The sequence below is a fragment of the Dietzia sp. Cai40 genome, assembly GCF_014145165.1.
GTDB classification, from domain to species: Bacteria; Actinomycetota; Actinomycetes; order Mycobacteriales; family Mycobacteriaceae; genus Dietzia; species Dietzia natronolimnaea.
Genome location: NZ_JAALEB010000017.1, coordinates 1 through 44,111, shown reverse-complemented (window position 1 = coordinate 44,111; position 44,111 = coordinate 1). Strand labels below are relative to the sequence as shown.

Genomic DNA, 44,111 nt, shown 5'->3' with positions numbered 1-44,111 from the left:
CGCGGCGGGGGCTGTGCTGCGGCGGGGGCTGTGCTGCGGGTCAGGCCCCGGTGAGCACGACGGCCCGGCCCAGGACCTCACCGCGGTCGAGGGCCTGGTAGGTCTCCGGTGCCTGCTCCAGGCCCACACGCCGGGAGATCACACTGCTCAGGTCGAGCCTCCCCGCGGCGAGCAGCCGGATCAGCGCGGGTACGTCCTGACGTGCGCGGGCGCCGTAGGAGCCCTTGATCTGGATCTTGCGGCGCACGACCCGCGCGAGGTCGACGTCCAGCACCGTCCCGGCCGGCGGGATGCCCACCACGACGACCCTGCCGCCCTCCCGCGTGATGTCCGTGGCCTGGCGGGTGGTGGCGGCCGAGCCCAGCGCCTCGAAGGCGGCGTCGACGCCCCGGCCCCCGGTGATCTCCATGACCGCCTCGGTCGCATCGACCTCGCGCGAGTTGATCGTGTGGGTCGCACCCATGCGCCGCGCCAGGGCGAGCTTCTCCTCGTCCACGTCGACGGCGATGACGGATTCGGCGCCACTCACCGCGGCCAGCTGGACGATGTTCTGCCCGACGCCGCCCACGGCCACGACCGCGACCGACTCACCGGTCCGGACATCCCCGACGTTCCGCACGGCACCGTAGGCGGTGAACAGCGAGCACCCCAGGATCGCCGAATCCGCCAGATCCAGCTCCTCGGGGAGGGTGAACACCGCGGTGGCGGGCGTGACGCTGTACTCCGCCAGGCCGCCCATCGAGTACATGGACAGCGGCTCTCCGTTGGCGCGGTGAAGCCTGGTCTCGCCGTCGTACAGGGTCCCGCGCAGGCGGTTGTACTCGAAGAAGGTGGCGCAGAGGTCCTCCATCCCGCGGGCGCAGTTCTCGCACCACCCGCACGGCATGATGAACGAGCCCACCACGCGGTCACCCGGGCGGACCGCCGTCACGCCACGGCCGACCTCGGCGACGACTCCGGAGACCTCGTGCCCCAGGACCCCGGGGAGCGGGAACCCCACCTCGCCCTTCATCACGTGGAGGTCGGTGTGGCACACCCCGCAGGCCGTGTTGTGGATCAGGACCTCGCCCTCCCGGGGTTCGGGGATCGGGATGTCCTCGAGCACCAGGGGGGATTCCGTGTCCACGCACACCGCAGCCTTCATGGTGGCGACTGTACTCAGTGGTCGCGGCCGAGGAGTTCATCCGAGATGATCCGCATCTGGATCTCGCTGGTGCCCTCGAAGATGCGCGTCAGCCGGGCGTCGCGCCAGTGCCGCTCCACCTGGAAGTCGGTCGTGTACCCGGCCCCGCCGTGGATCTGGACGCCCTGGGAGGTCACCCGCTCGGCCATCTCGGTGGCCACGAGCTTGCACATGGCGGCCTCGAGCGAGCAGCGACGCCCGGAGTCGATGTCCGTGGCCACCGAGAACATGAGCTGGCGCGCGGCCTCGATGTCGGCGGCCATCCGGGCGATCTCGAAGCGCAGGTACTGGAACTCGCCGATCGGTCGGCCGAACTGTTCGCGGGTGGCGACGTAGGCGATCGAGTCCTCCAGCGCGGCGCGGGCCAGGCCGATCGCGCGGGCGGCGGTGTGGGCGCGACCGACCTCCAGGCCGGAGACCGCCAGGTAGAAGCCCCTGCCCTCCCCGCCGAGCAGCGCAGAGGCGGGCAACCGGAAGTCGTCGAAGGACAGCTCCCAGGTCTGCCAGCCGAAGTATCCGATCTTGCGGACGGGGTTGCCGGTGATGCCCGCGGGGAACACGCCGCGATCCTTCTCCACCAGGAAGGCGGAGATCCCGCGGTGGGGCTTGGCCGGGTCCCGGACCGGGTCGGTACGGGCGAACAGCACGAGGTAGTCCGCCTGGTCGGCATAGGTGCACCACATCTTGGTGCCGTTCACCACCCACTCGTCGCCGTCGCGGACGGCTCGGCAGGAGATGTTGGCGACGTCGGAGCCCGCCTCGGCCTCCGACAACGCGTAGGCGCCCAGCCACTCGCCGCGGGCGACGCGGGGGAGCAGGCGCGCCTCCTGATCGGGGGTGAACCCGCCGCCCATCCCGTTGCCACGGGCGAGGAGACCGGAGACCGACAGCCACCCGCGGGCGAGCTCCTCGGCGACCAGGCAGTACTCGAACACGCCCAGGCCGAGCCCGCCGTGCTCCTCGCCGATCATGATGCCGAAGAAGCCGATATCGGCCATCTTCTGCCGGAGCTCGTCGGGGATGTCTCCCTTCTCCGGGTCGAGGCGGTTCGCGACCGGCAGGACCTCCCGGGCGGTGAAGTCGCGGGCCAGATCGCGGATCGCGAGCCGCTCCTCCGTGAGGTACACGGGGACACCGTCGCGGGCGGCGGGTTTGTGGGTCATGACTCAGGTCCCTGCGGTGGTGGGGCGATCGGCGGTGAGTCGATCGGAGCGCGGGGGCGATCGGCGGTGAGGCGATCGGTGTCGGCGCCGAGGTCCGGCGCGGGACCGGTGGCCAGGTGCCGGCCGTCGAAGGTCGCGGGGTGCGCGGCCGCGAGGTACGAGCCGATCCCCGGCTGATCCAGTGCAGCGAACAGCGGGTTGGCCTCGAGATCGCCCTCCGTCACCACCTGGTCGAACGTGCGGTACCGCTCGTGCAGTACCACCGAGTCCTCCAGTGCTCGGGTGACCTCCGCCGTGGTGTGGGCGGAGAACCATCGGGCGAACAGTGCGGCCAGGACCTCCCGGTAGGAGTACCTGTCGGCCTCGGTACCGAAGTCGGCGCCGGTGGCCGACTCGAGGGCGTCAACGGCGTCCCGGGTCCCGGTCACCCGCGCCAGGTCGTGGAAATGCCTGGTGGTCAGGGCGACCACCATTACACGGCCCCCGTCGGCGGTGGTGAAGTCCCTCCCGAACGTGCCGTAGACGTAGTTGCCGACGGCGGGCCGGGTGGACCCGTCGAGCTGCGGTTCGGTGAGGTAGCCCAGCGCGCCGGCGGTGGCCAGTGCGACGTCGTCCAGCGGGAGCACGATGCGTCGGCCCCGGCCGGTCCTCTCCCGCTCGCGGACGGCGGAGACCACCGCCAGCGCCGCGTGGAGTCCCGCGGCGACGTCCCAGGCCGGCAGGGTGTGGTTGACCACCTGTCCACCGCCCTGTCCACCGCCCTGTCCACCGCCCTGCCCGCCGTCCTGTCCGGTGATCGCGGGGAACCCGAGGGCGGCGTTGACGGTGTAGTCGACCCCGGGGCGGCCGTCGCGACGTCCGAGCAGTTCGAGGGTGATGACATCGGGTCGAACCGCGGCCAGACGCTCATGGCTCATCCACTCCCGGCCGGCGGAGTTGGTCACGAGGATTCCCGAGCCCTCCCCGGGAGCGGTGACGAGGTCCCGGAACGACTGCCGGCCCTCGTCGGACCGGAGGTCGAGGGTCACCGAGGACTTGCCCCTGTTGAGGCCGGTCCAGTAGATCGAGGTTCCGCCCGGGGCGAGCGGCCAGCGGTGCACGTCCGCCGCGCCGCCCACCGGGTCGACGCGGATGACCTCGGCGCCGAGCTGGGCGAGCGTGAGCCCGCACAGGGGAGAGGCCACGAAGCTGGAGAGTTCGACCACGCGGATGCCGCTGAGCGGTCGCGACTCGCTGGATTCGGCCATCGGTGGCTCCCGGGGGTCCGGCGGTGACTATTGCCCCGCTCCGTAATTGATGATAATAGTTTGAAGCATACTTCACCGGATCGTGGTTCCGCGAGGGCCATCACGGACGACAGAGGACACAGTCATGAGCGATCAGGCGGACTCGGTGGGGCCCGAGGTCGACGCGGAGGACTTCGCGGCCATCCTCGCCACGACCCGCGACTACATCCGGACCGTGGTGATGCCCCGGGAGCGGGAGATCGCCGACGCCGACGCCGTCCCGGAGGACATCCGGGCCGGGCTGGCCGAGATGGGGATGTTCGGGTACGCGATCCCGCAGCAGTGGGGTGGCCTGGGGTTGGACCTGACCCAGGACGTCGAGCTGGCGATGGAATTCGGGTACACCAGCCTGGCCATGCGGTCGCTGTTCGGCACCAACAACGGGATCGCCGGGCAGGTCCTGGTGAACTTCGGCACCGACGAGCAGAAGGCGGAGTGGCTGGAGCGGATCGCGTCCGGCGAGGTGATCGCGTCCTTCGCGCTGACCGAGGACGGTGCGGGGTCCAATCCCGCCGGGCTGGCGACCAGGGCCGTCCGGGACGGCGACGACTGGGTCATCGACGGCACCAAGCGCTTCATCACCAACGCGCCGGTGGCGGATCTGTTCGTCGTGTTCGCCCGGACTCGCCCCGCGGACGCCGGTGGCCCGGGGATCGCGGTGTTCCTCGTCCCCGCCGACGCGGCCGGGGTCACGGTGGGACCGAAGGACCGCAAGATGGGCCAGGAGGGTGCCCCGACCTCAGAGGTGGACTTCAGTGGTGTCCGGGTCCCCGCCTCGTCGCTGGTGGGGGGAGACGAGGACGCCGGGTACCGCGCGGCGATGACGTCCCTGGCCCGCGGTCGCGTGCACATCGCCGCCGTCGCCGTGGGGTCGGCGAGAAGGGCGCTCGACGAGTCGCTGGCCCATGCGGCCACCACCACGCAGGGGGGCACGGCCGTCGGCGACTTCCAGCTGGTCCAGGCCATGATCGCCGACCAGCAGGTCGGGGTGATGGCCGGACAGGCGCTGGTCCGGGAGGTCGCGGCCAAGTACGTCTCGGGAGAGGACCGACGCATCGCCCCGTCCGTCGCCAAGCTCTTCTGCACGGAGATGGCGGGGAAGGTCGCCGACCTGGCCGTCCAGATCCACGGCGGCACCGGGTACATGCGGGGCGTGGTGGTCGAGCGGATCTACCGGGACATCCGCCTGCTGCGCCTCTACGAGGGGACCAGCGAGATCCAGAGGCTGGTCATCGGCGGCGGCCTCATGCGCGGTGCGACACGCGAGGCCACCGCACGATGACGGGAGACGGGCCGCTCCCTCTCGAGGGGATCACGGTCGTGGCGGTCGAGCAGGCCGTCGCCGGCCCGTTGGCCACCCGTCACCTCGCGGACCTCGGCGCCCGCGTCATCAAGATCGAGCGGCCGGGGGAGGGTGACTTCGCCCGGTCCTACGACGACACCGTCCACGGCCTGGCCTCGCACTTCGTCTGGCTCAACAGGGGCAAGGAGTCGATCGCGCTCGACCTGGCCTCCGACGACGGGCGGCGGGTCGCGCTCGAGCTGGCCGACCGTGCGGACGTGGTCCTGAGCAACCTGGCACCCGGGGCGATGGACCGGTTGGGTCTGGGGGCCGCTGCGCTCCGGTCGCGGAAGGACGAGCTCGTCGTCGTCACCCTCTCCGGATACGGCGAGGCGGGGCCGTACTCGGGCCGCAAGGCCTACGACATGCTCGTCCAGGCCGAGTCGGGGCTGTGCTCGATCACCGGTACCCCCGAGACCGCCACCAAGACCGGCGTCCCGGTCTCCGACATCGCGACCGGGATGTATGCGCTCTCGGCGGTCCAGTCGGCGCTGTTCCGTCGGGAGCGGACCGGGCTCGGTGCCACGATCGAGGTGTCGATGTTCGAGGCGACAGCCGAGTGGATGGGCCACCCCATGTACATCCGGATGTACGCGGACCGGCAGGTCGGGCGCATGGGCCTGTCGCACGCCTCGATCTGCCCGTACGACGCCTTCCCCACCAGGGACGGACAGGTGCTCATCGGGGTGCAGAACGACCGGGGATGGGCGGCGCTGGTCCGCGACGTGTTGGACCGGCCGGATCTCGTCGACGACGAGCGGTACGCGACCAACATCGCCCGCGTGGCGCGCAGGGCCGAGGTGGACGCACTGATCGGGTCCCTGACCAGGGAGTACGACTCGGAGGAGCTGGCCGCGCGACTCGACGACGCCGGTGTCCCGGCGGCCCGGCTCAACGACGTCGCCGGACTGGTCCACCACCCGCAGCTCGAGGCGCGGGACCGGTGGCGCGAGGTCGACACCCCGGCCGGACCCGTCCGCGGCCTGCTCCCGCCGATCACCTACGCGGACGTAGAGCTACCGATGGGGCCCGTGCCGTCACTGGGCCGACACACCGATGCGATCCTGGCCGAACTGGCCGGGCGGGCACGAGGAGAGGACACACGTCATGGGACTTCTTGAGGGTAGGACCGCGGTCGTCACCGGAGCCGCGCGCGGGATCGGGTTGGAGATCGCGCGGACGTTCATCGACAGCGGGGCGCGCGTCGTGATCGGGGACATCGACGACGAGGCGGGCGCGGCCGCGGTCACCGAGCTGGGCGGCGAGGACGCCGCACGGTACGTGAACTGCGACGTGCGTGACGGGGCGGCGATCGAGCACCTGATCGACGTGGCCGAGGAGGCGTTCGGGCCGCTCGGGGTGTTCGTGAACAACGCCGGTGTCACCCGCGACGCCACGATGCGCACGATGACCGAGGAGCAGTTCGACGACATCATCGCGATCCACCTCAAGGGAACGTGGAACGGCACCCGCGCGGCCGCCGGGCGGATGCGGGAGCACGGGGGAGGGGCGATCGTCAACGTCTCCTCCATCTCCGGCAAGGTCGGGCTGAAGGGTCAGACCAACTACTCCGCCGCCAAGGCGGGGATCGTCGGACTGACCAAGGCCGCCGCCAAGGAGGTCGCGTTCAAGAACGTGCGCGTCAACGCGATCCAGCCGGGGCTCATCCGCACCGCCATGACCCTGGCGATGCCGCAGCACGTCTGGGACGAGAAGATGGCCGAGATCCCCCTGGGCCGGGCCGGCGAGCCCTCCGAGGTCGCGCAGGTCGTGCTGTTCCTGGCCAGCGACATGTCGAGCTACATGACCGGTACGGTCCTCGAGATCACCGGCGGCCGCCACATCTGATCCGCCTCGGACGGGCACGGCCCGGTGACCCGGGTCAACCGTCGAGGTCCCACCGGATCGGCCTCGCGAGCGCGCTGTGGAACCGCTTCTCCAGGTACGTGGTGTGCTCGTGGATGTGGACCGACATCAACCGGGACGCGGTGTCGCCGTCCCGGTCGGCGATCGCGGCGTAGATCTCCTCGTGGATGTCGCACGTCAACTCGCGCTGCCGCCTGGGGTAGGTGATGCCCATCGAGGCTCCGGCGATCAGGCCGCTCAGCGCATCGAAGAGGTAGCCGAAGAGCGCGTTCCCGGAGCTCCAGGCGATCAGCTCGTGGAATCGCTCGGAGTGGGCCGAGAACGCGGCCTGGTCGCCCATCTGCTCCCGCGTCTGGCGGAGGTTCTCGGCGAGTCCGGCCAGTCCGGCGTCGTCGATCCGCGAGGTGGCCAGACGGGAGATGGTGGGCTCCAACGCCGTGCGGGCCTCCATGATCGTGGAGAACGGGGCGTTCTCGAACTGCAGGAGCAGGCTCAACGTGGCGGCCAGCGTCCCCCCGTCCGGTTGCTGCACGATCGGCCCGCCACCGGGCCCGGGCTTGAGCATGAGCACGCCCTGCAGTTCCAGGTAGCGCAGCGACTCGCGGAGCGTCCCGCGACCGACCCCGTACTGCTCGAGCATGAGGTGTTCCGGGGGCAGCCGGTCGCCGACGGTGTTCCCGCGACGGGAGATGTCCTCGACGATCTGCTGGGCCACCAGGAGCGCCGTCTTCTTGGGGCGGCCCACCCCCGGCCGCGTGCCGCCTTCTGAACTCATGACAACCATTATCCCCGATCCGGGCGTCCGGGCATGAGTACCGTGTACGACCAGTCCAGGACGGGAGCGTCACCGTCCGCCCGGTGGGCGGTGACGAGCGACCGCAGATCGAGCGCCGTCCCCCCGTCCGGGAGATCGACCGCGGCCCCGATCACGAGCTCGCTGCTCAGGGTGTCGCCCTCGCGGACCGGGCCCACGTGGTCGCAGGAGTGCCAGCCGAGCACGGTGAGCATCGTCGGCAGCGCCCGGGTGGCCTGCGACAGCGCGAGTCCGATGGTGTGGCCGCCGTAGACCAACCTGCCGGCGCCCGAGACGCGGGCGTCGTGGTGGGTCTGCGCGATGTTCAGGGTGAGCCGGGCCAGTTCCGGGGCGCTCGAGACCACGTCGGCGCCCGGGCGCAGGACGGTGCCCTCGGCGGGGAGGGGGTCACTCGCCCCGGGGACCGCGGCGCGGTAGGCGGCCAGGTCCCAGGCGTCGGGTGTCGCCCACGGCCGGGTGGTGGCGGTCCCGACCGCCGCCAGGTCGTCGGTGTGGGCGCACGAGTCCGGGTCGACGCCCGGAGCCAGGGGCAGCATGGCGCATCGGTGGAAGTCCAGGACGGTCCGTCCGTCCTGGTCGGTGGTGGTGATGCGGAGCGCGGCGAGCCCGGTGGGGGTGCGGCCCGGTGAGTGGCTGTTGGTCTTGAGTCCCACGACCTCCGTCCGGGTGGTCAGGGTGTCACCGATCCGGGGTGCGGTGAGCAGACGCAGGCCGCGGTAGAAGAGGTTGGCCCGGACGCGCTGGGTGACGAGGGTGGACTGGCCGATCGCGACGTCGACGACGAGGCCCGGGTGGGCCACCGTGCCGCCGGTGACGGCGTGGGCGAGACGACGGTCCAGGGGGAGCCGCAGCCGGTCGCCGAGGATCGCCTGGTGTGCGGCGGCGAGACCGTCGGTCAGGGTGACGGACGGGGCGTCGACGACGACCTGACCCACCGCCAGCTGGTCGAAGTAGGGTCCGCCGACGGGCCGGGCGTCGCGAGTGTCCATGACCGGCATCCTAACCAAACCATGCGCATGATTATTGACTATCGGATGGAGGGTTGCGATGATGTCCGGACCCCGCCCGACGGGCGGATCGAGACGACGACGAGGTGTCACCGGTGCCGGACCTGAACCAGGACGAGGCCGACCTCGTCGCGACCGTGCGCCGGTTCATCGACCGCGAGGTCAGGCCGTCCGTGCGCGAGATGGAGCACGCGGACGAGTACCCGGAACGCTGGATCGAGCAGATGAAGCAGATCGGGATCTACGGCCTGGCCGTCCCCGAGGAGTACGGCGGGATGCCGGTCTCGATGCCCTGCTTCGTGCGCGTCACCGAGGAACTCGCCCGCGGTTGGATGTCCCTGGCGGGCGCCATGGGCGGGCACACGGTGGTGGCGAAGCTCCTCACCGAGTTCGGCACCGAGGAGCAGAAGTCCACCCACCTCCCGACGATGGCCACGGGTGAGGTGCGGGCGACCATGGCCCTCACGGAGCCCGGCGGGGGGTCGGACCTCCAGGCCATGGGCACCGTCGCGACACCCGACGGAGACGACCTGGTGATCACCGGGGCCAAGACGTGGATCTCGAACGCGCGCCGCTCCGGCCTCATCGCCCTGCTCTGCAAGACTGACCCGTCGGCGACGCCCGCGCACAGGGGGATCTCGATCGTCCTGGTCGGGCACGGTCCCGGGCTGACCGTCTCGAGGGACCTGTCCAAGCTCGGGTACAAGGGCGTCGAGACGTGTGAGCTGGCCTTCGACGGCTATCGCACGCCCGCCACGCGGGTGCTCGGCGGCGAGCCCGGACGTGGCTTCGCCCAGATGATGAAGGGCCTGGAGACCGGACGGATCCAGGTGGCCGGCCGTGCCCTCGGGGTGGCGGCCGCCGCCCTCGAGGATTCTCTCGCCTACGCGCAGCAGCGGGAGTCGTTCGGGCAGCCCATCTGGAAGCACCAGGCGGTCGGTCACCGTCTGGCCGACATGGCCACCAAGCTGTCCGCCGCGCGCCAGCTCACGCTCCACGCCGCCGAGCGTTCCGAGGCCGGCGAGCGCTGCGACATGGAGGCCGGAATGGCCAAGCTGTTCGCCTCCGAGGTCGGCATGGAGATCGCGCTCGACGCGGTCCGGATCCACGGCGGGTACGGCTACTCCACGGAGTACGACGTGGAGCGGTACTTCCGCGACGCCCCGCTCATGATCGTGGGCGAGGGGACCAACGAGATCCAACGCAACGTCATCGCATCGCAACTGGTGCAGCGAGGAGGACTGTCATGAGGGTGTTCGAGGGACTGGAGCAGCTCGAGGCCGAACTCGGGCGACACGTGGGGTACAGCGACTGGATGGAGATCACCCAGGACCGCATCGACGCGTTCGCCGACGCGACCGGGGACCACCAGTGGATCCACGTCGACCCGGTCCGTGCGGCGCAGGGGCCCTACGGTGCCACCATCGCCCACGGCTACCTGACCCTCTCCCTGCTGCCCGTGCTGGGCGCGGAGGTCATGGAGATCCGGGGGTTCCGGATGATGATCAACTACGGCGTCGACAAGGTCCGGTTCCCGGCACCGGTCCCGGTGGGATCGCGCATCCGGGCGGGGATCGAGCTCACCTCGCTCCAGCGCAGGGCCTCCGGGGTCCAGTTGGGCAGTCTGGTGACCGTGGAGGTCGAGGGCTCCGACCGTCCGGCGGTCGTCGCCGAGACCGTCCGGATGATGGTGGAGTGAGTCGGTGAGTTCCCGCATGTCGCGGGCCCTCGCCGACGTCGTGGTCTGCGAACCCGTGCGCACCGCGGTGGGTCGCCGCCACGGCGCCCTCGCCCCGCTCGCGGCCGCCGATCTGGCCGCGGCCGCGATCTCCGGTCTGGTCGACCGCACCGGTCTGTCCGCCACGGACGTCGACGACGTGATCCTCGGGCAGTGTTACCCGAACGGGGAGGCTCCGGCGATCGGGCGCGTCGCGGCACTGGACGCCGGCCTGGACATCCGCACCCCCGGGATCCAGATCGACCGCCGGTGCGGATCCGGACTGCAGGCCGTGCTCAACGCCGCGATGCAGGTGGCGGTGGGCGCGAGCGAGGTGGTGATCGCGGGCGGGGCGGAGTCGATGTCGAACAGCGAGTTCTACTCGCTCGGCCTGCGCGGCGGTGTCCGCGGTGACCGCGTCGAGTTCGTCGACCGCATCGCGCGGGGCCGGGTGACGTCGGGCGGCCGTGACCACCCGATCCCCGGAGGCATGCTCGAGACCGCCGAGAACCTCCGCGCCGAGTACTCGATCTCCCGAGCCGAGCAGGACGAGCTGGCGGCCGAGAGCCAGCGGCGCGCCGTCGCGGCGCAGGACGGGCGGGTGTTCGACGAGGAGATCGTGCCGGTGCGGGTCCCCCGGGGCGGGGGAGACGACGTCGTCGTCGTCGTCGACACCGACGAGCACCCCCGCCGCGGTGTCACCGCGGCATCACTCGCCGCGCTGCGCCCCGTGCGCTCCCGGCTCGACCCCGACGCGACCGTGACCGCCGGCAACGCCAGCGGGGAGAACGACGGCGCCGCGGTGTGCGTCGTGACCACCCGCGATCGCGCGGAGAGCCTCGGGCTGCGCGCGTACGTCAGGCCCCTCGGGTGGTCGGTGACCGGGGTCCATCCCGCTCGGATGGGGATCGGTCCCGTCTCCGCCACCGCCGGGCTCCTGAACGATCTCGGGCTGCGTCTCGCCGCCTTCGACCTGATCGAACTCAACGAGGCCTTCGCCGCCCAGGTCCTGGCGTGCCTGCGGGAGTGGGAGGGCGGGTTCGGCTTCACGGCGGCCGACCGCGAGCGGCTCAACGTGCACGGCTCGGGGATCTCGCTCGGCCACCCCGTCGGGGCCACGGGGACCCGCATCCTCACCACGATGGCCCGCGAGCTCGCCCGCCGGCAGGGCCGGCTCGCTCTGGAGACGATGTGCCTGGGCGGCGGACAGGGCCTGGCCGCCGCGTTCGAGAGGGTGCCGTGACCCGGTGTGCGTCACGGACCCCGGCGAGACCGACAAATTCACGATGAGTTAACTCACACTCGTGTGATTCGGGCGTAGCGTGGGTCACAACGGTCGGTGGGGAAGCCGACCGTCGGGAGGTCCCAGCCGATGATCGATCCACTCGATCGGGAGGGGGCCGGCACCCGGCCCCGTCACCACCAGGTGACCTGGGCCGACCGGTCCACCCCCAGCTCGCCCGCGGGTGCCGCGGGCCAGGAGTCCGCCGTGACCGACACCGTACGCACCTACGTCCTCGACACCTCGGTTCTGCTCTCTGACCCGTGGGCCGTCACCCGCTTCGCCGAGCACCGCGTGGTGCTGCCCATCGCGGTGATCGGGGAGCTGGAGGGCAAGCGACACCACCCCGAGCTGGGCTACTTCGCCCGCGAGGCGCTCCGACTCCTCGAGGATCTGCGCCTCCGCCACGGGCGGCTCGACGGCGACCTGCCCATCACCGACCAGGGGGGAACCCTGCGGGTCGAGCTCAACCACACCGACCAGGCGATCCTGCCCGCCGGGTTCCGGAACACGGGGGAGGACTCCCGGATCCTCGCGTGCGCGCTCAACCTCCGCGCCGAGGGCCTCGACACCGTCCTGGTCTCCAAGGACGTGCCGCTGCGGGTCAAGGCGGGCTCCGTGGGACTGCCCGCCGACGAGTACCACGCCCAGGACGTGGTGCTGACCGGCTACAGCGGGGTCGCGAACCTGCCCGCCACCCAGGACCTCGTGGACACCCTGTTCTCCGATGGCGGGGCCTCGCCCCTCGCGGCCCGGGCGGCCGGCCTGGACGTGGAGACGCCGGTGCACTGCGGGATCCGGGTCCAGACCGAGTCGTCCTCGGCGCTGGCCCGCGTCACCGACGGCGGCGGCCTCAAGCTCGTCCGCGGCGACATCGAGGTGTTCGGACTGCGCGGTCGCTCCGCCGAGCAGCGCATCGCCATCGACTGCCTGCTGGACGAGTCGATCGGGATCGTCTCCCTCGGAGGCCGGGCGGGGACGGGCAAGTCCGCGCTCGCCCTGTGCGCGGGGCTCGAGTCGGTACTGGAGCGTCGCCGCCACCGCAAGATCGTGGTGTTCCGGCCCCTCTACGCCGTGGGCGGACAGGAGCTCGGGTACCTGCCTGGGAGCGAGACGGAGAAGATGTCGCCGTGGTCCCAGGCGGTGTTCGACACCCTCGAGGGCCTGGTCAGCGAGAACGTGATCGACGAGGTGATGGACCGGGAGATCCTGGAGGTGCTGCCGCTGACCCACATCCGCGGCCGGAGCCTGCACGACTCGTTCGTGATCGTCGACGAGGCGCAGTCACTCGAGCGCAACGTCCTGCTCACGGTGCTCTCCAGGCTGGGGACGGGATCGCGCGTGGTGCTCACCCACGACGTGGCCCAGCGGGACAACCTGCGGGTCGGCCGTCACGACGGGATCCAGGCCGTGGTGGAGAAGCTCAAGGGGCATCCGTTGTTCGCACACGTCACCCTCAACCGCCCGGAGCGCTCGGCGATCGCCGAACTGGTCACCACGATGCTCGAGGAGTTCCACCCGGACGCCGAGCCGGGGGAGCTGCGCCGGATCACCGCGGCATGACCAACGGGTGAGCAGACACCGCGCTGCGTGCCCGGACCGGGCACGCAGCGCGGTGTTCCTCACCGGGTCTCGGCGGCCCCGTGCGGCAGGCCGCGTCCGGGGTCAGCGCTCGCGGTCGAGGCCCGTCATCCCCAACACGTCGAGGCGGCGGTCCAGCTCGTCCTCGCTCAGCGGGTCGGGGACGAAGCCCAGGGCGATGACGGCCTCGCGGATCGTCAACCCCTCCGCCAGGGCGTGCTTGGCCACCCGGGCGGCCTCCTCGTAGCCGATCGCCGAGTTGAGCGGGGTGACGATCGAGGGCGAGGACTCGGCGTACCGGCGCATCCGCTCGACGTCGGGCTCGATCCCGTCGATGCAGCGTTCGGCGAACAGGGTCGTGGACGTGGTGAGGATCCGGGCGGACTCCAGGACGTTGCGGGCCATCACCGGGATCGCCGTGTTGAGCTCGAAGGCTCCGGTGGCGCCGGCCCAGGCCACGGCCTCGTCGTTACCCACGACCTGGGCGGCGACCTGGGAGATGGTCTCGCACAGTACGGGGTTGACCTTGCCGGGCATGATCGACGACCCGGGCTGCAGGTCCGGCAGGTGGATCTCGGACAACCCGGTCATGGGACCGGACCCCATCCACCGGACGTCGTTGGCGATCTTGGTGAGTGAGACGGCGATCGTGCGCAGCGCACCGGAGAGCTCCACGAGACCGTCGCGGGCGGACTGCGCCTCGAACGGGTCCTCCGCCAGGCGCAGCTCCTCGAGCCCCGTGAGTGAGCGCAGTTCCTCGACCACCGCGGAGCCGAAACCGTCCGGCGCGTTGAGTCCGGTGCCGGCCGCGGTGCCACCGATCGGGAGCTCGCCCACCCGGGGCAGGGTGGCGCACACGCGCTCGGCCCCGGCCCGGATCTGGCGCGCGTACCCCCCGAACTCCTGGCCGAGGGTCACGGGCACCGCGTCCATGAGATGGGTGCGGCCGGACTTGACCACCTCCCGCCACTCGACGGACTTGCGCTCGAACGACCCGGCCAGCACACCCAGCGCGGGGACGAGCTCGGTCAGCGCCAACTCCGTCGCGGCGACATGCGTGGCGGTGGGGAAGGTGTCGTTGGAGGACTGCGACATGTTGACGTCGTCGTTCGGGTGGACCGTGACGCCCTCGGCCGCGCACATCGAGGCGATGACCTCGTTGGCGTTCATGTTCGAGCTGGTTCCGGAGCCGGTCTGGAACACGTCGACGGGAAAGTGGTCGTCGACCTCACCCTCCGCGATCCGTCCGGCCGCGGACACGATGGCGTCGACCTTGGTCTTCTCGAGGAGACCGAGACGGCCGTTGACGGTCGCGCAGGCGGACTTGAGTAGGCCGAGGGCGCGGATCTGTGCGCGCTCGAGACCGCTGCCCGAGACCGGGAAGTTCTCCACCGCCCGCTGGGTCTGGGCCCGCCAGAGCGCGTCGACGGGTACCCGGACCTCGCCCATGGTGTCGTGCTCGATACGGAATCCACTCTGGTCAGCCATACGGTCAGAGTAGGCGGGCACGCCGCACCGTGCAGGCGCTCTCGGCGCGGCGGGCCCGGGTGGGGTCAGCTGTCGCGCGTCCCCTGGCCGTAGTCGACCGCCGAGAACTCGCGGAGCTTCTCCATGCGGTGGCGGGCCTCGACGTGCCGGACCGTGCCCGACTTCGATCGCATGACCAGCGACCTGGTGACGGCGCCGTTCGAGCGGTAGCTGACGCCACGGACCATGTCGCCGTTGGTGATACCGGTCGCCGCGAAGAAGCAGTTGTCACCCTTGACCAGGTCGTCGGTGCCGAGGAACGCATCCACGTCGAGGCCGGCGTCCACGGCCTTCTGGCGTTCGGCGTCGTCCTGCGGCCAGAGCTGCCCCTGGATCTCCCCGCCCATGCACTTCATGGCGCAGGCGGTGATGATCCCCTCCGGGGTGCCGCCGATGCCCATGAGGATGTCCACCGAGCTGTCGTCCGAGGCGGCGGCGACGCCGCCGGCCACGTCCCCGTCCATGATCAGCCGGACCTTGGCGCCGGCCGCGCGGATCTCCGCGATGAGTTCGGCGTGCCGGGGGCGGTCGAGGACGCAGACCGTCATGTCCCCGACGTCGATGTTCTTGGCCTTGGCCACGGACAGGATGTTCCATTCGGTGGACTTGGACAGGTCGATGTGACCGACCGCGTCCGGCCCCACGGCGATCTTGCGCATGTAGAACACCGCGGAGGGGTCGAACATCGCGCCACGCTCGGCGACCGCGATGACGGCGATCGAGTTGGGCCGGCCCTCGGCCATGAGGCGCGTCCCGTCGATCGGGTCCACGGCCACGTCGACCGCGGGACCGTGCCCGGTGCCGACCTTCTCGCCGTTGAACAGCATCGGCGCCTCGTCCTTCTCGCCCTCGCCGATCACCACGACGCCGTCCATGTCGACGGTGCCGATGAGCTCGCGCATGGCGTCCACGGCCGCGCCGTCACCCCCGAGCTTGTCGCCCCGGCCCACCCACCGGCCGGCCGCGAGCGCGGCGGCCTCGGTGACTCGGACGAGCTCCATGGCGAGGTTACGGTCGGGGCGTAGGGCGTCTGACATGTGGCGTCGGGCTCCTCGGATAGCTGCGCGCGAACAGACGTGGCCACTCGCCGCACGATGGGGTGTCGGCGCTCATTGTTGCACCTCCCGACGCCCGCCGGGGGCCAGGCGCCCGACATGCCCCGGGTGGGTGGGATACTGGACGCCGTGGCCGAGCCGAAACCGAGAATCCTGCAGGGCAACCGCGACATGTTCTGGTCGGTGGTGGTGCTCATGGCGATCGTCGGGATCTTCGCCGGAGTCGCGGGCCAGTGCACCTTCAGCCCGTCCGGACCACAGCAGGGCGCCATCCCCGAGTTCGACGCCGAGGCCTCCCTGCGCCAGGACGCGCGCAGCCTGGGCTTCCCGGTCCGGTCCCCGGACGTCCCGGAGGAGTGGACCTCGAACTCGGGGCGGGTCGAGAGCTTCGCCGACACCACCTCGAGTCACGTCGGCTGGGTGACGGGCGAGCGGAGCTTCGTCGAACTGGTCCAGTCCGACGCCCCCGAGGAGGCGTTCCGGTCACTGAACGGCGGGCCGCGACCGAGCCGGACCATCGTGCCGGTGACCGGGCAGGAGTGGACCGTGTACACCGGCGACGACGTCCGTCCGGTGTGGGTGCTGGACCTGGACGACGTCCGCGTGGCGGTGACCGGGTCGGCCACCACCTCGGACTTCGAGGCGTTGGCCGCGGCCGTCCAGGACGCCGAACCGCTCCCGAGCAGCCGGTAGCCAGCGGTTCGACCGCCACCGGTTCGACCGCCGCCAGATCGACCCTGGCCGGCCGGGCGCGCGGGGGGTGTGGCCTCCTAGGTACGGCCTCCTAGGTACGGCTTCCGGCGTCGTCGTCGTCGCCCAGCACCGCATCGATCCGGTCACGCGCACCGTCGAGGTGCTCCGTGCACCGCGCGGCGAGCTCCTCGCCCCGCTCCCAGAGCGCCAGGGACGCGTCCAGGTCCTGGCCTCCGGCCTCGAGGATGCGGACCACCTCGATCAACTCGTCGCGGGCCTCCTCGTAGCCGAGCTGGGAGACGGGGGTTTGCTCGTCGGACATCAGGACTGCTCCTCGGGTGTGGCGGGCTCGGGCGGTGTGGTGGTGGCCGCGGGCCGTCCCGCGGCGGGGGTGGTGCCGAGGACGGCGGCGGACAGTGCGCCGTCCGATACCCGGATGCGCAGCTGCGACCCGGGCGGGGCGTGGGCGATGGACGAGACCACCCGGCCGTCGTGGTCCCCGGCGACGGACTGGACCACCGCGTACCCGCGCGCCAGCGTGGCCGCCGGTCCGAGCGTGGTCAGCCGCGCCGCGAGATGGCCGAGGGACGTGGACTCGGTCTGGACGATCCGGGTGATGTCCCGCCGGGCCGCCCGGAGCGCCTCGGCCACCACCTCGGCCCGTGAGTCCACGAGTCCGTACGGGTTCGCCATCACCGGGCGGGAGCGGATCGCCGTGAGTTGCCCGCGCTCCCGTTCCACCCATCCCCGCAGGGCGCGTGCGGTCCGGGCGCGGGCCTCGACGATGCGGCGACGCTCCTCGGCGACGTCCGGGACCACGCGCTTGGCGGCGTCGGTGGGGGTGGCCGCGCGCAGGTCGGCGACCAGATCGGAGAGCGGGGAGTCCGGCTCGTGTCCGATCGCGCTGACCACGGGCGTGCGACACCGCGAGATCGCCCGCACCAGGGCCTCGTCGGAGAACGGGAGGAGATCCTCGACCGAGCCCCCACCTCGGGCCAGGATGATCACGTCGACGACCGGGTCGGCGTCGAGTTCCGCCAACGCCTCCAGGATCTGCGGTACGGCCGACGGTCCCTGGACCGCGGTGTTGCGGACGGCGAACCGCACGTCGGGCCACCGACCCCGGGACACCTCGACCACGTCGCGCTCGGCCGCACTCGCGCGGCCGGTCACCAGCCCGACACAGGTCGGCAGGAACGGCAGCGGGCGCTTGAGACGAGGGTCGAACAGCCCCTCGGCGGCCAGGGCCTGCTTGAGCCTCTCGATGCGGGCGAGGAGTTCGCCGATGCCCACCGGGCGGATCTCGGAGACCTGGAGCGAGAACGATCCACGACCGGTGTAGAAGCGGGGCGTTCCCCGGACCACGACCCGGCTGCCCTCGGTGACCGGCACGGGCGCCTCGGAGATGAGGCGGGGCGGGCAGGTGAGGGTCAGCGAATTGTCCACCGAGGGGTCGCGCAGGGTGAGGAACGCCGTCCGTGTGCCCGGGCGCAGGCTGAGCTGGGTGATCTGCCCCTCGACCCAGACGACGCCGAGACGGTGGATCCAGTTGGCGATCTGGTCCGAGACCACCCGGACCGGCCACGGCTGTTCGGGGCTGCTGGGGGACCTCGTCGATCCGGCGGTCACGTGGTGCGTGGCGCGACGCGGCCGGTCGGAACGTCGGGCTCGTCGCCGCCGGGACCGCGGTCCCCGCCCGGGCCCACGGCGGTGTCAGCCCCGCCCCCGGCCCCGTCGTCGTCGAGGTCCTCGTCGAAGGTCGCCCACTCCGGCTTGTCCGACCGGGAGGGGAACACCGTCGCGATCACCCGATCGCCCTTGACCGCGAGACCGGCGACGGTCTGGCCGGCGTGCAGGTACGACTGCACCAGGCTGCCGGCGACCTTCACGGGGACCGCGGGCAGCGAGACCGCCGCCTGGAGCGCGCGACCGGGGAGCTCCACGGCGAGCTCCACCGCGGAGGCGGCGACCCCGATGGAGACACGGGTGAGGAAGAACGGACGGAGCATGGGAACCTCTCTGCCGGGGGGCGTCCGGGAGGCGTGATGGTCGGAATCCAGTATGAACCGTACCCTGGTGACATGACCGAGCAGACCGACATGATCGCCGAACCGGCAACCAAGCGAGTGCTCCTCGCGGAACCGCGCGGCTATTGCGCCGGCGTCGACCGGGCAGTCGAGACGGTCGAGAAGGCCCTGGCCAAGCATGGTGCCCCGCTGTACGTCCGCAAGGAGATCGTCCACAACAAGCACGTCGTGGAGTCCTTCACCGACCAGGGCGTGATCTTCGTCGACGAGACCGACGAGGTCCCGCACGGGTCGAACCTGGTGTTCTCCGCCCACGGCGTCTCGCCGGCCGTCCGCGAGAGCGCCCTGCAGCTGGAGCTGAACACCTTCGACGCCACCTGCCCGCTCGTGACCAAGGTCCACACCGAGGTCAAGCGCTTCGCCCGGGAGGGGTACCTGATCCTCCTGGTCGGCCACGAGGGCCACGAGGAGGTCGAGGGGACCGCGGGCGAGGCCCCCGATGTGGTGACCCTGGTCGACGGCCCGGAGTCCGTCGACGCCCTCGACATCCCCGTCGACACCGAGAAGCTGATCTGGCTCTCGCAGACCACGCTCAGCGTGGACGAGACGATGGAGACGGTGCGGCGGCTCAAGGAGAAGTACCCGACGCTGATCGATCCGCCGTCGGACGACATCTGCTACGCCACCCAGAACCGGCAGGTCGCGGTCAAGACGATGGCGCCGCAGTGCGACCTGGTGATCGTGGTGGGCTCCCAGAACTCGTCCAACTCTGTCCGCCTGGTCGAGGTGGCCCTGCAGGCCGGTGCGCGCGACGCGCACCTGGTGGACTACGCCAAGGAGATCGACACGTCCTGGTTCGAGGGCGTCACCACGGTGGGGGTGACCTCGGGCGCCTCGGTGCCGGAGTTGCTGGTCCGAGGTGTGGTGGACCTGCTGGCCGACCACGGCTTCAACGACGTCTCCTCGGTGCGGACCGCCCAGGAGACCATCACGTTCTCGCTGCCCCGCGAGCTGCGGGTTCCCAAGAAGGTCTGATCCGCGGGAGCCCCGGGAGCCCCGGGAGCCCCGGGATCCGCGGGAGCCTCAGCGGCGGGCGTGCGCCGGGGCCGCCCGCTGGCGGCGGACGGCCACCGGTCGCGGGCTGCGGGGTTCGAGGACGAAGGCCCTGATCAGGGCGATCGCCACCACGACCAGGGTGGTCGTGAGCATCAGCGGGAACCTGGTCGCCAGTGGCAGCACCAGCGAGATCATCTGGGAACGGGAGAAGGCCGCCGCGGTCAGCCCCGCTCCGGCGATCACCGAGGCCATCGGGACGAGCACCGACATGATGAGCGGCGGTTGGATGCCGGCGACGAACAGCGCCCGGCGGGACACCGCCAGCACCGCGATCAGGCACCCGAGGAAGTAGCCCACGGTGAAGCCGGTGCCGAGGCCCCCGGAGAGCGAGTCGATCGCCACCCCGGTGAGGGTGACGGCCACCGCGAGCAGGACTGCCGACCAGGCCGGCAGGCCCCGAACGGTCGAGACGACGGACCTCTCGTCCGCCGGGACCCGTCCGCTCCTCCGTGTGCTCACAGGATGAGACTCTAACTCTCGAGTCGGCGAGCGAGGAATCTGCCGAAGCGCCGCAGCGCGTTGGGCTTGCTCTCCGAAGGCGAGGGTCGGTTACCGTACACGGCCTTCGGGTCGACTGGCCCCGTGGGAGGATTCGCCTGGTCGGCGGACGGATCGTCGGCATCCGGATCCGGCGGGACCACCTCGTCGTCGTCGAGTTCGAGGGTTCCCACGACCGAATCGCCCGGCCCGGTCGCACCGACGGACCCGCTGTCCGGGGCCCCGTGGACCGGTCCCGGTCGGGTGTCCTTGATCCCAGCCATGATGGCGCTGCTGCTCTTGCGCAGCGGCGCGAACCGCGAACTCGACATCTCGCCGAGCCAGGCCGTCAGACGACCCTCGTCGGTGGCGGACGCGAGGTCCGACGCGGTGACGTCCCCGGTCCGGAGATCGATCTGCTCGCCCAGGTAGCGGAGCATCACGGCGACCACCGCCAGGATCGGCACCGCGAGGAACGCCCCGACGATGCCGAACAGGGTTCCGCCCGCGGCCACCCCGAGCAGGATCACCACCGGATGCAGGTTCATCGCCTTCGACTGCAGGATCGGCTGGAGGATGTTGCTCTCGAGTTGCTGCACCGCGATGATCACGACCAACACGATGATCGCGGTGGTCAGGCCGTTGGCCACCAGAGCGATGAGCACCGCCAGCGCACCGGCGGTGAACGCACCGACGATGGGGATGAACCCGGCCAGGAAGGTGATGACCGCGAGCGCCCACGCCAGCGGCACACCCAGGAGGACCAGCGCGAGGCCGATGAAGAAGGCGTCGACGAACGAGACGATCGCCTGGGCCCGGATGTAGCCGCCGAGGGTGTTCCAGCTGCGGGTGAGGACCTCGGTGAGGTGGCGGCCGGCATTGCGGCCGGCGATCCGGCGCACGAACGGCAGGAACCGCGGGCCGTCCTTGATGAAGAAGAACGTGAGGACCAGGACCAGGACGAAGGTGATGAGGAGCGACCCCACCGCGGTCACGCCGGTGAACACGCCGTTGGCGATCTGGTCTCCGCGGTCCTGCAGAGTCGAGCTGAGCTGGCCCAGCACGCTGTCGAGCTGCTCGTCCCGGATGTTCAGTGGCGGACCCCGGAGCCAGTCCTGGACCTCGACGATCGCCTCCGAGGCCTGATCCGCCAGCTGGACACTCTGGTCGATGATCGACGGGGCGATCAGGGCGAGAACGCCCGCGACAGCTCCGAGGGACCCGAGGAGCGAGATGAGTGCGGCGAGGGCCTTGGGGACTCCGTGGCGGGTCATCCATCCCGTGGGGGGCCAGAGGACCGTCGCCACGATGAGCGCGAGCAGGATCGGCAGGATGCCCACCCACAGCGCGCCACCGATCTGGCTCAGCAGCCACCCCGCGATGAGCAGGATGGCCAGGCGCAGCGCCCAGTCGGTGACCCATCGTCCGCCGAGACCGATGAGGACGGACCGGTCGACGTGCTCCTCGTCTGTCCCGACTGGAGGAGGCGGTTTCGGCTCGTCACTCATGTCACACATGATGTCAGAGGTCACGCGGGCGCGCTCCCTGTGACCGGCCGGGGTGGCGGGCAGGGGGCACGGTCGGGGCGGGACGTAGACTCGGGCCTCGTGAGCCTCACCCTCGGAATCGTCGGACTGCCCAACGTCGGTAAGTCGACCCTGTTCAACGCCCTGACGAACAACGACGCGCTAGCCGCGAACTATCCGTTCGCCACGATCGAGCCCAACATCGGGGTCGTGGACCTGCCGGATCCCCGCCTGGCCCGCCTGGCCGAGATCTTCGGCTCCGAGCGGATCCTGCCGGCGGTCGTGTCGTTCGTGGACATCGCCGGCATCGTCAAGGGCGCCAGCACCGGTGAGGGCATGGGTAACAAGTTCCTCGCCAACATCCGCGAGGCCGAGGCCATCTGCCAGGTGGTGCGGGTGTTCGACGACCCGGATGTGATCCACGTGGACGGCCGGGTCGATCCGATGGCCGACATCGAGGTGATCGCCACCGAGCTGATCCTGGCGGACATGGAGACCCTCGAGAAGGCCGTTCCGCGCCTGGAGAAGGAGTCCCGCAAGGACAAGTCCCTGCTTCCGCAGCTCGAGGAGATCCGCAAGGCGCAGGCCGTGCTCGAGGACGGCCGGACCCTGTTCAAGGCGCAGGACGAGGTGGACCGCGCCCTGCTGCGTGACCTGCACCTGATGACCGCCAAGCCGTTCCTCTACGTCTTCAACGCCGACGAGGCCGTGCTGACGGACGCCGAGCGTCAGGCCGAGCTGCGCGCCGCCGTGGCCCCCGCCGACTGCGTGTTCCTCGACGCCAAGGTCGAGTCCGAGCTCCGCGAGCTCGACGAGTCCGACGCCATGGAGTTGCTCGAGTCGATCGGTCAGGACGAGCCGGGCCTGAACGCGCTGGCCCGAGCCGGTTTCCACACCCTGGGCCTGCAGACCTACCTCACCGCCGGGCCCAAGGAGTCGCGTGCCTGGACGATCCGCAAGGGGGACACCGCCCCCAAGGCCGCCGGCGTGATCCACACCGACTTCGAGAAGGGCTTCATCAAAGCCGAGATCGTCTCCTTTGACGACCTCGACGCCGCCGGTTCGATGGCCGCCGCCAAGGCCGCCGGCAAGGTGCGCATGGAGGGCAAGGACTATGTGATGGCCGACGGCGACGTGGTGGAGTTCCGCTTCAACGTGTGATCCTCGGCGCTTCAGCGAGGGACCCGTCTGCCTTGGCAGGCGGGGCCGCCGGCGTTCTCAGACCGATAGGTCAGGCCTTGGCGGCCGATAGCTCCTCACGAACGATGCGAGCACCCGCGCTGAGCGAGCTCAACTTCGCCAGTGCGATGTCCCGGGAGAAGGGCGCCATGCCGCAGTTGGAGCTCGGCAGGAGTCTGTCCTCGTCGACGAACTGCAGGGCGTTGCGGAGCGTGGCCGCGACCTCCTCCGGAGTCTCGACCTTCTCGTTGGCCACGTCGATCGCCCCGAGCATGACCTTCTTGCCGCGGACCAGTTCGACGAGGTCGATCGGGACACGGGAGTTGTGGCACTCCAGGGAGATGATGTCGATGCTGGACTGCTGCAGGAGGGGGAACGACTCCTCGTACTGGCGCCATTCCGAACCGAGGGTGGCCTTCCAGTCGGTGTTCGCCTTGATCCCGTAGCCGTAGCAGATGTGCACCGCGGTCTCCGCTCGTAATCCCTCCGCCGCCCTTTCCAGCGTCGCCACGCCCCAGTCCTTCACTTCATCGGAGTAGACGTTGAACGCGGGCTCGTCGAACTGGATGATGTCGACCCCCGCAGCCTCCAGGTCTCGTGCCTCCTGGTTGAGGATCGTCGCGAACTCCCAGGCCAACTTCTCACGACTGGAGTAGTGGCCGTCGTAGAGCGTGTCGATCATCGTCATAGGGCCGGGGAGTGCCCACTTGATCGGCCGATCGGTCTGCTGTCGTAGGAACTTCGCGTCGTCGACGAAGACCGGCGTGGAGCGGCGCACGTCACCGACCACGGTGGGCACACTCGCGTCGTAGCGATCGCGGATCCGAACCGTCTCGCGCTGCTCGAAGTCGACCCCGTCGAGATGCTCGATGAACGTCGTCACAAAGTGCTGACGGGTCTGCTCGCCGTCACTGACGATGTCGATTCCGCGATCGCTCTGTTCCTTCACGGCAATGCGCAGCGCGTCCTGCTTACCCTCGACCAACTCATCGCCCTGCAACCTCCAGGGCGCCCAGAGGGTTTCAGGCTGGGCGAGCCACGAGGGCTTGGGCAGGCTGCCGACGATGGACGTGGGCAGGATCTGGTTCATGGTCGACTCTCCTCCGGTGGTCATCCGACGAGGACGGGGTAGCGGGCGGCCCACTGCTCGAGGAGTTCGCGATGGGGCTCCACAAGGTGGTCTTCCGTGTACTTTCCCTGCTTCTTCGCGAGCTGACTGCGCTCGACACGGTCGTAGATGATCGGGGTGAGCGAGTAGTCCTTCTGTTCCAGGGTCGGTCGGTAGATCTCTGCGGCGGGGGAGGTCGCGTTGTAGATCTCCGGCCGATAGATCCGCTGGAAGGTCTCCATGACGCTCACCGTGCCTATGAGTTGCAGGTCGGTGTAGTCGCTGAGCAGATCGCCTCGGAAGTAGAACGCGAGCGGGGCGACTCCGCCGGGCGGCAGGAAATACCGGACCTGGAGCCCCATCTTGCGGAAGTACTCGTCGGTCAACGAATAGTCGTCCTGCTGGTACTCGACACCGAGGGTCGGATGGTGGTGTCCGGTCCGACGGTAGGTCCGGCTCGTGGACACACTGATGCAGATCACGGGATCCACCTCGAAGCGCTCCCGGTAGGCCTCGGAGTCGAGGAAGTGCTGGAACAACTTGCCGTGCAGGTCGCCGAAGTCGCCGGGCACGATGAACTCGGAGCGTCCCTCGTTGACCGCTGGCAGCCGAACGCTGAAGTCGAAATCGCGGACGTAGGACGAGAAGTTGTTCCCGACGATCCCGGGGATGCGAACACCGGTGTCCCGGTCGACGATCTGCATGTCCAGTACCTCGATCAGGGGGAACCGGTGGTCCGCGCCCTTCGAGTGGAACTGCAGCTCGGCGGAGACGATCTCGAGCTCGACGGAGTAGCGATCCCCGGTCGGATTGTCCCGGCGTGCGAGGTCATTGAACCGATGGTTGATCATCGACAGGGTTCGGCGGAGGTTCTGCTGACGGTGCTCGCCTCGGGCCAGGTTCGCGAAGTTCGTGGTGGTTCGGGAATTCTCCGACGGTGAGTAGTTCTCGTCGAAGCTGGTGGTGGTGATGCGATACGTGAATTCGTTCGACATGTGCGTCCCGTTCGGGTCGTGATCGGCCGGGCTCGGCGCGGCGGAAAGTCTGTGCCTCCATCCTGCAGTCCCAGTTCAGGTATCGGGTAACTACCATTTGGTATGGGTTTGTATAGCCTTGAGCTATGCGTCGAGAATCCAGGGGAATCACCCTCCAGCAGCTGCACTACTTCATCGAGGTCGCGGCGGAAGGCTCGATCACCGGCGCTGCGGAGCTGCTATATGTCGCCCAGCCGACCATGTCCGCCTCCATGAAGGACCTGGAGAACAGAGTGGGGCGCACCCTCCTCGTCCGATCCGCCCGAGGAGTGACGCTGACCGACGAGGGAGCGGAGTTCCTCGGCTACGCCAGGCAGGTGGTCGAGCAGATGTCCCTACTGGAGCAGCGCTACCTCGGTCAGCCGCCGTCCCGCCGACTGCTCGGGGTGTCGGCGCAGCACTACTCGTTCGTGGTCGAGGCGTTCATCCGGATGGTGCGATCAGGCGAGGCGGAACAGTACGAGTTCTCGCTTCGTGAGACGCGAACCTGGGACATCATCGAGGATGTCCGGACCCTCCGCAGCGAGGTGGGTGTGCTCTACCGGAACGACTTCAACCGGAAGGTCATCGACAAGCTCCTCCGCGATTCCGGCCTGGTCTTCCACCCACTCTTCGCAGCGCTGCCGCACATCTTCATCTCCAGGCAGAACCCGTTGGCATCCCGGGAACGCGTCACCCTCGACGATCTCGCGGACCTGCCCAGGCTCACTTTTGACCAGGGCGCGAACAATTCGTTCTACTTCGCTGAGGAGATCCTCTCCACCCGGTCGAGTAAGAGAGAGATCAGGGTCTCCGACCGCGCGACCATCTTCAACCTCATGATCGGTCTCGACGGGTACACGATCTCCACCGGAATCATCAGCGACGACCTCGATCCGGAGATCGTCGCCATCCCGCTCGACGTGGACGAGAGCATCGAGATCGGCTGGATCAGCCATTCCGGGATCCCGCTCACTGCGCAGGCGCAGCGCTACCTCGCCGAGGTGCGGGCCGTTGTCGCCGACTACGGGATCGAGCTGCTCGACTCCCCGTGAATCCGGCTGACGCTATGCCTCTACACCGTCGCCGAGAAACTTCGGAGGTTTTTCACAGGCGAAGATCATCCGCGATTGTTGTCCACAGATCGATGTGGAGGGCTTACCGGATCCCTGGTGGCGGTTGGATGCTGGACACATGGGAATCCGCTATTACGCATACGCCTTCGACGCCGAGATCACGCAGGCGGTGCTCTCCGACCCACGGGCTCACATCAGTCCGGACCCGTTCGCGGACGCCGTCGGTCTGCCCCACGGCTTCACCATGGGTACGACCGACTTTCAGCAGGGGCCTGCGGAGGAAGACATGCTCTACCTCGACAAGGCGTGGAGAAATCTCCAGAGGATGTCGGAGCCGTCCGACCCAGCCGAAGAGCCCAGGCCGGCATACCGGATGTTCGAAGGAGAGGTGACACCTCTAGACGGCTGGGAGGCGTGGCTGCCGTGGGTGAGAGCGATCCCGCCCGGAGACGTCGCCCTGATAGCCGACGATCTGGACGCGATCACCCGCGCGGACTTTGTCCCCTTGTTCACCCGCCACAACAGCGACTCGGTCGGAGAAGTGGAATCGGAAGCGCAGTACGTGAAGTTCCACCTGGGCCGGGCGAGACGTTTCCTCCGCGCACTAGAGAAATCGGGCCGGGGTTTCGCCTACATGATCGGCTAGCGAGAGCTCGAGCGTCATCGGCTGCAACCGTCGGCCGGCCCCGAACACTGGGAGTGGAGATCCTCCCAGATCCCTGCGGAGAGGGATCGCGTCCCGTGCGCGGGGCGTCTCGCCGTGGCGACTGCCGCCCTCGTCGTCGTCACATCATGTCGCGTGGGGGACCTGATCGCGGTGACGTGAGCCGCGAGATCAGCCGTCCGACCTGTCGCTCGAGAGTGGCGTCGTCCCGGGCGATCAGGAGTGGGTGGATCGCGCTGTAGCGCTCGGCGCGGGTGAGTCGGGCGAAGGCGGCCCCTGCGGCCGGCGTCGCCTCGAGCGCGGTCACGAGGGCCTCGGGGAGCTGTGCTGACGCGGAGCCGGCGTAGGCGCGGTCCCAGCGGCCGTCGGACCTCGCACGCTCGATCTCGGCGACGCCTCGCGGGCGCAGCCTCCGATCCTCGGCGAGGCGGGTGACGATCTCGACGTTCCGCAGTGACCAGATGGAACGCGCGCGGCGGGGGGTGAACCGTTGCACGAACGTCTTCTCGTCGTGCGACCTGCGCTGCCCGTCGATCCACCCGCTGCACAGCGCCTCCTCGAGCGCCTCCTGATAGGAGAGCGAGGTGGGGGAGGTGACCCCCTTCTTGGCGAGCATCAGCCAGGTCCCGTCGCAGCTCTCGCCGTTCGTGATCAGCCACTCGCGCCACCGGTCGACGTTCGCCACGATCAACGGTGCGTCAGGGCTGTCCGTCGGGCTCATGGTCCCAGCCTGTCAGGTGAAGAGGCCTGAGTGTGTCCTCTATGCGTCGCGCCCGCCCGGTCAGGTGCCGCGCTAACCTCGCACCATGGCTGAGATCGTCGTGACCGGCATCCCGCGGCGTCCCTCTCCGTCGGGCGGGCGCCGCCCGAAGCGCGACGAGCTCGCCCGGTTCGCCACTGAGGATCCGCACGGGGTCGACGATGTCCTGCCCACTGACGCCGAGAGCCTGCGGTTGCTCATTGTCGGGGTGAACCCGGGCTTGTGGACGGCGGCCGTCAACGCGCCGTTCGCGAGACCCGGGAACCGGTTCTGGCCGTCACTGCACCGGGCGGGGTTGACCGACCACGTCATCGATGCCGCCACCGGGTTCTCGGCCGCCGACGAACAGCAGTTGCTCTCGCGGGGCATCGGGATGACGAACCTCGTCGGCCGCGCGACCGCCCGAGCCGACGAGCTCACCCGTGAGGAGCTGCGTGCGGGTGCGGTGCGCGTGGCCACGCTCGCCGGGGAGCTGCGCCCGGCGGTCGTCGCCGTCGCGGGGATCACCGCCTTCCGAACTGCTTTCGCGCGACCGAAGGCCGGCTACGGGGAGCAGGACACCTCGGAGGTACCGGGGTGGCCCGGTGGCGTGGTGCTGTGGGTGCTGCCGCAACCCAGCGGGTTGAACGCGCACGAGACCCTCGACTCCCTGGCCGCGCACTGGCGGGAGGTCTGGGGTGCGGTGGAGAGGACCGGGGACCCCGGTGCACGCTGAACCGGCCCGTCGTCACCCGACTTCCGGCGACGTCAGCCGTCGTTACTCCGTCGATCGGCCCGGAAGGACCTCTCGACCAGCACTCTGATCTCCTCCGCCAGCGCGGGGACCGGACCGGAGACGGGGAGTCCCGGGACCACGTCGGTGATCCCGAGCGGGGCGAGCGGCCCGGGTGCCACGCCGAGATCGGCTTTCCAGCCCGCGTACTGGGCCCCGCTGGAGGCGAAGACGATGCGCCCGAGGCCCACGAACGCGTGGGCGGCGCTGCACATCGCGCAGTGCTCGCCCGAGGTGTACACGACACTGGACGCCCGCTCCTCGGGCTGCATGTTCTCCGCCGCCCAGCGGGCGATCGCGAACTCCGGATGTCTGGTGGCGTCCCCACTCGATTCGCGGTTACGGTCCGCGAACCGCACCTCGCCGGCCTCGTCCACCAGCACAGAGGCGAACGGTTTGTCCCCCGCCGCCAGCGCCTGCCCCGCGAGGTCCACACAGGTGCGGAGATGGACGAGGTCGTCGGCCCCGACGGGGCGGGGGTCGGACGTGGTGGTCACGGTGCCTTCTGGAAGAGTCTGCTCCCCGCGGGGTTACGAGCTGCCGCCGACGCGCGCGTGCGGGAAGTCGGCGGCACGCCCCTGGAACGCCAGGATATGCGGGTTCTCGATGACTCCCTCGCGGATCTCGATGGCGCGGGAGATGGTGAGGTCCTCATCCCATGCGGCCGGCCCCTCCATGACCGTCCGCAGGAAGGGCAGGAGCGCCTCGCTGATCTCCCACGTCGCCGAGTTCCACAGGTAGGACGGACTGTGGTCGACGGCGTAGTAGTGCACACCCTGCCCGACGGTGAACATCGGGTCCTCGAACCCCGTGGGCACGGCCCACTCGAAGCCCATGCCGGCGTCGCACGAGACGTCGATGATGAGGCTGCCGGCAGCGAACTCCTCGAGATCCACGGTCCGCAGGTAGGTCAACGGGGCTGTGACGTCCTGGAGAGTGCAGTTCACCACGATGTCGTGCGAGGCGAGGAACGTGGGGAGCAGGACGTCGCCGTCCTCGGTGGGAACCGTGCTGAGGTGGGTCGCGCCCTCGTCGGTGTTGAGCTGGGTGATGTGGGCGCTGTGGATCGGCGAGCCCACCGCCGTGGCCCCCCGCTGGGTGAGGACCTGGATGTCGTGGATCCCGTGGGCGTTCAGGGCGGTGACGGCCCCGCGCGCTGTGGCGCCGAACCCGATCACCACCGCGCTCAGCCGGGGCCCGTAGTTGCCGGTGGACCCCGTGAGGCTCAGGGCGTGAAGGACCGAGCAGTACCCGGCGAGCTCGTTGTTCTTGTGGAGCACGTGCAGACTGAAGTCGCCCTGCCGGGTCCAGTGGTTCATCGACTCGAAGGCGATGAGGGTGAGCCGACGGTCGATCGCGGTCTGCGTCAACCCGGTGTCCTGCACACAGTGCGGCCAGCCCCACAGGACGCGACCCTCCGGGATCTCGGCCATCTCTCCCAGCTGGGGTTTCGGGAGCAGCAGCACGTCAGCGGAGTCGATCACCTCGGCGCGCTCGGCGACCCGCCCCACGCGCGACTCGACATAGCCGGGATCGAGTTGGAAGTCGGCGGCGTAGCCGCGTTCGACGATCATGCGTGCGCGGAGGTCCGGCTCGATCCGGTCCAGGTGCCGGGGATGTATCGGGAGTCGACGCTCGTTCTCCATGGTGGAGCTCGCGAGCAGACCGAGGCTGAGGAGTTCGCCTCCCGGGGAGGCACCATCGCCAGTGGCGGCGGAGGTGGTGGCGGGCGGGTGAGCGGTTCCGGTCATCCGGACTCCCATCATCAGGGAACCGAATCCAGCTCCTGGTCCGACTATATGCGGCCGGACAGGGGAGCGGCCCGGCGCCGAGCGGGAGCGGCCCGCGGGACGGGTCCGATGACGCTCAGGACTCGTGCCGGAACCCGACCTTGATGGTCACCTGCCAGTGGGCCACCCGGTCGCCGTCCAGCTTCCCGCGGACGGACTGCACCTCGAACCACTCGAGGTTGCGGAGAGTCTTGGAGGCCTCGGCGACCGCGTTGGCGATCGCGGCATCCGTTCCTTCGGGGGAGGAGCCGACGATCTCGGTGACGCTGTAGACGTGGTTCATGGTGCCCTCCAGGTTGTGTGACCTGGCTCACCCTATCGCGGCTAGTGCCCTCGCCGGGCCGAATGACACCGGGCCGAATGACACCGGGCCGAATGACACCGGACCCGACGACACCGCACCCACCGGCGCGCGGCCGATGGGTGCGGTGAGGCGGGCGGGTCGGATCAGTTGCCGAGGCTCGCGAGCGCGGAGTTGAACGTCTCGCTCGGGCGCATGGCCTCCCGCAGCTTGTCGACGGAGGGCTGGAAGTAGCCTCCCAGCTCGACCTTGGAGCCCTGGACCGACAGCAGCTCCTCGAGGATGGTGTCCTTGTCCGCGGTCAGCTTCTCCGCCAGCGGAGCGAAGTGCGCCGCCAGGTCCCGGTCCTCGGTCTGCGCGGCCAGCTCCTGGGCCCAGTACAGCGCGAGCCAGAACTGGCTGCCCCGGTTGTCGAGCTCACCGGTGACGCGGGACGGTCCCTTCCGGTTCTCCAGCAGCTTGCCGGTCGCCGTGTCGAGCGTCTTGGCCAGGATCGTGGCCTTGGGGTTGTCGTCCTTCCGGCCGAGGTCATCCAGGCTGGCCCCCAGCGCGAGGAACTCGCCGAGCGAGTCCCAGCGCAGGTGGTTCTCCTCCACCAGCTGCTGGACGTGCTTCGGCGCCGATCCGCCCGCGCCGGTCTCGTACAGTCCACCGCCCGCCATCAGGGGCACGATCGACAGCATCTTGGCGCTGGTACCGAGTTCGAGGATCGGGAACAGGTCGGTGAGGTAGTCGCGCAGGATGTTGCCGGTCACCGAGATGGTGTCCAGGCCCCTCCACGCGCGCTCGAGCGTGTAGCGCATGGCACGCACCTGGGACATGATCTGGATGTCCAGGCCCTCGGTGTCGTGGTCGGCGAGGTACTTCTTCACCAGGGTGATCAGGTTGTTCTCGTGCGGGCGGTACGGGTCGAGCCAGAAGACGGCCGGCATCTCCGAGGCGCGCGCACGGTCCACGGCGAGCTTCACCCAGTCGCGGATCGGCGCGTCCTTGACGGTGCACATGCGCCAGATGTCGCCGGCCTCGACGTCCTGGGAGAGCAGGACCTCGCCGGTGGCGGCGTCGACGATGTTGGCGACGCCGTCGTACTGGACCTCGAAGGTCTTGTCGTGGCTGCCGTACTCCTCGGCCTTCTGCGCCATGAGACCGACGTTCGGCACGGTGCCCATCGTGGTGGGATCGAACGCCCCGTTGGTCTTGCAGAAGTTGATGATCTCCTGGTAGATCCGCGCGAACGTGGACTCCGGGATGACCGCCTTGGTGTCCTTCTTGCGGCCGTCGGCGCCGTACATCTTCCCGCCGATGCGGATCATCGCGGGCATCGACGCGTCGACGATGATGTCCGAGGGCGAGTGGAAGTTGGTGATGCCGCGGGCGGAGTCGACCATCGCCAGTTCCGGCCGGTGCTCGTGGCACCGGTGCAGATCCTCGATGATCTCCTCCTTCTTGGAGGACGGGAGCGTCTCGATCTTGTCGTACAGGTCGACCATGCCGTTGTTGACGTTGATCCCGAGCTCGTCGAACAGGTCGTGGTGCTTGTCGAAGGCCTCCTTGTAGAAGACCCTCACCGCGTGGCCGAACACGATGGGGTGGCTGACCTTCATCATGGTCGCCTTGACGTGGAGCGAGAACATGACGCCGGTCTCCTTGGCGTCGTTCAGCTGCTCCTCGTAGAACTCCAGGAGCGCCTTCTTGCTCATGAACATGGAGTCGACGACCTCGCCGGCCTCGAGGGGCACCGTCTTGAGGACGTGGGTCTCGCCGTCCGGCGTCACCACCTCCATGCGCGCATCGCAGGCGCGGTCGAGGATGATCGACTTCTCGCCGGCGTAGAAGTCGCCGTGCGTCATGTGTGCGACGTGGGTCTGCGACGCCATCGACCACTTGCCCATCGAATGCGGGTTGGCCCGGGCGTACTCCTTGACCGCCTTCGGGGCGCGGCGGTCCGAGTTGCCCTGGCGGAGCACCGGGTTCACGGCGCTGCCCAGACACGCGGAGAGTCGCTCGGCGACCTCGATCTCCTCGGGGGTCTGCGGGTCGTACGGGTACTTGGGGATGTCGTAGCCCTTGGCCTGGAGTTCCGCGATGGCGGTGTTCAGCTGGGGGACCGAGGCGCTGATGTTGGGAAGCTTGATGATGTTGGTGCCCGGTTCCTGGGTCATCTGTCCCAGTTCGGCCAGGTTGTCGGGAACCTTCTGTTCGTCGGTCAACCGATCCGGGAAGGCGGCCAGGATGCGGGCGGCCACCGAGATGTCGCTCGTCGTGACATCGATGTCGGCGGCGTCGGTAAAGGTGCGGACGACCGGGAGGAACGCCTCCGTCGCCAGTCGTGGGGCCTCATCGGTGAGGGTGTAGATGATCGTCGTTCTGCCTGGGGTCATGTCGGCTCTTTTCTTTTCAGGCTGATCGTGTTCTTGTGGAACGGCATCAGCACGCCTGCACCATCATCACCCGAGTCGGGCCGGCGTGGCCAGAACCCCCCGGTGTGGTCGATCGGTGCACGTGCGCGGTTGTGTGATCGTCTCGGCGTCACCCTGCACTGTGGCCCACGACGCACGCGTCCGCGGCGTTTTCCGGCGGCGGGGACCCCGACCGGGGCGTCCCGGGCCGGGCCGTCCCCGCGGGGCGGGCGCGTTCCGGCGGTGTCGCGTCCGTCCCATCAGGCCTAGTGTCGAGGGACGACCGCTACTGCCGAGGAGGCGTCGACGATGACCGATGTGGGTGCACGGGCACAGGAACTGGCCGCTCTACACGACTCGGGTGACCTGGTGGTCCTCCCGACCGTCTGGGACACCTGGAGTGCCCGGACCGCCGCGGACGTGGGGTTCCACGGACTCACCGTGGGAAGTCACCCGGTCGCCGACGCCATCGGGAGCGCCGACGGTGAGCGGATGGACTTCGGCGAGTACCTCGGGGTGGTGCGCAGGATCGCCGAGTCGGTCGACATCCCCGTGAGCGCGGACGTGGAGTCCGGGTACGGGCTCGGTCCGGACGAGTTGATCTCGCGGTTGCTCGAGGCAGGGGCGGTGGGGGCCAACATCGAGGATGTGGTCCACGGCGAGGGCGACCGGGTCCGGGACAAGCACGAGCACGCCGACTACATCGCCGGCGCCCGCCGCGCGGCGGATGACGCCGGTGTGCCCTTCGTGATCAACGGCCGCACCGACGCGGTCAAGCTGGGCGGAGAGGTCTTCTCCGATCCGCTCGCCGAGGCGGCCGAGCGCATCGTGCTGATGGAGCAGGCCGGCGCGCGCTCGGTCTACCCGGTGGGGCTGACGTCCGCCGACCAGGTGACCAGACTCGTCGGGGCGGTCTCGATCCCGGTCAACGTGACCGCTCATCCCGTGAAGGGCCACGGCGCAGGGGACCTGGCCGTCCTCAGGAACCTGGGGGTGCGGCGGGTGTCCTTCGGCCCGCTGTGGCAGATGTGGCTCACCAAGGTCTCCACCGAGCAGCTGTCCCACTGGATGACCCCCGACCAGTAGGTCGCAGCGGAGCGACCGCCCCGGCAGGCGGTGCGTCGGACGTTCAGTCCGAGGCGCTCGGGCGCCTGCGGCCGGCCTTGGCCTGCGAGCGCCGGCTCTTGGCGTCGAGGCGCCGCAGCCTCGATCCGTAGGTGGGCCGTGTCGGCCGCCGGACGACCTCCGGCGCCAGTGCGTCACGGAGCAGGGTCGCGAGCCGGTCCCGGGCGGCCCGACGGTTCTGCCGCTGGGACCGGTGCTCCGACGCCGCGATGGTGAGCACGGTGCCGGCGAGTGACGGGGCGAGTCGGCCGAGCGCACGGGTGCGTTGGACGTCGCTCAGCGCCGTGGTGCTGGCCAGGTCCAGGCTCAACTGCACGCGGGAGTCCGCGGTGTTGACGCCCTGCCCGCCAGGCCCCGAGGAGCGCGAGAACTGCTCGAGGAGTTCTCCCGCGGGCACGCGGAGGCCGTCGGGGATGCCCGGGCCGGGCGCCACTCTCAGGTCGTCCATGGCGCCCAGTCTGCCCTCGCGGCCCCACGCCGGTCCGCTCCACCGCACGGGTGGGGTCGTCCGAGGAGTGTCAGCCGGTTCAGGCAGGACGGGCCGGGATAACGGATATCTTCACTCGGGGGCGGCCCGCGCCGTCGGTGCGACGACCTGAGCCCACCGCGAGGGGATGACGATGAGCGAGATGGGTGACGATCGGTCCGGTCGGACCAGGCGGGTCGTCGGGATCGTCCTGGCGATGGTGTCGATCGCCGCGGGTTCGGTGTTGATCCTCGCCCACCTCGCCCTCCCGGAGATCGTCAGGCTGGCGGGTGCCGGCCTCGTCGTCGTCGGACTGGCGACGGTGCTCGGCGTCGACGGCGCCGGACACTCGCGGTGGTGGGCGCGGATCCTCACCGGCGTCGCCACGGTCGCGGCCGGGATCGTGGTGCTGGTCTGGCAGTCGGCGAGTATCCGCAGTCTGTTGTGGGTCATGGTCACCGCGTTGATCGTGCACGGTGTCCACACGATCGTGGCGGCGATCCGCAGCGAGACCGACCGCCGGGTGGCGGGGGTGTTCAGCGGTGCCGCCGCGGTTCTGTTGGGTCTGTTGTGCCTGGTCTGGCCGGTTGTGGCCATCGAGCTGATCACGTTCGGCGTGGGCGCGTGGTTGGTGTTCGTGGGACTCCGCGGGCTCCTGGACCCGGTCCTCCACCGCCGCCGGGAACGCGCCGCAGCGCGGGCCGGATCGGGACGTCTCCGCAGCTGGGGGCGGACCGTCCTCGCGGTGACGGTGTTCCTGCTGGTGGCCGCACTCGCCGTCGGCAGCGCCCTGCTGCTGCGCGGTGACGACCGCCCAGCGCCCGATGACTTCTACACCTCCACCGAACCGCTGCCCGCCGAGCCCGGTGTGCTGCTGCGGGCCGAGACGCTCGGCGTCGGGGTCCCCGCCGGAGCCGACGCCTGGCGCATCCTCTACACCAGCACAGCGCCGGACGACACCGTGGTGGCCGTCAGCGGCACGGTCATCGCGCCGGCCGACCGGGGCACGGACGCGCTCCCGCTGCTCAGTGTGGCGCACGGGACCACCGGGATCGTCCCGCGCTGCGCGCCGTCCCTCAGCCCCACCCCGTTCTGCGACGGTGCGGGCGCCGCGCTCACGGAGATGGTGACCGAGCACGGGTGGGCGGGGGTGATCTCGGACTACGTGGGTCTGGGCACCCCGGGGATGCACCCGTACCTGGTGGGACAGGTGGAGGCGCGCAACGTCCTCGACGCCTCCCGTGCGGCACAGCAGCTCGACGGGGTGACCCTGAGCAGCGACACCGTTGTCTGGGGGCACTCGCAGGGCGGGCACGGTGCGCTGTGGACCGGTCAGATCGCCCAGGACTACGCTCCCGAGCTGACCCTGCTGGGCATCGCCGGGATGGCTCCCGCCACGGACCTCTACACGCTCGCCGAGCTGAGCAAAAACGAGGTGGGGGGCAAGACGGTCTCCGCCTACATCGCGCAGTCGTGGAACGAGGTCTACCCGGAGCTGGATCTGGCCGGGCACCTCAACCCGGGCACCGCGCACGGCGTGGAGAGGATCGGCGACCTGTGCTTCAACGAGAAGGACGCGATCGCCGCCCTCGTGCGGGGCACCCAGATCCCTGAGCAGGTGTTCCCCGACGCGGTCCTCGACGGCGACCTGGGGGCGACGTTGAAGGACTCGCCGACCGGGCCGTGGCCCGCGCCGGTGCTGATCGCCCAGGGGCTGGCCGACCCGTTGGTCAAGCCGGCGATGCAGCAGGACTGGGTGGACGCCCGGTGCGCGGACGGCGAGCCGCTCGACTACCGGACCTACCCCGGCCGCGATCACAACGGGCTGGTCGCCGCGGACTCCCCGCTGACCCCGCAACTCGTGAGCTGGACCCTCGATCGCCGGAACCGGGCGGCGCCCACACCCACCTGCTGAGCCGGCGCAGGCGGGGGAACAGGCTCCCCATTGACAGTTTCCTATATAGGAATATGATTGCGCCCATGGCACGGGCAGCGACGACCTCGGACGTGTTCAACGCGATCGCCGAACCCCAACGCAGGGAGATCCTGGTCCTGCTGCGGGATGGCGAGCGGCCGGCGACCGAGGTCGCGCTCGAACTGGGGATCACCCAGCCCGGTGCCTCCAAGCACCTGCGGGTGCTCCGCGAGGTCGGCCTGGTGCGCGACCGACGTGAGGGCAAGCAGCGCATCTACCACCTCGACCCCGGCGGGCTCCGGTCCGTCCACGAGTGGGTCGGCGGGTTCGAGCGGTTCTGGAACGAGAGCTTCGACAGGTTGGACGACTACGTCCGCGAGATGGCGCGGGCCGAGGAGGAGGAGTAGACCATGGGGGACAGCAGGCGGGGTGACCCGACAGGGCCGGAGACCGCGGACCGCGAGATCGCCATCACCAGGTACATCGACGCGCCGCGAGAGCTGGTGTTCCGCGCGTTCACCGAGGTGAAGCACCTGGCGCGGTGGTGGGGACCGGAGGGGTTCACCACCACCACCCGGTCCTTCGAGTTCCGCGAGGGCGGCGTGTGGGACTTCGTCATGCACGGCCCGGACGGAACCGACTACCAGGAGTGGATCACCTGGCGCGAGATCGTCCCCCCGGAGCGGATCGCGCTACTGCACGGCGAGTCCGCGGAGGATCCGGAGGCGTTCGAGTCCGTCCTGGACTTCCAACCCGACGGCGGGGGGACCCGTGTCGAGTTCCGCACGGTGTTCCCGACGAGGGAGCTCCGCGATCGCGCGGCGCAGGAGTACCACGCCGTCGAGGGTGGCGAGCAGACCCTGGCCAACCTAGCGGCCCATGTCGCCGAGCTCGCCGACGCGCAAGGGGAAGCGGGAGTGCGGAGGCAACTGGTCCGGGTCCACAACTTCTCCGTCTCGCTGGACGGGTTCGGTACGGGGGAGGGGCAGTGCCTCGAGGCGCCCTTCGGTCACGCCGGGCACCGGTTGTTGGAGTGGGCGCTACCGACACGGACCTTCCAGGACATGGGATTCCACGGGGACCGTGAGGCCTCGGTGGGGGTCGACGAGGCGTTCGCGAGCCGGTGGAACACGGGTATCGGCGCGGAGATCATGGGCCGCAACAAGTTCTCCCCCACCCGGGGCCCCTGGGCGGACGAGACGTGGCGTGGCTGGTGGGGGGACACCCCGCCCTTCCACACCCCGGTGATCGTCCTGACCCATCACCCCAGGCCGACGCTGGAGCTGGACGGGGGCACCACGTTCCACTTCATGGACGCCGACCCCGCCGCGGCGCTCGACGCCGCGCGCGAGCTGGCAGGTGGCCTGGACGTCCGCATCGGCGGGGGAGCGAGCACGATCCGCCAGTTCCTCCGGGCGGACCTGATCGACCAGATGCACATCGTCGTGGTGCCCGTCATCCTGGGCCGGGGGGAACGGCTGTGGGACGGGGTGGAGGGGCTCGAGGAGCGATTCCACATCGAGTCCACCACCTCGCCCAGTGGGGTCACCCACCTGAGCTTCTGGCGTCGCCGTACACCGGGGCCTCGGACAACCTCAGGCGTGTGATGAAGCGCCGGGGCTCACCCGAGAGCGGGTCGGTGAACGCCAACTCCCTCGCGAGCAGTTGGAGAGGCAGGGAGTGATCATCCGGGATCTCCGGTAGCAGGTCGGGGTACCGGCGATCACCCAGGATCGCGATCCCCAGTGCCGCCAGGTGTACCCGCAGCTGGTGCAACCGGCCGGTCCGGGGGCGCAGGATCGTGTGCAGCACCGGGCGCCCGGCCGCGCTCCTGCCGGCACCGAGGACGTCGACGAGGGTCTCGGTGTTCGGCGGGAGGTCGGGGCGGACGGCGACCCGTCGGTGGCCTCGCAGCCTCTCGAGGTGGTCGCGGTGGACGAGGGGGACCGGGCGTCCGGAGATCTCCGGCGTGCTCGGATCCCAGCCCGGCGGCCGCGTCGAGACAGCCTCGTAGACCTTGGCGACCTCTCGTCGTTCGAACAGGGTCTGGTAGGCGCCCCGTGTGGACGGGCGTGCCGAGAACATCACCAGCCCGGCGGTGGCGCGGTCCAGACGGTGGACCGGGGTGAGGTCGGGATTGTCGAGACGGACGCGGAGACGGACGAGTGCCGACTCGCGCAGGAACCCGCCCGTCGGGGTGGTGGGGAGGAAGTGGGGCTTGTCGATCACGACCAGATCGTCGCTGACGTGCACGATCTCCTCGCGGACGGGGAGCGGGTCCTCCGCCGGCACCTCGCGGTGATACCAGATGAACTCGTGTGAACCGAGGGCCGCCGTGGGGCCGACCGGGCGGGCGTCGGCGCCCACGACATCGCCGTCGGCGAAGCGGCGGTGCAGATCGGCAGGGTCGAGGTGATCGAACCGCTCGACCACGTACTCGGCGATCGACGCCCACGGCCCGGCCGTCGGCACGCGGAGCCGCGTCGGTCCGACCCCGTCCCTCACGGGCAGGGGCGAGGGCATCGGCACGACCGCCATCCTCCCCAATAGACTGGGGATCCACCACCCGATCCGGATTCGAGGACCGCACGATGGCACCGCACGACCCCGGCCCCGCCCCGGCCGCGCGGCCCGAGCCCTCGTCCCTCGTCGGACCGGTCACCGAACCGGACATCCACGTGATGAGCTGGAACGTCCGCCGTCCGGTCCCGGCCGTGGTGGCGCGCCCGTCCGACCGGTGGAGTCGGCGCGCCCCCGCGGTCCGTGCGCTCCTCGCCGCCGAGCGGCCGACGGTTCTCGGCGCGCAGGAGGTGCTGCGCGAGCAGACCACGGTGATGCTCGACGCCCTGGGCCCCGGGTACGCCGTGGTCGGCCGCGGTCGGGGCTCGGACGGAGGTGGCGAGGCCTCGCCGATCTTCTACGACTCCGGACGGCTCGAGTTGCTCGACTGGGCCCAGATCGCGCTGTCCGATCAGCCCACCCGCGCGGGATCGGCGTCCTGGGGGAACCTCATCCCCCGGGTCATGGTGTCGGCGGAGTTCCGCGATCGCGGGACCTCACGGAGCTTCCTCGTGATCAACACCCACCTCGACCCGTTCTCCGCGCGCTCTCGTCTGCGGTCGGCGCGGGCGATTCTCGACCTGGTGTCCGCCGCCGGCCCGTCGTCCGCCCGGCACAGTCCGGCGCTGGTGACCGGCGACCTCAACACGGGCCCGGCCGGCGCGGCGGTCCGAGAACTGGTCCGGGAGGGAACTCTGGTCGACAGTTGGCACAGCGCGCGGACCCGCGCGAGCGAGGAGTGGGGGACGTACACCGGCTACCGCGCGCCGCGGAGGAACGGGGCGCGCATCGACTGGATACTCGCCTCGTCAGCATTTAGGGTCACCCACGCCGCGGTCAACCCGCTGCGGCCCGGCGGCGTGTGGGCGTCGGACCATCTGCCCGTCCACGCCGTCGTGCGTCTCGACCGAGGGGGTGTCGCCGCGTGATCGACAACTTCCTGCGTCCCGCGGAGAACCGCGTGCGGATGGCGGCGGACGCTCTGCGGATCCTCGGGGCCCTCAGCGTCCTGCTCGCCCTGCTGCTGCACGGTCTCACGGACGCGGCCATCGTCGCGTTCGCCCTGCCGGGACTGATGCTCCCGCGCTTCGTCGGGATGCGGCCGTGGGCGGACACCGCGGTGTCGGTCACGTTGCTCGTCGCCGCCTGGAGCAACGTTTTCGACCTGTACACGCGCATCTGGTGGTGGGACATCGTGGTCCACTTCGCGTGCGCCGGAGCGCTGGCGGTGGTGACCTACCTGTTCCTCGCGCACCGCGGGATCGTGCCGGCACCGGGTGACGGGGGTGTCCCGGCCGCGGGGGCGGTGGTGCTCACCACCGCCTTCGGACTGGCCCTGGGCGCCCTGTGGGAGATGGTGGAGTGGTTCGGCCACGCCTACCTGACGGACCGGATCTACGTGACCCTCGACGACACGATCGGGGACATGGCCGCGGGTGGTCTCGGCGCCCTGGCCGCGGGTCTGCTCCTGGCCCACTGGCCCCGGGTGCTGATGCCGACCGACCACCCCGGTCGCGTGTCCTCGGAGGCGGGGTCCCGCCGCTAGACGGTCGACCCGGAGACCGCTGCCCGGGTACCGCCGCTGACGCCGGACCTCACCGGATGCCGTCCTCGTCGTCGTCGTTCCCCCGTGACCCCGGTGAGACGGGGTCCTCCGGTGACGGTGGCGTGGCGCCCGGCCGACGAACCGGGGCTCCGGCCCGCACCACCTCCGCCAGGAGGGGGAAGAGCAGGACGGTGACCGCCCCGGCCGCCACCAGGACGGAGGAGATCTCGCCCGTCATCAGACCGTTGTTCACCGCGACCTCGGTGACCGCCACGATGATCGGGAGACCGGTCGCCGCGTACAGACCCACCCTCGCCCGTTCCCGTGGACCGTCGAGCCCGGGGCTCGCGCGGGTGACGGTCTCGCCCAGCCACACCCCTCCGCCGCGGAGGACCAGCATGCTCACCACGGCCGCCACCAGCACCCACGGCGAGGCCGCCACGGCCTTGAGGTCGATGCCCATCCCCGACACCACGAAGAAGGCGGGGATGAACAGGGTGTAGCCGACGGTCTCCAGTTGACGGAGCAGGATCGCGGCGAGACCGCGGTCCGGGGCCTGGCCACCGCCGCGCAGGTGTGCCCCGAGGGAGTCGACCAGTCGGCGCACGATCATGCCGGCGGCGAACGCGCCGAGCACCACGTCCAGACCGAACACCGTGGCCACGACCATCATGGTGGCCAGCAGCAGGATCACCGTGCGCATGGCCAGCTGTCCGGTGGAGGTGGTGCCCTGCAGGAGCGCCCGACCGAGCGCGGGGATGTGGAGCAGTCGGGCCGGCACCGCCAGGATCACCAGCGCGGCCAGTCCGAACAGCCCGACGGCCGCGATGGAGGACTCGATGCTGCGGGTACCGAGCAGCACCGCCATCACGAGGATCGGCCCCAGTTCCCCCACCGCGCCGTGGGTGAGGACCGCCCGGCCCACGGGGGTGCTGTCGTGACCGGAGCCCTTGAGGATGGGCAACAGGGTCCCGATGGCCGTGGAGGTGAGCAGGAGCCCGATCGCCACGGCGGTCTCCCAGCGGCCCGAGACCATCCACCCCACCCCGGCTGCCAGGATCAGGCTGACGACCCAGGTCCCGGCCGCTCGTCGTCCGCTGCGCCCGGTGAGGGTGGAGACCTCGAGCTCGAACCCCGCCAGCAGGAACAGCATCCCCAGCCCGAGCTCCGCGAGGAGCGCCACCCCGCCGGATTCCACCGCCAGGTCCAGACCGTTGGGGCCGATCACCATCCCGCCCACCAGGAGGAGCACCACGCCCGGGATGAACGAGCGGGTGAACCCGGACAGCACCGGTGCCGCCCAGACGGCCAGGACGATCCAGAACAGCGAGACGAGTTCAGTGGGGGACGCCTCGGCGGCCAGGAGGGTGGTGGTCACGTCCGGCCTCTCGCTCGATCGATGAAGGAGAGCTTAGACGAGCGGCGCGCACGCGAGGCCGTCGACCGGCGTCGACCGGATCGTGCGAGGGTGGGGCACATGACCACCTCACCGCTCGACACGTCCGACGGTGACCCCCGGCGGCTCCCGGGCTTCCGTCGGACGTTCGGCGCGGGGCGACTGACCCTCGGGCTGGGATTCCCGCTGCGGACGCGCGCCGACCGGGTCGACGGCCCGGACATCAGCGAACAGATCGAGGTCGCCCGGGCTGCGGAGACCGGAGGGTTCGCCGCCCTCTACGCCCGGGACATCCCGCTTCGCGTCCCGTCGTTCGGCGACGTGGGCCAGATCTACGATCCGTGGGTGTTCCTCACGTACGTGGCCGCCCACACCAGCCGGATCGCCCTCGGGACGGCGGCCGTCGTGCTGCCCGTCCGCCATCCACTGCACGTGGCCAAGTCCGCGGCCAGCCTGGACCGTCTCTCCGGCGGCCGGTTCCTCCTGGGCGTGGCCTCCGGCGACCGGCCGGAGGAGTTCCGCGCGTTCGGGCTGGAGCAGGGGCGGCGGGGGGAGAGGTTCCGGGAGAACCTCACGGTGATGACACACGCCCTCACCACCGAGATGCGCGGGATCCGCTGGTCCGGGGGGTGGATGCACAGCGCGGACGTGGTCCCCAAGCCCACCGCCTCGTCGGTGCCGCTGATCATGACCGGCTCGTGTCAGCAGAGCATCACGTACCTGGCCGCCCACGGGCACGGATGGCTGACCTACCCGCGTGACTTCGACGCGCAGCGCCGGACCGCCGCGAGGTGGCGCGAGGTGGTGACCGAGAGCCGGGAGGGAGGATCCGACGACGACGAGGTGTTCAGCCCCTTCGCGCAATCGCTCCAGATCGACCTGGCCGAGGACCCGGACGAGGCGGCCTCGCCGATCGGCTTCGGGTTCCGGATCGGTCACCGGCGTCTGGTCGAGCACCTGGCGGACCTGCGGGGGATCGGGGTCAACCACGTCCTGCTGGGGGTCGGGGCGTCCCGCCGGCCGATCCGGGAGGTCGTCCACGAGCTGGCCGAGACCGTCGTGCCCCACTTCCCGGCGCTCGCCCACTAGCCTCACCGGCGGAACGGAGAGGCGGGACCACCCATGGCAGGCGCGGCCACCCCGGAACCCGGACTGTTCGAGCACCTCCGGTCCCGGCAGTTCCTGTTCATGCTGCCCCGCGCGGTGTCACTGCAGCTGATGCACCCGGCGATCAGTGCGGCGATGCTCGAGCACTCGCCCTCCCCGGGCTTCGTCTGGCTGCACAAGAAGCGATCGGTCCCCCCGACGATCGACATGGCGTTCGACCCCCATCCGGAGTCCTGGATCCCGAGGCGCATCGTGGTCACGAACGACACCATCCGGGGAACCGACGCCGACGGCCACCGTTACCACTCACTGGACCCGCAGGTCTTCCACTTCCAACACGCCACGTACGTGGACTCGCTGTTCGAGACCATCACGAGATTCCGCGGTCCACTGGGCCCCGGGGAACGCCGGTCGGTCTACGCCTCGTGCTGCAGGTGGTACCGCGCCTACGGCATCTCCGACGCACCGCTGCCCCCGACGGTCGAGGACTTCGACGCCTACTTCCGCGACCGGACCGGGGCGCTGGCCGTCACCCCGGCGCTCACGCGGGCAGCTGCTCCGTCCCCGCCAGTGGTGGCCGGCCGCGGTCCCCGCCGGCGCCATCCGGACGTTCCTGCATCCAGTGGCCGCGCGGGCGCTCGGGGTGCGGCCGTCCGCGATCGACAGCGCGGTGTCCGCCGCGTTCACCTCGGCGTCCTCGCTCGGGTGACCGCGTCTGCCACAATCGAGCCACGGCGGCGGGACCCGGCACGATCCCGGGGAGGGTACCCGCCCGAGGAGATCCGGAGGCGATGTGACCATCTCGATCGTGTGGTTCCGCCGCGACCTACGACTGGCCGACCACCCGGCCCTCCTGGCGGCCGTCGACTCCTCGGACGAGGTCCTGCCGGTGTTCGTGCGCGACCCCGTGTTGCTCGCGCGAGGAGGCGTCCGCGCCGAACGGCTGGAGGCCTCGCTGGCCGCCCTGTCGGCGGACACCGGCGGCGCCCTGATCGTCCGCACGGGCGAGCCCGCCGCGGTGATCGCGGAGCTGGCGGAGACGGTGGGCGCCGATCAGGTGCACGTGAGTCGCGAGTCCACCCCCTACGGGCGCCGTCGGGACGACCGGGTGCGTAGGGCCCTCGCCGGCGACGGCCGGGAACTCGTCGAGACCGGGTCGCCCTATGCGGTCGGCCCGGGCAGGGTCCTCAACAAGTCCGGAGAGCCGTACCGGGTCTTCACCCCGTTCGCCCGGGCCTGGCACGACCACGGGTGGCCGGAGCCCGGCGACCGC

At 70.2% G+C, this 44,111-nt stretch carries 43 protein-coding genes; 21 read left to right on the top strand and 22 right to left on the bottom strand.

Features of this window, described 5'->3' with window-relative positions:
• Positions 1-40 precede the first annotated feature (40 nt).
• Genes G6022_RS01040 through G6022_RS01030 form a run of 3 tightly spaced genes read right to left on the bottom strand, consistent with a single transcriptional unit; the run spans position 41 to position 3,593 of the window.
• Positions 41-1,144: a zinc-binding dehydrogenase gene (locus tag G6022_RS01040; RefSeq protein ID WP_182690895.1), complete on the bottom strand. Its 1,104-nt coding sequence runs from the start codon at positions 1,142-1,144 to the stop codon at positions 41-43.
• Positions 1,145-1,158: 14 nt separating this feature from the next.
• Positions 1,159-2,346, bottom strand: a complete 1,188-nt coding sequence (locus G6022_RS01035; protein WP_182639618.1) for an acyl-CoA dehydrogenase family protein — start codon at positions 2,344-2,346, stop codon at positions 1,159-1,161.
• The gene (locus G6022_RS01030; RefSeq protein ID WP_182690893.1) at positions 2,343-3,593 is read right to left on the bottom strand and encodes a CoA transferase; all 1,251 of its coding nucleotides are present in this window, start codon (positions 3,591-3,593) and stop codon (positions 2,343-2,345) included. Before G6022_RS01030 ends, G6022_RS01035 begins: the two co-directional genes overlap by 4 nt.
• A 124-nt stretch (positions 3,594-3,717) precedes the next feature.
• Here G6022_RS01030 and G6022_RS01025 point away from each other — a divergent pair, with 124 nt between their 5' ends.
• Genes G6022_RS01025 through fabG form a run of 3 tightly spaced genes read left to right on the top strand, consistent with a single transcriptional unit; the run spans position 3,718 to position 6,822 of the window.
• Positions 3,718-4,914 carry an acyl-CoA dehydrogenase family protein gene (locus tag G6022_RS01025; RefSeq protein ID WP_182639620.1) on the top strand — a complete coding sequence of 399 codons (1,197 nt, stop codon included), beginning with the start codon at positions 3,718-3,720 and terminating at the stop codon, positions 4,912-4,914.
• The gene (locus G6022_RS01020) at positions 4,911-6,095 is read left to right on the top strand and encodes a CaiB/BaiF CoA-transferase family protein (protein ID WP_182639621.1); all 1,185 of its coding nucleotides are present in this window, start codon (positions 4,911-4,913) and stop codon (positions 6,093-6,095) included. Before G6022_RS01025 ends, G6022_RS01020 begins: the two co-directional genes overlap by 4 nt.
• Entirely contained in the window at positions 6,082-6,822 is a 741-nt protein-coding gene (gene fabG / locus G6022_RS01015; RefSeq protein ID WP_182616068.1) for a 3-oxoacyl-ACP reductase FabG, read from the top strand. The genes G6022_RS01020 and fabG overlap by 14 nt, the downstream gene beginning before the upstream one ends.
• Before the next feature lie 34 nt (positions 6,823-6,856).
• Here the strand turns inward: fabG and G6022_RS01010 are convergent, their stop codons facing one another.
• Both G6022_RS01010 and G6022_RS01005 read right to left on the bottom strand, forming a co-directional pair.
• Entirely contained in the window at positions 6,857-7,615 is a 759-nt protein-coding gene (locus tag G6022_RS01010) for an FCD domain-containing protein (protein WP_179525659.1), read from the bottom strand.
• Positions 7,616-7,623: 8 nt separating this feature from the next.
• Complete coding sequence (locus tag G6022_RS01005; protein WP_182690891.1) at positions 7,624-8,643, bottom strand: acyl dehydratase; 1,020 nt, start codon at positions 8,641-8,643, stop codon at positions 7,624-7,626.
• Between the two features lie 113 nt (positions 8,644-8,756).
• Here G6022_RS01005 and G6022_RS01000 point away from each other — a divergent pair, with 113 nt between their 5' ends.
• The 4 genes from G6022_RS01000 (at position 8,757) to G6022_RS00985 (ending at position 13,223) form a co-directional block, all read left to right on the top strand.
• Positions 8,757-9,911, top strand: a complete 1,155-nt coding sequence (locus G6022_RS01000; protein ID WP_182639622.1) for an acyl-CoA dehydrogenase family protein — start codon at positions 8,757-8,759, stop codon at positions 9,909-9,911.
• A complete protein-coding gene (locus G6022_RS00995; protein ID WP_182610334.1) occupies positions 9,908-10,360 on the top strand; it encodes a MaoC family dehydratase in 453 nt (150 codons plus the stop codon). Before G6022_RS01000 ends, G6022_RS00995 begins: the two co-directional genes overlap by 4 nt.
• A gap of 16 nt (positions 10,361-10,376) precedes the next feature.
• Positions 10,377-11,621 carry an acetyl-CoA C-acetyltransferase gene (locus G6022_RS00990; protein WP_182690897.1) on the top strand — a complete coding sequence of 415 codons (1,245 nt, stop codon included), beginning with the start codon at positions 10,377-10,379 and terminating at the stop codon, positions 11,619-11,621.
• Between the two features lie 246 nt (positions 11,622-11,867).
• Entirely contained in the window at positions 11,868-13,223 is a 1,356-nt protein-coding gene (locus G6022_RS00985) for a PhoH family protein (RefSeq protein WP_182639801.1), read from the top strand.
• A 102-nt stretch (positions 13,224-13,325) separates the two neighbouring features.
• Here G6022_RS00985 and G6022_RS00980 read toward each other — a convergent pair whose 3' ends face one another.
• A complete protein-coding gene (locus G6022_RS00980; protein WP_182639802.1) occupies positions 13,326-14,729 on the bottom strand; it encodes a class II fumarate hydratase in 1,404 nt (467 codons plus the stop codon).
• Positions 14,730-14,794: 65 nt separating this feature from the next.
• The gene (gene glpX, locus G6022_RS00975) at positions 14,795-15,805 is read right to left on the bottom strand and encodes a class II fructose-bisphosphatase (protein WP_179525654.1); all 1,011 of its coding nucleotides are present in this window, start codon (positions 15,803-15,805) and stop codon (positions 14,795-14,797) included.
• 147 nt (positions 15,806-15,952) lie between these two features.
• Between glpX and G6022_RS00970 the strand changes: the two genes are divergently transcribed.
• Complete coding sequence (locus G6022_RS00970; RefSeq protein ID WP_179525653.1) at positions 15,953-16,516, top strand: DUF4245 domain-containing protein; 564 nt, start codon at positions 15,953-15,955, stop codon at positions 16,514-16,516.
• A 91-nt stretch (positions 16,517-16,607) separates the two neighbouring features.
• Here the strand turns inward: G6022_RS00970 and G6022_RS00965 are convergent, their stop codons facing one another.
• From G6022_RS00965 to G6022_RS00955, 3 genes are read right to left on the bottom strand one after another with little or no spacing between them, the layout of a single operon-like run.
• On the bottom strand, positions 16,608-16,838 hold the full coding sequence (locus tag G6022_RS00965) for an exodeoxyribonuclease VII small subunit (RefSeq protein ID WP_179525652.1): 231 nt from the start codon (positions 16,836-16,838) through the stop codon (positions 16,608-16,610).
• On the bottom strand, positions 16,838-18,145 hold the full coding sequence (gene xseA, locus G6022_RS00960) for an exodeoxyribonuclease VII large subunit (protein WP_182690889.1): 1,308 nt from the start codon (positions 18,143-18,145) through the stop codon (positions 16,838-16,840). Before xseA ends, G6022_RS00965 begins: the two co-directional genes overlap by 1 nt.
• On the bottom strand, positions 18,142-18,525 hold the full coding sequence (locus G6022_RS00955; RefSeq protein ID WP_182639912.1) for a hypothetical protein: 384 nt from the start codon (positions 18,523-18,525) through the stop codon (positions 18,142-18,144). The genes xseA and G6022_RS00955 overlap by 4 nt, the downstream gene beginning before the upstream one ends.
• A 72-nt stretch (positions 18,526-18,597) precedes the next feature.
• Here G6022_RS00955 and G6022_RS00950 point away from each other — a divergent pair, with 72 nt between their 5' ends.
• Positions 18,598-19,578: a 4-hydroxy-3-methylbut-2-enyl diphosphate reductase gene (locus tag G6022_RS00950; protein ID WP_179525649.1), complete on the top strand. Its 981-nt coding sequence runs from the start codon at positions 18,598-18,600 to the stop codon at positions 19,576-19,578.
• 48 nt (positions 19,579-19,626) lie between these two features.
• Here the strand turns inward: G6022_RS00950 and G6022_RS00945 are convergent, their stop codons facing one another.
• Positions 19,627-20,118 carry a DUF6542 domain-containing protein gene (locus tag G6022_RS00945; RefSeq protein WP_179525648.1) on the bottom strand — a complete coding sequence of 164 codons (492 nt, stop codon included), beginning with the start codon at positions 20,116-20,118 and terminating at the stop codon, positions 19,627-19,629.
• 11 nt (positions 20,119-20,129) lie between these two features.
• Positions 20,130-21,644 carry an AI-2E family transporter gene (locus G6022_RS00940; protein ID WP_179525647.1) on the bottom strand — a complete coding sequence of 505 codons (1,515 nt, stop codon included), beginning with the start codon at positions 21,642-21,644 and terminating at the stop codon, positions 20,130-20,132.
• Between the two features lie 99 nt (positions 21,645-21,743).
• On the opposite strand from G6022_RS00940, the gene ychF reads away from it, so the two are divergent.
• Entirely contained in the window at positions 21,744-22,823 is a 1,080-nt protein-coding gene (gene ychF, locus G6022_RS00935) for a redox-regulated ATPase YchF (protein ID WP_182639911.1), read from the top strand.
• Positions 22,824-22,893: 70 nt separating this feature from the next.
• Here the strand turns inward: ychF and G6022_RS00930 are convergent, their stop codons facing one another.
• Both G6022_RS00930 and G6022_RS00925 read right to left on the bottom strand, forming a co-directional pair.
• Complete coding sequence (locus G6022_RS00930; protein ID WP_182639910.1) at positions 22,894-23,931, bottom strand: methionine synthase; 1,038 nt, start codon at positions 23,929-23,931, stop codon at positions 22,894-22,896.
• Positions 23,932-23,951: 20 nt separating this feature from the next.
• A complete protein-coding gene (locus tag G6022_RS00925; protein ID WP_182639909.1) occupies positions 23,952-24,944 on the bottom strand; it encodes a putative oxygenase MesX in 993 nt (330 codons plus the stop codon).
• Between the two features lie 125 nt (positions 24,945-25,069).
• Between G6022_RS00925 and G6022_RS00920 the strand changes: the two genes are divergently transcribed.
• Positions 25,070-26,017: a LysR family transcriptional regulator gene (locus G6022_RS00920; RefSeq protein WP_107749110.1), complete on the top strand. Its 948-nt coding sequence runs from the start codon at positions 25,070-25,072 to the stop codon at positions 26,015-26,017.
• Positions 26,018-26,156: 139 nt separating this feature from the next.
• Positions 26,157-26,684, top strand: a complete 528-nt coding sequence (locus tag G6022_RS00915) for a DUF1877 domain-containing protein (RefSeq protein WP_182639908.1) — start codon at positions 26,157-26,159, stop codon at positions 26,682-26,684.
• Between the two features lie 139 nt (positions 26,685-26,823).
• Here G6022_RS00915 and G6022_RS00910 read toward each other — a convergent pair whose 3' ends face one another.
• Positions 26,824-27,423 (bottom strand): YdeI/OmpD-associated family protein, encoded by a 600-nt coding sequence (locus G6022_RS00910; protein ID WP_182615781.1) that lies wholly within the window; start codon positions 27,421-27,423, stop codon positions 26,824-26,826.
• Positions 27,424-27,508: 85 nt separating this feature from the next.
• On the opposite strand from G6022_RS00910, the gene G6022_RS00905 reads away from it, so the two are divergent.
• On the top strand, positions 27,509-28,177 hold the full coding sequence (locus G6022_RS00905) for a mismatch-specific DNA-glycosylase (RefSeq protein ID WP_182639907.1): 669 nt from the start codon (positions 27,509-27,511) through the stop codon (positions 28,175-28,177).
• A 32-nt stretch (positions 28,178-28,209) separates the two neighbouring features.
• On the opposite strand, the gene G6022_RS00900 is transcribed toward G6022_RS00905, so the two are convergent.
• The 4 genes from G6022_RS00900 to G6022_RS00885 all read right to left on the bottom strand — a co-directional run bounded on the left by G6022_RS00900 (position 28,210) and on the right by G6022_RS00885 (position 32,706).
• Positions 28,210-28,731, bottom strand: a complete 522-nt coding sequence (locus G6022_RS00900) for a nucleoside deaminase (RefSeq protein WP_182639906.1) — start codon at positions 28,729-28,731, stop codon at positions 28,210-28,212.
• Between the two features lie 33 nt (positions 28,732-28,764).
• A complete protein-coding gene (locus G6022_RS00895) occupies positions 28,765-29,880 on the bottom strand; it encodes a N(5)-(carboxyethyl)ornithine synthase (RefSeq protein WP_241730981.1) in 1,116 nt (371 codons plus the stop codon).
• A 220-nt stretch (positions 29,881-30,100) separates the two neighbouring features.
• Entirely contained in the window at positions 30,101-30,307 is a 207-nt protein-coding gene (locus tag G6022_RS00890; RefSeq protein WP_182611284.1) for a dodecin, read from the bottom strand.
• A 164-nt stretch (positions 30,308-30,471) separates the two neighbouring features.
• The gene (locus G6022_RS00885) at positions 30,472-32,706 is read right to left on the bottom strand and encodes an NADP-dependent isocitrate dehydrogenase (RefSeq protein ID WP_179525636.1); all 2,235 of its coding nucleotides are present in this window, start codon (positions 32,704-32,706) and stop codon (positions 30,472-30,474) included.
• A 327-nt stretch (positions 32,707-33,033) separates the two neighbouring features.
• Here G6022_RS00885 and G6022_RS00880 point away from each other — a divergent pair, with 327 nt between their 5' ends.
• Complete coding sequence (locus tag G6022_RS00880) at positions 33,034-33,810, top strand: isocitrate lyase/phosphoenolpyruvate mutase family protein (RefSeq protein WP_179525635.1); 777 nt, start codon at positions 33,034-33,036, stop codon at positions 33,808-33,810.
• A 43-nt stretch (positions 33,811-33,853) separates the two neighbouring features.
• On the opposite strand, the gene arfB is transcribed toward G6022_RS00880, so the two are convergent.
• Positions 33,854-34,297 (bottom strand): alternative ribosome rescue aminoacyl-tRNA hydrolase ArfB, encoded by a 444-nt coding sequence (gene arfB, locus G6022_RS00875; RefSeq protein WP_182690888.1) that lies wholly within the window; start codon positions 34,295-34,297, stop codon positions 33,854-33,856.
• A gap of 172 nt (positions 34,298-34,469) precedes the next feature.
• On the opposite strand from arfB, the gene G6022_RS00870 reads away from it, so the two are divergent.
• The 3 genes from G6022_RS00870 to G6022_RS17100 all read left to right on the top strand — a co-directional run bounded on the left by G6022_RS00870 (position 34,470) and on the right by G6022_RS17100 (position 37,837).
• A complete protein-coding gene (locus G6022_RS00870; protein WP_241730978.1) occupies positions 34,470-36,230 on the top strand; it encodes a lipase family protein in 1,761 nt (586 codons plus the stop codon).
• Between the two features lie 65 nt (positions 36,231-36,295).
• Complete coding sequence (locus tag G6022_RS00865; protein WP_182610625.1) at positions 36,296-36,637, top strand: metalloregulator ArsR/SmtB family transcription factor; 342 nt, start codon at positions 36,296-36,298, stop codon at positions 36,635-36,637.
• Between the two features lie 3 nt (positions 36,638-36,640).
• The gene (locus tag G6022_RS17100; RefSeq protein WP_347237824.1) at positions 36,641-37,837 is read left to right on the top strand and encodes an SRPBCC domain-containing protein; all 1,197 of its coding nucleotides are present in this window, start codon (positions 36,641-36,643) and stop codon (positions 37,835-37,837) included.
• Here G6022_RS17100 and G6022_RS00850 read toward each other — a convergent pair.
• Positions 37,776-38,768, bottom strand: coding sequence for a pseudouridine synthase (locus G6022_RS00850; RefSeq protein ID WP_182639295.1), 993 nt, complete (start codon positions 38,766-38,768; stop codon positions 37,776-37,778). The two genes, G6022_RS17100 and G6022_RS00850, sit on opposite strands and share 62 nt — an antisense overlap.
• 53 nt (positions 38,769-38,821) lie before the next feature.
• Here G6022_RS00850 and G6022_RS00845 point away from each other — a divergent pair, with 53 nt between their 5' ends.
• A complete protein-coding gene (locus tag G6022_RS00845; protein ID WP_182690884.1) occupies positions 38,822-39,718 on the top strand; it encodes an endonuclease/exonuclease/phosphatase family protein in 897 nt (298 codons plus the stop codon).
• Positions 39,715-40,335, top strand: a complete 621-nt coding sequence (locus tag G6022_RS00840; protein ID WP_182639510.1) for a hypothetical protein — start codon at positions 39,715-39,717, stop codon at positions 40,333-40,335. The genes G6022_RS00845 and G6022_RS00840 overlap by 4 nt, the downstream gene beginning before the upstream one ends.
• Before the next feature lie 49 nt (positions 40,336-40,384).
• Here the strand turns inward: G6022_RS00840 and G6022_RS00835 are convergent, their stop codons facing one another.
• A complete protein-coding gene (locus G6022_RS00835; protein WP_347237845.1) occupies positions 40,385-41,713 on the bottom strand; it encodes a cation:proton antiporter in 1,329 nt (442 codons plus the stop codon).
• 99 nt (positions 41,714-41,812) lie between these two features.
• On the opposite strand from G6022_RS00835, the gene G6022_RS00830 reads away from it, so the two are divergent.
• Together G6022_RS00830 and G6022_RS00820 are read left to right on the top strand one after the other, a co-directional pair.
• Positions 41,813-42,820 carry an LLM class oxidoreductase gene (locus tag G6022_RS00830; RefSeq protein ID WP_182610715.1) on the top strand — a complete coding sequence of 336 codons (1,008 nt, stop codon included), beginning with the start codon at positions 41,813-41,815 and terminating at the stop codon, positions 42,818-42,820.
• Between the two features lie 811 nt (positions 42,821-43,631).
• Positions 43,632-44,111 (top strand): deoxyribodipyrimidine photo-lyase (locus tag G6022_RS00820; RefSeq protein ID WP_182690883.1); only part of this gene is annotated, 480 nt, incomplete at its 3' end.

Coding starts and splice junctions, on each gene's coding strand:
- G6022_RS01020 (WP_182639621.1), top strand. CDS start 4,911: ATGACGGGAGACGGGCCGCTCCCTCTCGAGGGGATCACGGTCGTGGCG.
- G6022_RS00870 (WP_241730978.1), top strand. CDS start 34,470: ATGAGCGAGATGGGTGACGATCGGTCCGGTCGGACCAGGCGGGTCGTC.
- G6022_RS00955 (WP_182639912.1), bottom strand. CDS start 18,525: ATGCTCCGTCCGTTCTTCCTCACCCGTGTCTCCATCGGGGTCGCCGCC.
- G6022_RS00980 (WP_182639802.1), bottom strand. CDS start 14,729: ATGGCTGACCAGAGTGGATTCCGTATCGAGCACGACACCATGGGCGAG.
- G6022_RS01010 (WP_179525659.1), bottom strand. CDS start 7,615: ATGAGTTCAGAAGGCGGCACGCGGCCGGGGGTGGGCCGCCCCAAGAAG.
- G6022_RS00930 (WP_182639910.1), bottom strand. CDS start 23,931: ATGAACCAGATCCTGCCCACGTCCATCGTCGGCAGCCTGCCCAAGCCC.
- G6022_RS00830 (WP_182610715.1), top strand. CDS start 41,813: ATGACCACCTCACCGCTCGACACGTCCGACGGTGACCCCCGGCGGCTC.
- G6022_RS00925 (WP_182639909.1), bottom strand. CDS start 24,944: ATGTCGAACGAATTCACGTATCGCATCACCACCACCAGCTTCGACGAG.
- G6022_RS17100 (WP_347237824.1), top strand. CDS start 36,641: ATGGGGGACAGCAGGCGGGGTGACCCGACAGGGCCGGAGACCGCGGAC.
- glpX (WP_179525654.1), bottom strand. CDS start 15,805: ATGTCAGACGCCCTACGCCCCGACCGTAACCTCGCCATGGAGCTCGTC.
- G6022_RS00920 (WP_107749110.1), top strand. CDS start 25,070: ATGCGTCGAGAATCCAGGGGAATCACCCTCCAGCAGCTGCACTACTTC.
- G6022_RS00880 (WP_179525635.1), top strand. CDS start 33,034: ATGACCGATGTGGGTGCACGGGCACAGGAACTGGCCGCTCTACACGAC.
- G6022_RS00990 (WP_182690897.1), top strand. CDS start 10,377: ATGTCGCGGGCCCTCGCCGACGTCGTGGTCTGCGAACCCGTGCGCACC.
- G6022_RS00845 (WP_182690884.1), top strand. CDS start 38,822: ATGGCACCGCACGACCCCGGCCCCGCCCCGGCCGCGCGGCCCGAGCCC.
- G6022_RS00995 (WP_182610334.1), top strand. CDS start 9,908: ATGAGGGTGTTCGAGGGACTGGAGCAGCTCGAGGCCGAACTCGGGCGA.
- fabG (WP_182616068.1), top strand. CDS start 6,082: ATGGGACTTCTTGAGGGTAGGACCGCGGTCGTCACCGGAGCCGCGCGC.
- G6022_RS00895 (WP_241730981.1), bottom strand. CDS start 29,880: ATGGAGAACGAGCGTCGACTCCCGATACATCCCCGGCACCTGGACCGG.
- G6022_RS01040 (WP_182690895.1), bottom strand. CDS start 1,144: ATGAAGGCTGCGGTGTGCGTGGACACGGAATCCCCCCTGGTGCTCGAG.
- G6022_RS00905 (WP_182639907.1), top strand. CDS start 27,509: ATGGCTGAGATCGTCGTGACCGGCATCCCGCGGCGTCCCTCTCCGTCG.
- G6022_RS00950 (WP_179525649.1), top strand. CDS start 18,598: ATGACCGAGCAGACCGACATGATCGCCGAACCGGCAACCAAGCGAGTG.
- G6022_RS00885 (WP_179525636.1), bottom strand. CDS start 32,706: ATGACCCCAGGCAGAACGACGATCATCTACACCCTCACCGATGAGGCC.
- G6022_RS00910 (WP_182615781.1), bottom strand. CDS start 27,423: ATGAGCCCGACGGACAGCCCTGACGCACCGTTGATCGTGGCGAACGTC.
- G6022_RS00865 (WP_182610625.1), top strand. CDS start 36,296: ATGGCACGGGCAGCGACGACCTCGGACGTGTTCAACGCGATCGCCGAA.
- G6022_RS01035 (WP_182639618.1), bottom strand. CDS start 2,346: ATGACCCACAAACCCGCCGCCCGCGACGGTGTCCCCGTGTACCTCACG.
- G6022_RS00965 (WP_179525652.1), bottom strand. CDS start 16,838: ATGTCCGACGAGCAAACCCCCGTCTCCCAGCTCGGCTACGAGGAGGCC.
- G6022_RS01025 (WP_182639620.1), top strand. CDS start 3,718: ATGAGCGATCAGGCGGACTCGGTGGGGCCCGAGGTCGACGCGGAGGAC.
- G6022_RS01005 (WP_182690891.1), bottom strand. CDS start 8,643: ATGGACACTCGCGACGCCCGGCCCGTCGGCGGACCCTACTTCGACCAG.
- G6022_RS00940 (WP_179525647.1), bottom strand. CDS start 21,644: ATGAGTGACGAGCCGAAACCGCCTCCTCCAGTCGGGACAGACGAGGAG.
- G6022_RS00915 (WP_182639908.1), top strand. CDS start 26,157: ATGGGAATCCGCTATTACGCATACGCCTTCGACGCCGAGATCACGCAG.
- G6022_RS01030 (WP_182690893.1), bottom strand. CDS start 3,593: ATGGCCGAATCCAGCGAGTCGCGACCGCTCAGCGGCATCCGCGTGGTC.
- G6022_RS00850 (WP_182639295.1), bottom strand. CDS start 38,768: ATGGCGGTCGTGCCGATGCCCTCGCCCCTGCCCGTGAGGGACGGGGTC.
- G6022_RS00890 (WP_182611284.1), bottom strand. CDS start 30,307: ATGAACCACGTCTACAGCGTCACCGAGATCGTCGGCTCCTCCCCCGAA.
- arfB (WP_182690888.1), bottom strand. CDS start 34,297: ATGGACGACCTGAGAGTGGCGCCCGGCCCGGGCATCCCCGACGGCCTC.